The sequence below is a fragment of the Devosia soli genome (genome assembly GCF_000970455.1).
In the GTDB taxonomy this organism is placed as follows: Bacteria; Pseudomonadota; Alphaproteobacteria; order Rhizobiales; family Devosiaceae; genus Devosia; species Devosia soli.
The window spans coordinates 794170-851443 of sequence record NZ_LAJG01000014.1; the positions used below are offsets into that span (position 1 = coordinate 794170).

Annotated in this window: 55 protein-coding genes (2 of these 55 running past the window's edge); 24 read left to right on the forward strand and 31 right to left on the reverse strand. The window is 60.4% G+C overall.

Annotation, left to right across the window (positions count from 1 at the left end; genetic code table 11):
• Window positions 1-184 carry the 5' portion of a GlsB/YeaQ/YmgE family stress response membrane protein gene (locus VW35_RS07905; RefSeq protein ID WP_046142379.1) on the reverse strand. Its footprint begins 68 nt before the window's first position, so 184 of the gene's 252 nt are visible here — the first part of the coding sequence; it begins with the start codon at window positions 182-184; its stop codon lies beyond the left edge, outside the window.
• 86 nt (window positions 185-270) lie between these two features.
• Window positions 271-588 carry a hypothetical protein gene (locus tag VW35_RS07910; RefSeq protein ID WP_046142380.1) on the reverse strand — a complete coding sequence of 106 codons (318 nt, stop codon included), beginning with the start codon at window positions 586-588 and terminating at the stop codon, window positions 271-273.
• Window positions 589-908: 320 nt separating this feature from the next.
• Here VW35_RS07910 and VW35_RS07915 point away from each other — a divergent pair, with 320 nt between their 5' ends.
• Together VW35_RS07915 and VW35_RS07920 are read left to right on the forward strand one after the other, a co-directional pair.
• Window positions 909-1673, forward strand: coding sequence for a sucrase ferredoxin (locus tag VW35_RS07915; RefSeq protein ID WP_052951577.1), 765 nt, complete (start codon window positions 909-911; stop codon window positions 1671-1673).
• A 111-nt stretch (window positions 1674-1784) separates the two neighbouring features.
• Entirely contained in the window at window positions 1785-3080 is a 1296-nt protein-coding gene (locus tag VW35_RS07920) for a PQQ-dependent sugar dehydrogenase (protein WP_046142612.1), read from the forward strand.
• Window positions 3081-3146: 66 nt separating this feature from the next.
• Here the strand turns inward: VW35_RS07920 and VW35_RS20525 are convergent, their stop codons facing one another.
• The 9 genes from VW35_RS20525 to VW35_RS07965 all read right to left on the reverse strand — a co-directional run bounded on the left by VW35_RS20525 (window position 3147) and on the right by VW35_RS07965 (window position 11454).
• On the reverse strand, window positions 3147-4259 hold the full coding sequence (locus VW35_RS20525) for an energy transducer TonB family protein (protein ID WP_052951578.1): 1113 nt from the start codon (window positions 4257-4259) through the stop codon (window positions 3147-3149).
• A complete protein-coding gene (exbD, locus tag VW35_RS07930) occupies window positions 4256-4705 on the reverse strand; it encodes a TonB system transport protein ExbD (RefSeq protein WP_046142381.1) in 450 nt (149 codons plus the stop codon). Before exbD ends, VW35_RS20525 begins: the two co-directional genes overlap by 4 nt.
• A 3-nt stretch (window positions 4706-4708) precedes the next feature.
• Window positions 4709-5587, reverse strand: a complete 879-nt coding sequence (gene exbB, locus VW35_RS07935; protein WP_083982519.1) for a tonB-system energizer ExbB — start codon at window positions 5585-5587, stop codon at window positions 4709-4711.
• Between the two features lie 140 nt (window positions 5588-5727).
• Complete coding sequence (locus tag VW35_RS07940; RefSeq protein WP_046142382.1) at window positions 5728-6759, reverse strand: sulfate/molybdate ABC transporter ATP-binding protein; 1032 nt, start codon at window positions 6757-6759, stop codon at window positions 5728-5730.
• An 11-nt stretch (window positions 6760-6770) separates the two neighbouring features.
• Window positions 6771-7640, reverse strand: a complete 870-nt coding sequence (gene cysW, locus VW35_RS07945) for a sulfate ABC transporter permease subunit CysW (protein WP_046142383.1) — start codon at window positions 7638-7640, stop codon at window positions 6771-6773.
• Window positions 7624-8460: a sulfate ABC transporter permease subunit CysT gene (gene cysT, locus VW35_RS07950; protein ID WP_046142384.1), complete on the reverse strand. Its 837-nt coding sequence runs from the start codon at window positions 8458-8460 to the stop codon at window positions 7624-7626. Before cysT ends, cysW begins: the two co-directional genes overlap by 17 nt.
• A gap of 288 nt (window positions 8461-8748) precedes the next feature.
• Entirely contained in the window at window positions 8749-8973 is a 225-nt protein-coding gene (locus tag VW35_RS07955; protein WP_046142385.1) for a hypothetical protein, read from the reverse strand.
• Window positions 8974-9039: 66 nt separating this feature from the next.
• Window positions 9040-10077 carry a sulfate ABC transporter substrate-binding protein gene (locus tag VW35_RS07960; protein ID WP_425283755.1) on the reverse strand — a complete coding sequence of 346 codons (1038 nt, stop codon included), beginning with the start codon at window positions 10075-10077 and terminating at the stop codon, window positions 9040-9042.
• A gap of 171 nt (window positions 10078-10248) precedes the next feature.
• Entirely contained in the window at window positions 10249-11454 is a 1206-nt protein-coding gene (locus VW35_RS07965; RefSeq protein WP_046142387.1) for an O-antigen ligase family protein, read from the reverse strand.
• 223 nt (window positions 11455-11677) lie between these two features.
• Between VW35_RS07965 and VW35_RS07970 the strand changes: the two genes are divergently transcribed.
• Genes VW35_RS07970 through VW35_RS08000 form a run of 7 tightly spaced genes read left to right on the forward strand, consistent with a single transcriptional unit; the run spans window position 11678 to window position 19158 of the window.
• Window positions 11678-12709, forward strand: coding sequence for a LacI family DNA-binding transcriptional regulator (locus VW35_RS07970; RefSeq protein WP_046142388.1), 1032 nt, complete (start codon window positions 11678-11680; stop codon window positions 12707-12709).
• Window positions 12706-14319, forward strand: coding sequence for an FAD-dependent oxidoreductase (locus VW35_RS07975; protein WP_046142389.1), 1614 nt, complete (start codon window positions 12706-12708; stop codon window positions 14317-14319). Before VW35_RS07970 ends, VW35_RS07975 begins: the two co-directional genes overlap by 4 nt.
• 23 nt (window positions 14320-14342) lie before the next feature.
• Complete coding sequence (locus tag VW35_RS07980) at window positions 14343-15614, forward strand: ABC transporter substrate-binding protein (RefSeq protein WP_046142390.1); 1272 nt, start codon at window positions 14343-14345, stop codon at window positions 15612-15614.
• 55 nt (window positions 15615-15669) lie between these two features.
• Window positions 15670-16590, forward strand: coding sequence for a carbohydrate ABC transporter permease (locus VW35_RS07985; protein WP_046142391.1), 921 nt, complete (start codon window positions 15670-15672; stop codon window positions 16588-16590).
• A complete protein-coding gene (locus VW35_RS07990; protein WP_046142392.1) occupies window positions 16580-17422 on the forward strand; it encodes a carbohydrate ABC transporter permease in 843 nt (280 codons plus the stop codon). The genes VW35_RS07985 and VW35_RS07990 overlap by 11 nt, the downstream gene beginning before the upstream one ends.
• A gap of 3 nt (window positions 17423-17425) precedes the next feature.
• The gene (locus VW35_RS07995; protein WP_046142393.1) at window positions 17426-18472 is read left to right on the forward strand and encodes an ABC transporter ATP-binding protein; all 1047 of its coding nucleotides are present in this window, start codon (window positions 17426-17428) and stop codon (window positions 18470-18472) included.
• The gene (locus tag VW35_RS08000; protein WP_046142394.1) at window positions 18472-19158 is read left to right on the forward strand and encodes a hypothetical protein; all 687 of its coding nucleotides are present in this window, start codon (window positions 18472-18474) and stop codon (window positions 19156-19158) included. Before VW35_RS07995 ends, VW35_RS08000 begins: the two co-directional genes overlap by 1 nt.
• 149 nt (window positions 19159-19307) lie before the next feature.
• Here the strand turns inward: VW35_RS08000 and VW35_RS08005 are convergent, their stop codons facing one another.
• From VW35_RS08005 to VW35_RS08065, 13 genes are all read right to left on the reverse strand, one after another.
• Window positions 19308-20144, reverse strand: coding sequence for an NAD-dependent epimerase/dehydratase family protein (locus VW35_RS08005; protein WP_200896870.1), 837 nt, complete (start codon window positions 20142-20144; stop codon window positions 19308-19310).
• Window positions 20141-21115 (reverse strand): mannonate dehydratase, encoded by a 975-nt coding sequence (locus VW35_RS08010; RefSeq protein WP_046142395.1) that lies wholly within the window; start codon window positions 21113-21115, stop codon window positions 20141-20143. The genes VW35_RS08005 and VW35_RS08010 overlap by 4 nt, the downstream gene beginning before the upstream one ends.
• A 35-nt stretch (window positions 21116-21150) precedes the next feature.
• Window positions 21151-21987, reverse strand: a complete 837-nt coding sequence (locus VW35_RS08015; RefSeq protein ID WP_046142396.1) for an ABC transporter ATP-binding protein — start codon at window positions 21985-21987, stop codon at window positions 21151-21153.
• Window positions 21980-23017 (reverse strand): ABC transporter ATP-binding protein, encoded by a 1038-nt coding sequence (locus VW35_RS08020; protein WP_083982521.1) that lies wholly within the window; start codon window positions 23015-23017, stop codon window positions 21980-21982. The genes VW35_RS08015 and VW35_RS08020 overlap by 8 nt, the downstream gene beginning before the upstream one ends.
• Before the next feature lie 4 nt (window positions 23018-23021).
• Window positions 23022-23939: an ABC transporter permease gene (locus VW35_RS08025; protein ID WP_052951579.1), complete on the reverse strand. Its 918-nt coding sequence runs from the start codon at window positions 23937-23939 to the stop codon at window positions 23022-23024.
• A 9-nt stretch (window positions 23940-23948) separates the two neighbouring features.
• Window positions 23949-24947, reverse strand: coding sequence for an ABC transporter permease (locus VW35_RS08030; RefSeq protein ID WP_046142397.1), 999 nt, complete (start codon window positions 24945-24947; stop codon window positions 23949-23951).
• A 69-nt stretch (window positions 24948-25016) separates the two neighbouring features.
• Window positions 25017-26801, reverse strand: a complete 1785-nt coding sequence (locus VW35_RS08035; RefSeq protein ID WP_046142398.1) for an ABC transporter substrate-binding protein — start codon at window positions 26799-26801, stop codon at window positions 25017-25019.
• 337 nt (window positions 26802-27138) lie between these two features.
• Window positions 27139-28119, reverse strand: a complete 981-nt coding sequence (locus VW35_RS08040) for an aldose epimerase family protein (protein ID WP_046142399.1) — start codon at window positions 28117-28119, stop codon at window positions 27139-27141.
• Window positions 28120-28129: 10 nt separating this feature from the next.
• Window positions 28130-29287 carry a mandelate racemase/muconate lactonizing enzyme family protein gene (locus VW35_RS08045; RefSeq protein ID WP_046142400.1) on the reverse strand — a complete coding sequence of 386 codons (1158 nt, stop codon included), beginning with the start codon at window positions 29285-29287 and terminating at the stop codon, window positions 28130-28132.
• Between the two features lie 7 nt (window positions 29288-29294).
• Entirely contained in the window at window positions 29295-30506 is a 1212-nt protein-coding gene (manD, locus tag VW35_RS08050) for a D-mannonate dehydratase ManD (RefSeq protein ID WP_046142401.1), read from the reverse strand.
• A gap of 6 nt (window positions 30507-30512) precedes the next feature.
• Complete coding sequence (locus VW35_RS08055; protein WP_046142402.1) at window positions 30513-31625, reverse strand: lactonase family protein; 1113 nt, start codon at window positions 31623-31625, stop codon at window positions 30513-30515.
• Window positions 31626-31688: 63 nt separating this feature from the next.
• Window positions 31689-32738 (reverse strand): mannonate dehydratase, encoded by a 1050-nt coding sequence (locus tag VW35_RS08060; RefSeq protein ID WP_046142403.1) that lies wholly within the window; start codon window positions 32736-32738, stop codon window positions 31689-31691.
• A gap of 225 nt (window positions 32739-32963) precedes the next feature.
• Entirely contained in the window at window positions 32964-33941 is a 978-nt protein-coding gene (locus VW35_RS08065) for an aldo/keto reductase (protein WP_046142404.1), read from the reverse strand.
• Between the two features lie 255 nt (window positions 33942-34196).
• Here VW35_RS08065 and VW35_RS08070 point away from each other — a divergent pair, with 255 nt between their 5' ends.
• Genes VW35_RS08070 through VW35_RS08085 form a run of 4 tightly spaced genes read left to right on the forward strand, consistent with a single transcriptional unit; the run spans window position 34197 to window position 38906 of the window.
• Complete coding sequence (locus VW35_RS08070) at window positions 34197-36176, forward strand: N,N-dimethylformamidase beta subunit family domain-containing protein (protein ID WP_046142405.1); 1980 nt, start codon at window positions 34197-34199, stop codon at window positions 36174-36176.
• Window positions 36177-36232: 56 nt separating this feature from the next.
• Window positions 36233-37195, forward strand: coding sequence for an ABC transporter substrate-binding protein (locus VW35_RS08075; protein WP_046142406.1), 963 nt, complete (start codon window positions 36233-36235; stop codon window positions 37193-37195).
• Between the two features lie 53 nt (window positions 37196-37248).
• Complete coding sequence (locus tag VW35_RS08080; protein WP_083982523.1) at window positions 37249-38106, forward strand: ABC transporter permease; 858 nt, start codon at window positions 37249-37251, stop codon at window positions 38104-38106.
• An 11-nt stretch (window positions 38107-38117) separates the two neighbouring features.
• Window positions 38118-38906: an ABC transporter ATP-binding protein gene (locus VW35_RS08085; RefSeq protein WP_425283759.1), complete on the forward strand. Its 789-nt coding sequence runs from the start codon at window positions 38118-38120 to the stop codon at window positions 38904-38906.
• 120 nt (window positions 38907-39026) lie between these two features.
• Here VW35_RS08085 and VW35_RS08090 read toward each other — a convergent pair whose 3' ends face one another.
• Window positions 39027-39617, reverse strand: coding sequence for a TetR/AcrR family transcriptional regulator (locus VW35_RS08090; RefSeq protein WP_046142620.1), 591 nt, complete (start codon window positions 39615-39617; stop codon window positions 39027-39029).
• A 63-nt stretch (window positions 39618-39680) separates the two neighbouring features.
• Here VW35_RS08090 and VW35_RS08095 point away from each other — a divergent pair, with 63 nt between their 5' ends.
• Window positions 39681-40526, forward strand: coding sequence for an oxidoreductase (locus VW35_RS08095; RefSeq protein ID WP_046142407.1), 846 nt, complete (start codon window positions 39681-39683; stop codon window positions 40524-40526).
• A 262-nt stretch (window positions 40527-40788) separates the two neighbouring features.
• Here VW35_RS08095 and VW35_RS08100 read toward each other — a convergent pair whose 3' ends face one another.
• The 3 genes from VW35_RS08100 to VW35_RS08115 all read right to left on the reverse strand — a co-directional run bounded on the left by VW35_RS08100 (window position 40789) and on the right by VW35_RS08115 (window position 43339).
• Window positions 40789-41739, reverse strand: a complete 951-nt coding sequence (locus tag VW35_RS08100) for a hypothetical protein (RefSeq protein ID WP_046142408.1) — start codon at window positions 41737-41739, stop codon at window positions 40789-40791.
• Window positions 41740-41976: 237 nt separating this feature from the next.
• Entirely contained in the window at window positions 41977-42591 is a 615-nt protein-coding gene (locus tag VW35_RS20530; protein WP_152662520.1) for a hypothetical protein, read from the reverse strand.
• Window positions 42592-42958: 367 nt separating this feature from the next.
• Window positions 42959-43339: a response regulator gene (locus VW35_RS08115; RefSeq protein ID WP_244465846.1), complete on the reverse strand. Its 381-nt coding sequence runs from the start codon at window positions 43337-43339 to the stop codon at window positions 42959-42961.
• 810 nt (window positions 43340-44149) lie between these two features.
• Between VW35_RS08115 and VW35_RS08120 the strand changes: the two genes are divergently transcribed.
• A complete protein-coding gene (locus VW35_RS08120; protein WP_046142411.1) occupies window positions 44150-44359 on the forward strand; it encodes a hypothetical protein in 210 nt (69 codons plus the stop codon).
• Window positions 44360-44545: 186 nt separating this feature from the next.
• Window positions 44546-44992 (forward strand): GreA/GreB family elongation factor, encoded by a 447-nt coding sequence (locus VW35_RS08125; RefSeq protein WP_046142412.1) that lies wholly within the window; start codon window positions 44546-44548, stop codon window positions 44990-44992.
• 55 nt (window positions 44993-45047) lie between these two features.
• On the opposite strand, the gene VW35_RS08130 is transcribed toward VW35_RS08125, so the two are convergent.
• Window positions 45048-45926: a LysR family transcriptional regulator gene (locus VW35_RS08130; RefSeq protein WP_046142413.1), complete on the reverse strand. Its 879-nt coding sequence runs from the start codon at window positions 45924-45926 to the stop codon at window positions 45048-45050.
• A 74-nt stretch (window positions 45927-46000) separates the two neighbouring features.
• On the opposite strand from VW35_RS08130, the gene VW35_RS08135 reads away from it, so the two are divergent.
• From VW35_RS08135 to VW35_RS08150, 3 genes are all read left to right on the forward strand, one after another.
• Window positions 46001-47602: a proton-conducting transporter transmembrane domain-containing protein gene (locus tag VW35_RS08135; RefSeq protein WP_200896871.1), complete on the forward strand. Its 1602-nt coding sequence runs from the start codon at window positions 46001-46003 to the stop codon at window positions 47600-47602.
• A 29-nt stretch (window positions 47603-47631) separates the two neighbouring features.
• Entirely contained in the window at window positions 47632-50049 is a 2418-nt protein-coding gene (locus VW35_RS08140) for a YbcC family protein (RefSeq protein WP_200896880.1), read from the forward strand.
• Window positions 50050-50507: 458 nt separating this feature from the next.
• Entirely contained in the window at window positions 50508-51197 is a 690-nt protein-coding gene (locus VW35_RS08150; RefSeq protein ID WP_046142415.1) for a PAS domain-containing protein, read from the forward strand.
• A gap of 44 nt (window positions 51198-51241) precedes the next feature.
• Here VW35_RS08150 and VW35_RS20940 read toward each other — a convergent pair whose 3' ends face one another.
• On the reverse strand, window positions 51242-51469 hold the full coding sequence (locus tag VW35_RS20940; protein ID WP_162836644.1) for a hypothetical protein: 228 nt from the start codon (window positions 51467-51469) through the stop codon (window positions 51242-51244).
• A gap of 446 nt (window positions 51470-51915) precedes the next feature.
• Between VW35_RS20940 and VW35_RS08155 the strand changes: the two genes are divergently transcribed.
• From VW35_RS08155 to VW35_RS08175, 5 genes are all read left to right on the forward strand, one after another.
• Complete coding sequence (locus tag VW35_RS08155; RefSeq protein WP_046142416.1) at window positions 51916-53352, forward strand: DUF7125 family protein; 1437 nt, start codon at window positions 51916-51918, stop codon at window positions 53350-53352.
• 26 nt (window positions 53353-53378) lie between these two features.
• Window positions 53379-54383, forward strand: a complete 1005-nt coding sequence (locus tag VW35_RS08160; protein ID WP_046142417.1) for a sensor histidine kinase — start codon at window positions 53379-53381, stop codon at window positions 54381-54383.
• A gap of 51 nt (window positions 54384-54434) precedes the next feature.
• On the forward strand, window positions 54435-54779 hold the full coding sequence (locus tag VW35_RS08165) for a response regulator (RefSeq protein ID WP_046142418.1): 345 nt from the start codon (window positions 54435-54437) through the stop codon (window positions 54777-54779).
• Between the two features lie 424 nt (window positions 54780-55203).
• A complete protein-coding gene (locus tag VW35_RS08170) occupies window positions 55204-56733 on the forward strand; it encodes a sensor histidine kinase (RefSeq protein WP_046142419.1) in 1530 nt (509 codons plus the stop codon).
• A gap of 11 nt (window positions 56734-56744) precedes the next feature.
• Complete coding sequence (locus VW35_RS08175) at window positions 56745-57110, forward strand: response regulator (RefSeq protein ID WP_046142624.1); 366 nt, start codon at window positions 56745-56747, stop codon at window positions 57108-57110.
• Between the two features lie 41 nt (window positions 57111-57151).
• Here VW35_RS08175 and VW35_RS08180 read toward each other — a convergent pair whose 3' ends face one another.
• On the reverse strand, window positions 57152-57274 hold the 3' end of the coding sequence (locus VW35_RS08180; RefSeq protein ID WP_046142420.1) for a DUF4394 domain-containing protein. 660 nt of this gene lie beyond the right edge of the window; only the last 123 of its 783 coding nucleotides appear in the window; its start codon lies beyond the right edge, outside the window — the gene reads right to left on this strand; it ends in the stop codon at window positions 57152-57154.

Consider the following 57274-nt stretch of genomic DNA (forward strand, 5'->3'; position numbering starts at 1 on the left):
CAATCCAGCCACCGAACGAGATGCCGATGATCCCGAAGAGGAAACTGGCGATCGCCGCGCCGACGATGCCGAGCACGATGTTTAGAAAAAGTCCGGTATTGGTCTTCATGATGTTGGATGCGATCCAACCTGCCAAACCGCCGATGATGATGGCTGCAATCCAGCCGATACCTGCGTCACCCATATCGTAAACCCCACTGTTTGGATCGCCCCGACCCGAGGCGCCTGATTAAACGCCTTGTGAACAAAACGGTTGCGCGCAAGCGACAGTCAGAAGTCGAAGATCCAGGCCCCGCCGGCTTCGGTGAACCGGCCCATGCTGGGTGCCGACCAGCCTCGATCGATCGAATAAAGACGCACGCGGCAGGTCACGACACCATTGGGGTGCTTGGCGCAGCCAGTGGCTTCGAGCCGGACGCGGTCGCGCCGAATAGTGACATCGCGCTGCAGGATGCGGCCATTCCCGAGCATGGCGTCGATGGCCTGGGTCACAGTTGGGCCGCCGGTAATCAGGGGCGGCTCTTCTGAGCTGCATCCGAGCAGCGTAAAAAAGCCAAGCACAGCGACAACTTGCAGTGTCCGCATCATGGAACCCTCCCCGCTCCATAAGGCTAGCCTAGCCAAGAGCGGTAAATTCCGCGTTTCGCAGGCTATGCGCAGCTTGACGGATCGGAATGGCTTGAAGGCGCCCCCCGCCTTTGCTAGTCAAAAGCGGATGTTCTTAGTCATATTAAAAAACGGCCAGATCGGTTCTCCCAGGCTGCGTCATGCATCAACATACCTTTTGTAGCGCGCTGTGCCTTGAGCGCGGCGAACCTCTGGCAGGCCTGGGGAATGCGCCAAAACGTGCTCTGCTGCTGGCATGGCCACGCGGAAAATGGCGAACGCCGAAATGGGAATCGATTGGCATGTCGCCGGCACTGACCGACGCGCTGGGCGCGGCCAATGACGCTGACATCCATGTTGCGCTGGTCGATAAAGTCGAAGCACCCAGAAGCTTGCCGACGCTCCACGCCATGCCGGAAAATGTTTCCTCCCGCTTCGACAGCGACGAGGAGCTGGTGGCGGCGGTTCGATCCTATACTCGTGGCGAGATGTTTGCGGGCGCGCAGGAAACACGCACGACAATCCTTTGCTGCACCGATAGCCGCCGCGACGCCTGCTGCGCCCGTCATGGATTTGCGACCTACAAGGCGCTTGTCGCTGCGGCCGATCCGGAGCGGATCAACGTCGTGCAGGCCACTCATATCGGCGGCTGCCGGTTCGCCGCATCGCTGATGGTCTTGCCTTCACGCCAGCGCTACGGGCGGATGAGGCCGGATGACGCGGTTCCCTTTCTCGATGCAATTGGAAACGGCGAGATTTACTTGGAAGCATATCGCGGTCGCGCCGACGCGCCCGAAGCGGCACAGGTGGCTGAGCTGGCAGCCATGCGATGGGCCGTCGATCATGGCTTGCCAACGACATCCCCGATCCTCGAAGCCAAGCCAAGGACTGCGAATTCGGTCGACCAGCTATGGGTGGAGGCGACATTGCCCGGCGCGGTTCTCAGTATTCGCCTTCGCGCTCAGGATTTCTTTGTCCAGGGCAATTGCGACATCGCTTCCCGTGGCGAGGGCAAGATCACCCCACGCTGGGTGCTCGATGATATCGAGGCGACATCCGCCTCTTAAATTGTCTCGCAGCAAATTGGATTTGAGCCGGGATTAGGTCTTTCCCGCGTCGGTCGCCGTGCTAATAAGATGGCCCGCGTCGGTTCCATACATGTCATTCGAGATGCTGCGATGAGCAATTCCATTTTCGCCCAGGTCGTTGCCGCCATTGGTGGTGTCGCCGTAGCGCTCCGTCACGGTGGCGAGAGCAAGCCACCCGTCTATGGCGCAGCGCCCAAGATCCCGGAGGCGAAGGCCCAGGGGGCCATCCCGACGCTGAAAATGCCGACGGCAAAAGGCTGGGAAGGCGATCACAAGCCGACCGCTGCCGCAGGCCTCAAGGTCAACGCCTTCGCCAAAGGGCTCGATCACCCGCGCCAGGTTTATGTGCTGCCCAATGGGGATGTGCTTGTCGCCGAATCCATGGGTGAATCGGGAAAGCCAAGTTCGCTTTTCGATCACGCCATGTCGGTGACGATGGAACGCGCCCGCGCTTCAGGCACGAGCCCCAATCGCGTCACCCTGCTGCGCGACGCCGACGGCGACGGCGTTGCCGAAGTGCGCCACGCTTACATCGAAAACGTCCGCCAGCCCTATGGCATGGTCCTCATCGGGTCAACGCTCTATGTCGGCGCCAGCGATGCGCTGCTAGCCTACCCCTACGATCCCGCTGCGACGAAGATCACGACGCCCGGCAAGAAGCTCATGGAGCTCGTGCCGGGCGGCCACTGGACGCGCAACCTCATCGCCAGCAAAGACGGTACTAAGATTTATGTCGCCGTCGGCTCGCTCAGCAATATCGGGGATGCCGGGATGAAGGCTGAAGAAAACCGCGCCTGCATCCACGAGTATGACATCGCCACCGGCACCTCGCGGATTTATGGCGCCGGCCTCCGCAATCCCGTCGGCATGGCCTGGGAGCCGACGACGCAAACGCTCTATACCGTCGTCAACGAGCGCGATGGCCTGGGCGATGAAACGCCGCCCGACTACCTCACCTCAGTCCGCGACGGCGGCTTTTATGGCTGGCCCTATTCCTATTGGGGCGTCGTCGATGATCGCGTGCCGCAGAGCCCGGCGCACCCCGCCTCGAAGCAGGACCACCCCGACTTCGCCCTCGGCGGCCACACTGCCTCGCTGGGCCTTGCCTGGATTCCTGAAGGCACCCTGCCCGGCTTCCCCGCCGGCATGGCCATCGGCCAGCATGGCTCCTGGAACCGCAGCAAGCTTTCCGGCTACAAGCTGACCTTCGTCGGCTTCGAAAACGGCAAGCCCACCGGCCTGCCGCGCGACATCCTCACAGGCTTTCTCTCCGCCGACGAGAAATACTCCTACGGTCGCCCTGTCGGCGTCGCGGTAGCCGCCGACAAATCCATCCTCATGGCCGACGACGTCGGCGACGTCATCTGGCGCGTCACCGGTGCCTGATCGACCCATCTCTGCGCAACTCTTCCAACCTCGGCTCTGCCGGGGTTGGCTGGTTCACTAAAGCCGCTAGCGATTGCCGCGATATTCCAGCGGAATGACGATCGGGAATTTTTCCTGCCCAGCCGGCGGCGCCGGCACCGGTGAACTGGCCCAGGCAAGGTCGGTCGCGGCCTGATCGAGCACTGGAAATCCGCTCGATTGCGCAATGCTGACCGATTGCACCCGCCCGCTGGCATCGATGCGGAACTGCAGCAACACGACGCCACCTTGACCGCGCCGGCCTTCATTGGGGTTGCGCTGCCGTCGGGCAAGATGGCGCAACACGCTCTGCTGCCAGCTCTGGATTTGCGATGCGCTCGGCTCCGCCGAAACAGCCTGCTGCGGCGCTGCGACCTGCTCTGCCTTCTCGGCCGCCGGTTTCGGCGCTGCCGCAACGTTCGCCGCTGACGGCGGCGGCGCCGTTTTCCGCGGTGGCGGCGTAAACGTCGTCGGCGGCGTTTCGGCGCGAATGTCGGCAATCCGCTGCGGCATCGACACAGGCATCGGCAGGTTCGGGTCAACCGGCTCAGGCTCAGGCTCGACCGCCTCGACAACCGGCTCCTCGGCCGGCTCAGCTTCAGTCGGCACTTCGGCCTGCCGTTCGATCACCACCGCCGGTTCCGGAACGTCCACTTCGGGCACTTCGATCACTGGCTCTGTCGCCTCGACAGGCGCCGGCTCTGGTTCAGGCGTTGTTTCAATCGCAGCCGGACGCGCAACTGGCTTGGGCTGCGGTTCCGCCACTGGCGGCGGCTCCTCAGTCACTGGCGGTGTCTGTTCGACCTCCGTCGGCGGCTCTTCCGCGGGCCGTTCCTCGGCCACCGGATCTTCCTCTGGCTCTGCCTCGGCGTCCGGCTCTGCCTCAGTCTCGGGCATCGCCTCCGAAGCCGCCGACGGTGCACCCTCGGCAATGTCGAGCTCTTCCTCGGCCGGCGAGGTCACGAACTCAGCAAATTCTACCGTTATCGCTCCAGCCGGCTCACCCGCTGGTTCCGCCTGCGGCACGAACCGTTGATAGGCCCAGACGCCAGAGCCAATCCCGGACAGCACGATCACGCTCGCCGTCACCCATAGCGCCAGTTCGCCCCGCGTGGTGCGCAAAAAATCTTCGGGACTAAAACTGTCGCCGATCCGCGTCATTGCGCGGCCGCGGGCGCCGCGACGCCATTGGCGCTTTCCAGACCCACCAGCGCGATGCGCACATAGCCCGCCTCGCGCAAGAGGTTCATCATCGCCATTAGCTCGCCATATGCGACCTCTTGGTCAGCTCGCAAAAAAACGCGCGTCTCGCGATCACCCTCGGTCACCGCATCGAGCTGGGCCTGCAACGCCTCGCGCGCCACCACATCATTGTCGACGGCCAGCGACAAGTCGCCCTTGAGCGTCACGAACAGTGGCTCATCCGGCCGCGGCGCCGGCGTCGCGTTCGACACCGGCAGGTCGACATTGACATCGACCGTCGCCAAGGGCGCCGCCACCATGAAGATGATCAGTAGCACCAGCATGACGTCGATAAAGGGCGTTACATTGATCTCGTGATTGATCTCGAGATCGTCGCCGCCGCCGTCCTTGATCCGCCCAGCCATGGCCTATTCCGCCGCCCTAGCGGTCGAACCATTGGAATTAAGCGCCACGCGGTCGAGATCACGGCTCACGAGCCGCTCGATCCCCGCCGACACATCGGTGAGCAACTGGCGATAGCCCGTCACCGAGCGCGCAAAGGCATTGTAGATCACCACGGCCGGTATAGCCGCGACGAGCCCAAACGCGGTCGCCAGCAGCGCCTCGGCGATGCCCGGCGCCACGACAGCAAGGTTGGTCGTCTGCGTCTCGGCGATGCCGACAAAGGCATTCATGATGCCCCAGACTGTGCCAAAAAGTCCCACGAACGGCCCCACGGAACCGACTGACGCCAAAACCCCGAGGCTACGCGAAATCCGGCGCCCCGCAGCAACCTCGATCCGGTTGAGCCGTGAGGAGACACGTTCCTTGATGCCGCTCGGATCGACATGCCCGATCAGGTCTTGAGATGCCGCCATTTCCTCGGTTGCTGCCTGAACCAGCGCCGCTCCAAGTCCGCGCCTGCCCGCCATGGTCGTCGCAGCGGTTTCGAGACTTTCGGCCTTGAGCACGTCGCGAAGAGCCCGGTTGGCCCTAGCGCGCGCACCGGACAATTGCAGGCTTTTGGCAACCCAGATGATCAGCGTGACGACCGAAGCGGACAAAAGCCCGATCATCACGGCTTTGACGACATAGTCAGCCGCCAGAAACATCCCCCAAGGCGAAAGATCATGTCCGGCAAAGCCTGTCTCAACCATGGGCAGGTCGACCTCGGTCGCAGGCGCATCAAAAGGAACCGCCGGCGGCGTCACGTCCTCTTGGGCGACTGCCGGAAAAAAGGACGCAGACACGGTGACGAAGGCGAAGAGCGCGAGCGCCTGGCCCTTGTTGAGCAGAAATTCAGTCATCCGGCTTCGTTCCCTGGCAGGAGCACCCTACTGCCGCCGGCGTCGGAAAACTATCACCGCGGCAGCATCGCATATGCACGATGCCGCCTGACTAATAAAGATGACGAAAGAAGTCAACAAATCAACTGACTCGCTGGACGTCAACGGTCGGGAAAGAGAGTCCAGCGCCGGGGCCTGAAAACGATCTGGCTTCGCTCGGCTGCCGGATGATCGAAAGGCAGATCGATTTCCACCCGATGCGCCCCGCCAATGTCGAGCTCCACTCGCCGCGTCCCACCTACGCGCCGGCTGGTGACCACGTGACCGCTCAGGGCTGCGTCGCTTTCAATCAGCTCGATGTCGTGCGGGCGGAAATAAAGCTGGGCCGAACCGTTCGGCTCGGATGTCGACACCCCGATCGATCGTCCCTCGAGCCGAATGTCGCCGTTTTCGATCGTCACCGGCAAGGCGCTCGATTCGCCGATAAAGCCGAAGACGAACGGCGATTGCGGCGTGTCATAGACCGTGTCCGGCGTGCCGACCTGCTCGATCTTGCCCTGGCTCATGACGCAGAGGCGATCGGCCAATTCCAGGGCCTCTTCTTGGTCGTGCGTCACAAACACTGTCGTGTGGCCCGTGCGATCATGGATTTCGCGCAGCCATTTGCGCAGCTCGCGCCGCACCTGTGCATCAAGCGCGCCAAAGGGTTCGTCGAGCAAAAGCACGCGTGGCTCGATGGCCAAGGCCCGGGCGAGAGCAACGCGCTGCCGCTGGCCGCCCGAAAGCTGGCTCGGATAGCGCTTTTCAAGGCCGGAAAGCTGCACGAGATCGAGCAGTTCACGAGCCCGGCGGCGGATCTCCGCCTTGGGCGGGCGCGTTGCCCGCGGCCGCACCTCGAGCCCGAACGAGACGTTCTCCAAAATTGTCATGTGCCGGAACAGTGCGTAATGCTGGAAGACGAAGCCGATATTGCGCTCCTGCACGGTCTTTTCCGAGGCATCTTCGTTGCCAAAGAAAATCTTGCCCGCCGTCGGCCGCTCGAGCCCGGCGATGAGGCGCAAGAGCGTGGTCTTGCCCGATCCCGATGGACCGAGAAGCGCGATGAGTTCGCCCGAGGCGATATCGAGCGACACATCGTGCAGCGCCGGAAACCGGTCGAATTCCTTGCGGACGTTTTGAACGCGTACTTCCATTTATGGTCCAGTCAGTGGCCGCGGCCGGTGGCAGCGAGTTCGTCACCGAACCGCCATTCCAGCGCTGTCTTGAGAACGAGGGTTACGAGCGCCAGCATGGCGAGCAGCGACGCCAGCGCAAAAGCCGCCGTGCCTTGATATTCGTTGTAGAACATCTCGACCTGCAGCGGCATGGTTGTGGTCTGGCCCCGGATTTTGCCGGAGACTACGGCGACCGCGCCGAACTCGCCCATGGCGCGCGCATTGCAAAGCAAGACGCCATAGAGAAGGCCCCAGCGGATATTGGGCAGCGTGACGCGCCAGAACGTTTGCCAGCCGGAAGCGCCGAGAGAGAGCGCTGCTTCTTCGTCACCGCTCCCCTGATCCTGCATCAGCGGGATGAGTTCACGCGCCACAAAGGGAAAGGTCACGAAAATCGTCGCCAGAACGATCCCTGGAACGGCAAAGAGGATTTCGATGCCGTAGGATTTGAGCCAAGGCCCCAGGATGCTGCCCGACCCAAAAAGCAGGACGTAAACGAGGCCCGAAATCACCGGCGATACGGAAAATGGCAGGTCGATCAGGGTAATCAGGAAGGCTTTGCCCTTGAACTCGAACTTGGCGATGGCCCAGGAGGCGCAGACGCCGAAGACGACGTTGAGAGGCACGGCGATCGCCGCCACCATCAGTGTCAGGCGGATCGCCGATTGCGCATCGGCATTGTGCAGCGACTCCCAATAAGCGCCGAGCCCCTGCCGAAACGCTTCGGAAAATACGGCGATCACCGGCAACACGATGAACAGCGCCATGAAGGCAAGCCCGACAAGGATCAGCATCCATCGGACCGACGCAGGTTCACTTGTTGGCGAAGCAAGATGGCGCGACTTAGCTGCCATAGCCATACCTCCGCCGGCTCCAGGCCTGGATGAGATTGAGCACAAAAAGCATGAGGAAGGAGATGACGAGCATCACCGTGGCGATGACCGCAGCCCCTTGATAGTTGAATTCCTCAAGCCGGATGACGATCAGCAAGGGCGCGATTTCCGAGACGAACGGAATATTCCCGGCGATGAAGATTACCGAGCCGTATTCGCCTACTGCCCGCGCAAAGGCGAGGGCAAAGCCGGTGAGAATGGCAGGCGTCAGGCTCGGCAGCAGAACGCGCGAGATCGTCTGGAAGCGGCTTGCCCCCAAAGTGGCCGAGGCTTCCTCGACCTCCTTGCTCACCTCTTCAAGGATCGGCTGGATGGTGCGCACGACGAACGGCAGCCCGATGAAGATCATGGCGATGGTGATACCAATCGGCGTATAGGCGATGCGCCAGCCAAGCGGCGCCACCAGCTGGCCGATAATCCCGTTCGGCGCATAGATCGCAGTAAGCGAAATGCCCGCTACAGCAGTCGGCAGAGCAAAAGGCAGATCGACCATGGCATCGAATATGCGGCGGCCGGGGAAGCGATAGCGCACCAACACCCAGGCGATCAGCGTGCCGAAAACGACATTGATCGCCGCCGCAATGAGAGCCGTCACAAAGCTCGTGCGGAGAGCCGCAAGCACACGCGGATCAAGCGCTGCGGCCCAGAACCCGGACCAGCCGATTCCGGCGGAACGGAGCACCAGCGCGATGAGCGGCACGAGGATGATCAGCGAGAAATAGGCAATGGTGAAACCAAGGGTCAGCCCAAAGCCGGGAATGACGCTTGGCTGGCGGAAGCGCATCATGCTGCCTCCTCCGGGCAGAACGCGCCAAAACGGTTAGTGGTGCATCCGGTCTGGCGCAGTACGGGTCGGTTCATAGAAAGGGCCCAGAATTCGCGCCAACTCTATCGTTTAAGTCGCGTTTCGCAAGGCGAAGGCGGGGCGACATTGACTGCAAAGATAGAAATTCGTTTCACGCAAATGCCGGCAAGTCGAATGCGATTGCGGAGAAGCGCAACGTTAGCCCATGGCAAGCAAAGAGTTGCCGTCACGGGATCATTGAAAGACTGGTATATCGAGCAGCCTCAAGCCCTAAGAAAGGGCGGCCAAAGAAGATGGCAGCGAATTTTCCGGAAGCGCCTGAGCCCCATTCTGTGGCCTGATAGTCAAACTGGCATCGGGCTCGACTTGCGTCATCGAGGTCATATCCCGCTCGTCCCTCGAGCGGCCACCAAAGAAACTAGCCTTGGCCGGAGCTTCATCCGCAACGCTTCGGGCCAGCGCGCCGGGACTGAAAATGCCAAAGAAATGCACCATCGTCTTCTCCTGCTTTTGCAGCTTTTAGCGGGGCGCCTACCGGCCTCGCAGCCGGCAGGCGTTGGATCACTGCGTAGGACCGGCGTAGATCTGGTCGAACACGCCACCGTCGCCGAAGAACTTTGGTTGAGCCTCGCGCCACCCACCAAAATCCTCAATGGTCACGAGATTGACGTCGCCAAAGCGGGCAATGTCTTCCGCTGCGGCAGCTTGGGGACGGAACGGGCGATAATAATGCTTGGCGGCAATCGCCTGACCGACATCGGAATAAAGATATTCGAGATAGGCCTGCGCCACTTCAAGGTTGCCCTTCTTTTCCGCATTTCCGGGAACGAGCGCCACCGGAGGCTCGGCGAGGATCGAGACGGACGGCGTCACGATATCAAAGGCATCCGGCCCAAGTTCCTCAAGCGCAAGATAAGCCTCGTTTTCCCAGGCCAAGAGCACGTCACCGATGCCGCGCTGAACGAATGTGGTGGTCGAACCACGCGCACCCGTGTCGAGCACCGGGACATGCTTATAAAGACTGGCGACGAATTCCTGCGCCCTGGCATCGTCCCCGCCATTGGCATTCCGCGCCCAGGCCCAGGCGGCGAGGAAATTCCATCGCGCCCCACCCGAGGTCTTGGGATTGGGCGTGATGACCTCGACACCATCGCCAACGAGATCGCCCCAATCCTTGATGCCTTTGGGGTTGCCCTTGCGCACCAGAAACACGATCGTTGAAGTGTAAGGCGCGCTGTTGTTTTCGAGCTTGCCGCGCCAATCTTGCGGGATCAGTCCGGCATCGGCAATGGCATTGATATCGCTCTCGAGCGCGAGGGTAACCACATCGGCCTCAAGACCATCGATAACGGTGCGAGCCTGCGATCCGGACCCTCCATGTGTTACCTGAATGGCAACGGATTCGCCCTTGGTCTGCTGCCAGTATTTGGCAAAAGCTTCATTGTAATCCCGGTAAAGCTCGCGCGTCGGGTCGTAAGACACGTTGATCAGCGTCTTGTCCTGCGCCTGCGCAGTGATGGAAAACCCGACCGCAAGCGAAGCAGCAAGCGCGGCGTAAGCAAAAATCCTGGCTGTCCGTCTCATCGGAGCCTCCCTCATGTCTAGCGACACAAACTCTATCAATCTGGTCGGGTTTGAAAAGGTTAAGGCTTGCTTGACGCGATGAGCAAGGAGAAAATTATACTATTGACCTAGGAATTGCCGAGCTTTCCAGCAACAATGTCGCGCCAGAATGCCGAAGACTCCGCCTTCTTTGCGAGGGTCTGGATCTCAACTCTGCGCAGAAATGTCGTCTGCAAGAACGCCAATCACAATGCAAATGCCTGCATAACAGCTTGTCAGCGTCAGGATGCCGAACATGGCATTGGTAAGGCCCATGGTGAAAAAGCCGGTGACCAGCGTCACCGCCAACACCAGAAGGCGTGACCTGTTCTGACTGTCCGGAAGCCTCAAAACCTCAAGAATAGGCGCCGCCATGAAAAGCCCATAGGCAACCAAACCAAGCACACCCGCACTTGCAGCAAAATCGGCAAGGTCGTTGTGAAGATGCGGCGCGCCGCCGAACGGCACGTCAGCCAAGCTATCGGCGACAGCGACGAAATCGAGCGGCCCCTGTCCAAAAATCGGCGATTCAAGAAACGCCCGCAGGCCGCCGAGATACATTTGGAGCCGGATCGACGTTGAATCGTCCGTCGGCAAACCCGAGCTCAAAGTCGATCCGATGTCTGTCAGAACGCGCTGCACACCCGACAACTGGCTCGCGCCCAGCCAAACGGCTAAGCCCGTGACTATCGCCAGACCGACGATGACAAGTGCGGAAACCTTGAAACTGACCAGCCTCTTTAACGCCATCGTCAGCCAACCGGCGAACAACATGAGAGCCATTGCGACCATCGCGCCCCGCGTACCAGAAAGCGTCACGGCCACCGCCGCAAAAGCTGGGCCAAAGAGAAACAAGAACCGCCAAGGCGAGCGAACGAAGAGAAAGCCGGCAACCGAAAAGGCCCCTGCGAGCAAGGCAACGTCGGCGTAGTGAATGGGATTGGCAACAATCCCTCCGGCTCGGGTGGTGCCGGTCGCAGCAACATCGCTGATGCCAAGAGCTGCAGCGCCGGCAACACCGCTCAGGGCCAGGACCCCCATCAGGCCCGCAGCAGTTTCATCCGCCCGAGGCTGGTGACCCATCGCCATGAGCGGCCATATCGCAAAGAGCGGCGCGAAGTAGACGATGCCGATAAGGCCCTGAAATGTTCCGGAGCCCACAACATAGGCGATCGCGACAAGGAGCAGTCCGAGCAAAATCCCCCATACAATCGGCCTGCGAAATGCACTTCCCGCATGACGAAACATGAAGAGAATGGAAGCAAGACCAATAGTCAGAAAGAGAATATTGCCCGCTTCAGGAGCCACAGGTGCCATCGCGAGAATCGCGATGAGAGCGATGATGACGAAGAATGGACGGAATGTATCTGACATGCGCGTTGACTAGCCTTTAGCCACCCCCGTAGCAAGCGCTCGTCAGTCGTCTGCCCATTGCTCGACCACATCATACATTACTTGCGCCGTGTGACCGCATGTGCCCCGCCACCCTGCCCCAAATTGAATATGTTTAACAGCGAGAATCTCGCTTGCCTCGACGCTACTAACCCGCTAATACGTATCAGCGCTAATACGCATTAGCAGCTTTCGGGAGGGTGGCTTGGCGACCAAGCGACTGACACAAAAGGACATCGCAAGGCTTGCCGGCGTGAGTCAGGCAACGGTCTCTTTTGTGCTCAATGGCTCGCCCGAAAACGCCAACCGCATACCTCCCGAGACGCGAGACCGTGTGCAGAAGGTGATCCGCGAAACGGGCTATGTCGCTGATCCCGTCGCGCGCCGGATGGTTAAGGGGCTCAACCGGATACTCGGCGTCTTCACCTACGAGCCGGCCTTCCCCTCTGCCCAGGCGGACTTTTTCACCCCATTTCTCCTTGGCATCGAGGAGGCGGCACAGGAGCTGGGCTATGACCTGCTGCTGCTCACCGGTGCTGGCGTGAAGAGACGAATTTTTGGCGACAACGTTCGCCTGAGGCTCGCTGATGGCTGCATCATTCTTGGCCGCCAATTCGATCGGGACGAACTGACCCGTCTTGTCGCGGGCGACTTCCCCTTCGTCGCCGTCGGCCGCCGTGACGACGCCGACGGACCTGTGCCCTATGTCGGTGGCGGTTACGTTGCGGCAACAGCCTCACTTGTCGGGCGCGCCAAAGCAATGGGTCACCGGCGCATTGCCTATATGGGCCTTATTGAGGGCGCTGAATCGACCGTTGATCGCTGGCTCGGCTTCGAGCCGGCTCTGAAGGGCGCAGAGCTCGTCCATACCCAATATGCCGTCGGGCAACCGCCGGGCGAAACGCTCGATGCGCTGCTCGCAGCTGGCGCCACCTGCGTTTTCTTCACTGAATTGGCCGATGCCATCGCTGTCGATGCCGTGGCGCGTCATCGTGGCATCAGCGTTCCCGGCGATCTCTCGATCGTCGTTCTTGGCAATCACATCCGTGCCGAAGAACACGGTCGCCGCTTTACGTCCTTCTCCATTCCCCGCGAGGCCATGGGCCGCGCCGCCACCGAAATGCTGGTGCGGCGCGTGGAGAATGACGCCCCGGTCGAGCAGGTGCTGCTCGATTGCGCCATCGTCGAGGGGGAAACCCTCGGCCCTGTTTCTACCCAACACGTTCGGAACACATGACCAAAGAGCTTCACGCAGACATTCTCATCGTTGGTGGCGGGCTCGGTGGCGTCGCTGCAGCCCTCGGCGCATTGCGCTCGGGCCGCACCGTCATCATGAGTGAGGAATTCGACTGGATCGGCGGCCAATTGACGAGCCAGGCCGTGCCGCCCGACGAGCATTCCTGGGTCGAGCAATTCGGCGTCACCCGCTCCTATCAGCAACTGCGCCGCGGCATCCGCCAGTATTATCGTGACAACTATCCGCTGACCGCGGAAAGCCGCGCCTGGGGGGATCTCAATCCCGGCGCCGGCTGGGTCAGCCGCTTGTGTGCCGAGCCGCGCGTCGGCCTTGCCGTGCTCGAAGCCATGCTCGCGCCCTGGCGCGGCGGCGGTAAGCTGACCGTCCTGCAGCCCTACCGCCCCGTGGCCGCCGATGTCGATGGCGACACGGTGCGTTCGATAACCCTCCGCCATCGCGATAGCGGGCGCGAAATTGTCTGCTCAGCGCCCTACGTGATCGACGCGACCGAACTCGGTGATCTCCTGCCGCTGACCGGCACCGAATATGCCAAGGGTTTTGAGGCCCAGTCCGATACCGGCGAACCCAGCGCCCCCGATCATGCGCAGCCCGATAACGTGCAGGCCGTGTCCGTGTGTTTTGCCATCGATCACGTCGATGGTGACCAGACCATCGACAAGCCGGAAAATTACGATTTCTGGCGCAAATATCAGCCTGAATTTTGGGGCGGACCGCTCCTCGGCTTCAAGGCGCCGCATCCACGCACGCTCGAAATCACCGAACGCTCCTTCACGCCCAATCCTGACGATGATCCGCTGCTGGTCGATGCCGACCAGCGCCGCAATGCGGGCGACGGCAATCTCTGGACCTTCCGCCGCATCGCCGCGCGCCGCAATTTCCAGCCCGGTGCCTACCAGTCCGACATCTGCCTCGTGAACTGGCCGATGATCGACTATATGGAAGGCACGATCATCGACGTTTCCGAAGAGGAAAAGGCCAAGCACCTCAAGGCAGCTGCCGATCTCTCCTATTCGGTCTTCTATTGGCTCCAGACCGAAGCTCCGCGCCTTGATGGCGGCCAGGGCTTCCCGGGCCTGCGCCTCCGCGGTGACGTCACCGGCACCGACCATGGCCTTGCCATGGCGCCCTATATCCGCGAGAGCCGCCGCATCCTGCCCGTCACGCGCATCGTCGAGCAGGACGTGTCGATGACTGTGCATGGCAATAGCCTCTCCAAGAGCTATCGCGACAGCGTCGGCATCGGCATGTATCGCATCGACCTCCACCCCTCGACCGGTGGCGACAACTATGTCGACGTCGAATCCGCTCCCTTTGAAATCCCGCTCGGCGCGCTGTTGCCGCGCCGGGTGAAGAACCTGCTGCCGGCGGGCAAAAACCTCGGCACCACGCACATCACCAATGGCTGTTATCGCCTGCACCCGGTCGAATGGAACGTGGGCGAAGTCGCCGGCATGCTCGCCGCGCACTGCCTCAACCATGGTCTGACCCCGCACCAGGTGCAGGCCGATGACGGCAAACTCGAAGATTTTCAGGCTCAGCTCTACCGCGCCGGCGTCGAAATCCGCTGGCCGGACGTGCGCGGCTACTGATCGGCTCATCAACGGAGGAAAAGATGACCAGACTTGCAATGCTCAAAGCCACGGCGGCTTCAGCCGGCATTCTTCTGCCTCTCGCCTGGGGCGGCGTCGCCTGGGCGCAGGACGCAGTCAATCTGCGCATGACCATCTGGAGCGCCAACGAGGCGCATCTGGCGCTGTTCAACGAGATCGCCGAGGGCTTTAAGGCCACGCACCCCAATGTGTCCGTCACCTTCGAGCCGCTGCCGTTCGAAAACTATACGACGACGCTGACCACCCAGATCGCCGGCGGCAACCCGCCTGATCTCGCCTGGATTTTTGAAACCAGCGCCGCCGACTTCGTCAATTCCGGGGCACTCGCGCCTTTGACCGAAGCCTTCACCAATACCGAAGGCTACGACCTCGCTGATGTAACGGAAGCTGCAACGGCCCTTTGGACGCGCGATAGCCAGCTGTACGCCTATCCGTTCTCGACGTCGCCCTTCGCCGTTTTCGTCAACAATGATCTGGTGACGGCAGCCGGCGCCAAAACCCCAGCTGAACTTATCGCCGCGGGCGAATGGACTTGGGACAACGCGCTGGCTACCGCCAAGGCTGTCGCTGACAATGGCAAGGATGGCCTCGTCATCCGCGACTTCAATTATCAGACCTGGCAGAACCTGACCGCCTTCTGGCGCGGCTGGGGCGCCAATGCCTGGAGCGAAGACGGCAAGACCTGCGGCTTTACTGAACAGCCGATGGTCGACGCCATGACCCGCCTTCATCAGGCCATCTTCGTCGATGGCGCCCTCCCCGGCCCCGGCGAAAATGTCGACTTCTTTGCCGGCGACGCGGCCATGACCATCACCCAGATTTCGCGCGCCTCGCTCCTTCCCAAGGATGATCCGTTCGATTGGGATCTGGTGCCGCTGCCGGAAGGTCCGGCCGGCGCCTATTCGGTGATCGGCCAGGCCGCCGTCGGCGCCTTCGCCAATCGTCCGAACACCGATGTTGCCGTCGAATTCCTCGGTTACATGACCAATCCGGAAAACAGCGAAAAGCTGGCCCAGTTCTTCCCGCCGGCCCGCGCAAGCCTCCTCAACGCTGAAACCCTCGGCAAGACCAATCCGCTGCTTGCCCCTGAGCAGATCGAAAACGTCGTCATTGCCGGTATCTCGAACGGCAAGGTGATCGCCGGTCACACCAACTTCGCCCAGATCCAGCAGACCATCCGGGCGTCGCTCGATGGCCTCTGGGTGGCCGATGCCGATGTGCCCGCCGTGCTCGCCAGCGTCTGCCAGGGCGTCAGCCCGCTCCTGATGCGCTGAACCCATCCGCTCCCCGGCTTTGCGTCGGGGAGCTTTCTTCGATCACCGAGGCGAAATGACCGATCACAGCGCCGCCCCAAACCAAAAACGCCCCTTCTGGACCATCGCCCGGAAAGACGCGGCCGCGGGTTTCCTTTTCATTGCGCCGCAGACCCTGGGCATCATCACCTTCGTGCTGGTCCCGCTCGGGCTCGTCTTTTACTATTCGATGCACGAGTGGAACGTACTGGCGAGCACCTTCACCTTTGTCGGCGACGCCAACTACCAGATGCTGCTGCGCGACCCGAACCTGCCGCCAGTGCTGCTCGCCTCCGCCATTTTCTCAGCCGGTCTCGTCGTCCTCAACCTCAGTCTGGCGCTGCTTCTAGCCGTGCTGCTCGACCAAAAGCTCAAAGGCATCGTCGTCTTCCGCACGCTGTTCTTCTCGCCGGTCGTGGTCTCGCTCGTCGCCTGGACCATCGTCTGGAGTTTTCTGCTGCAGGCCAATGGCGGCATCAATGGCATCCTCGCTGTCTTTGGCATCGAGGGCCCCAATTGGCTGCGCACCCCGACCACCGCAATGATTTCGGTCGTCGTGGTGCAGGTCTTCAAGAATGTCGGGCTCAATATGATCCTGTTCCTCGCCGCCCTTCAGGGCGTGCCCAAGGAGCTCTACGAAGCCGCACGGGTCGATGGCGCGAGCCCCTTCAAGCAATTCCGCCGCATCACCCTGCCGATGATCTCGCCGACGATCCTCCTTACCTCGATCATCACCATCGTCGGCTCGCTGCAGGTCTTTGCCCAGATCGCCATCCTCACCAAAGGGGGCCCCGGCGTCTCGACCACGGTGCTGGTCTATTACCTCTACCAGCAGGCCTTCCAGTTCAATTTCTTCGGCTATGGCTCGACGCTCTCCATTCTTCTTTTCCTGATCGTCGCGGTGCTCACCTTCATCCAGTGGCAGATGCGCAAGCGGATCGTCTTCTATGAGAACTGACCTTTCCCCCCGGCTGCGTGTCGCCCTTTATGGGTTGATGTGCGTGCTGCTCATCCCCTTCGTGTTCCCCACCTGGTGGATGATCACCTCCTCGGTCAAACCGATCAGCGACATCTTCGCCTTCCCGCCCGATCTCTGGCCGCGCCGCTTCGATTTCTCGACCTATCAACGGGTCTTCGAACTCCAGCCTTTCGCACGGCAATATTGGAACTCGGCCTATATCGCCGCCATCGTCACCGCGGGCACCATGGTCGTCTCCTCGATGGCCGGCTATGCCTTCGCGCGGATCAAGTTTCCCTTCAGCAATGCCATCTTCATGATCGTGCTGCTCGGGCTCCTGATCCCCTCGGAAGTCACCATCGTGCCGCTCTTTCAGATGTTTTTGGGCTGGGGCATGATCAACACCCATTGGCCGCTGATCCTCGTGCCGATCTTCGGTGCGCCTTCGGTCTTTGCCACCTTCGTCATGCGCCAGTTTTTCATCGCCCTGCCAGGCGAACTCGAAGAAGCCGCACGCGTCGATGGCCTCGGCCGGTTCAAGATTTTCTGGACCATCGCCCTCCCGCTCGCCAAGCCCGCGCTCGGCGCCGTCGCGATCTTCACCTTCCTCCACTCTTGGAATCTCTACCTCGAGCCCATCGTTTTCCTCTCCTCGACCCAGATGTTCACCCTGCCCCAGGCGCTGACCCAGTTCACCGACGCCTATGGCGGCGCCATGTGGAATATCCAGCTCGCCGCCGCGACCATGACCGCCATCCCAGTCCTCCTGGTCTTCATCGTTGCGCAGAAGCAGTTCGTCGAAGGTCTCGCCCATACCGGTTTGAAAGGCTGATCCATGGCCCCCGTCTCCCTCCATTCCGTCAAAAAAACCTATGGCGACGTCCAGATCCTCCATGGCATCGATGTTGATATCGCCGATGGCGAATTCATCGTCCTTGTCGGACCATCGGGCTGCGGCAAGTCCACCTTGCTCCGCATGATCGCCGGCCTTGAAACCATCACCAAGGGCGACATTCGCATCGGGGATCGGGTCGTCAACGATCTCGAGCCCAAGGACCGGGACATCGCCATGGTGTTCCAGAATTATGCGCTTTATCCCCATATGACGGTCGCGACCAATATGGGTTTTTCGCTTGAACATCGCGGCGCATCGAAGGCCGAGATCGCCGAGCGCGTTAAATGGGCCGCCGATATCCTTGACCTCTCGCACCTCCTCGATCGCTATCCCCGTCAGCTGTCCGGCGGCCAGCGCCAGCGCGTCGCCATGGGCCGCGCCATCGTGCGCAATCCGCAGGTGTTTCTGTTCGATGAACCGCTCAGCAATCTCGATGCCAAGCTGCGCGTCGTCATGCGCGGCGAGATCAAGGCGCTGCACCACCGCCTTGGAGTTACCACCGTTTATGTGACCCACGACCAGATCGAAGCCATGACCATGGCTGACCGCATCGTCGTGATGCATGCCGGCAAGGTCGAACAGATCGGCGCGCCATTGGAGCTCTACGATCGCCCCGCCAATCTCTTTGTCGCCGGTTTTATCGGCTCGCCGGCCATGAACATTTTGGGCGGCACGATCGAAGGCGCCGAGTTCAAGGCCGCCGGCGTCACTCTGCCCCTGCCCGCCGGCGTCACCGCGACCGGCGCCGCCAGCTATGGAATCCGCCCCGAGCATTTTCAGCTTTCGCCGGAGGGTCTTCCCGCCGTGGTCTCGCTGGTCGAACCGATGGGCTCTGAAACCCAGGTCACCATGACCCTTGGCGAACACCTCGTCACCGGCGTCTTCCGCGAACGCGTCGCCGCCCGCCCCGGCGAAACCATTCACATCCTGCCAGAGCTCGCTGCGGTCCATCTTTTCGACGCCACGACCGGCCAGAGGATCAACTGATGTACGCAACGACCCCACTTTATCAAAAGCTCACCGACGGCAGCTTTCCCGTCATCGTTTCGCTCGCCCGGCACGACCTCGATCTTGCAAAAGCCGCGCTCGATGGCGGCGCCTATGCGCTCAAAACCCACCTTAACGCCTATCACCGCGCCACCGGCACGACCTTCGGCTCCTTCGCCGAGGAGCGCCCATTCTTTGAACAATTGGCAAAGCTCGGTTGCCCCCTCTTAGTCATGGCAGGCCAGGAAACCGTGCCGACTGCCGAGGAGATGGACGCTCTGCACGCGCTCGGCTTCGAGGGCTTCAACGTCTATGTCGATCACCTGCAGCCGCACCTGCTGCAATCGAAGCTCCGCCCAATGCCGGCTCTGGCGTCGACCAGCACGCCCGAGGACGTGACAAAAATCGCAGCTATCCCCGGCTGCATCATCGAAGCCTCGATCATGCCCTTCGAGCGCTATCGCACAGCGATGACCCCGGCAGACCTTCGACGTTATGCCGAGATCGTTGCCGCCGTCGATGTGCCCGTCATCGTCCCAAGCCAACTCGCCCTGACGCCAAGCGACGCCGTCGCGTTGCGCGAGGTCGGCATCGCCTCCCCCCTCCTCGGCGCAATCGTTACTGGCGATACGCCAACAAGCATGAAAAGCGCGGTAAAGGCGATCGTAGCCGGACTGGGATCGTAAGGTTCAATCAGAACAAGCGCAGGCCGTGCCAAGGACCTCGCAGGAGCAAGTCCTCCTCGAGCACGGCCTGCGCCATCCGCGCTTTGCCCCGAAGTGGCTGCGTTAAGGCAAGTCATTGCAGACTACCGCTGGTTTAGTCTTGTCGCCTTTCAAATCTCTTCGACATACCCGTGACGCCAACCCAGAATACGTTCAGCCTTGCTCGAGTTGAAAAAGCTCTGCCGACCATCCCAGTCACCCTTGATCTCGACATCGGGCAAGAACTCTGCAGCCAGCGTTCGGCTCGATACGTCCGAAATCGTGTCAGGCGCAACAATGTAAAAGACCTCGTGCCCCTCAAACTTTGCTTCCAGCGCGAGAAGGCATGCATCGGCGGCGGCATCGCGGCGCGTGTACGCCCAGAGGTGCTTGGCCTTTTCAGGATGGGGATCGTAGTAGCGCTTTGCTACCGAGCGGTCGTCGCAAACGAAATGAAAACGCAGGCTGGCAATGGTCATGCCAGGATAACGGCGAACGAAGGCGTCGGCCTGCTGCTCGCAGATCCACTTTGAAAGGCTATAGGGATCCTCGCTGTAATTCGGATGATCCTCATCGATCGGGAAATAATCATAGCGCGGCGTCTTGCTGAAGGCGTGGCCGATGGCATTGACGCTCGACGCCTGGCAGATGCGCAGGATGCCATTGTCTGCAGCGGCCTGAAGGACATTGTAGCTGCCCACGACATTGTTGTTGTGGACGATATGGTCCGGGTGACGGCCGGGCGAAGGAATGGCAGCCATGTGGATCACGGCATCGCAGCCCACAAAGGCTTGGAGCAGTGCTTCATAATCCTCCATATCGGCGAGGACGAACCGCCGCTGCGTATTGGCGGCGACGTCCGGGTGCTCGACGCGGTCGATGCCGACGACGCTATGGCCTCGCTCTTCCGCAAGAGCCAAGATGGCACGGCCTATGCCGCCGCTGGCCCCGGTAATGGCGATCTTCATGATGGCTGGCTTTCTGCATAGACAGCCTCGTGGAGGCCGCGAATGTAACCGATGGCGTAGAGGCGACCGAAGGCGGAATAGCCGGCATTGGCGTTGCTATCGCCTTCCACAGTCGGCACGTGATCAGGGCGCAAGACGCCGTCGAACCCGATGTCCCGATAGGCCTTCATGCAGGCGAGCATGTCGGTCTTGCCTGCGTCGTGCCAGGTTTCCTCGAACTGGGTCGGCACGCCTTTGACGTCGCGGAAATGGACGAAAGAGATCTTTTTGCCAAACTTGCGAATGACCGCCGGCAGATCCTCGGTCATTAGCGTAAAATTGCCCTGGCACAGCGTGATCGTGTTCATCGGGCTTGGCGCCATTTCGACGAGCCGCTGGTAGTTGTCGACCGTACGCATGATGCGACTGACGCCGCGAATGGGCGTGATCGGCGGATCGTCTGGATGCATGGAGAGCTTGACCCCGGCTCGCTCGGCAACGGGGAGGACTCGCTTGAGAAAATACTCAAGGTTGATCCAGAGCTCTTCTTCGCTGATCGGCGGATTGCTGGTGAGATTTTCCGGCACATCGGCGGCGTTGAAACTGGTCACCACGGACCCGCCCCGTGAGGGCGTCGCCATATTGGTGCGCACCCAGTTGAAATCGGTCATCCACTCGTAGCACCAGACGGGAATGCCGAGCGTGCCCATGCTTTCGAGCAAGGTACAGACGACGTCGATCTCTTCGTCGCGCCCGTCAAGTCCACGCTTGGCCTTGTTGAGTGGCGGGCGAGCTTCGATGACTCGAAGCTCGAAGCCCGCGTCTTCATAGGTCTGCTTCATGCGCGTCAAAGGCGCGAGGTCGCCCAGGCGCTCGCCGGGTCTTAGGCTGTCGAAAGGCAAGCCGCCCACGGCGAGGTTGACCCCGGCTTGCAGCGCGAGTTTCCAAACTGGCGAAGGCGTTGGGCTGATGAATTCAGCGATTTCAAGCATTGGTCAAGACTTCGAATGAGGTGGTGAAACGCAGGCTAGACTGTCTCGCGCGGCTTGAGCGGCTCGCCCCATTTCTTATTGAGGTCAGGCCATGGGATCGAATCCACGAGCAGGCGCGTGTAGCTATGTTGCGGGTTGCGGATGACGCTCTCGACATCGCCTTTTTCCACCACATCGCCCTTGTAGAGCACGACGATATCGTCGGCGACGTGGTAGGCCGTGGTCAGGTCATGGGTGATGTAGATGATCGATACGCCATGATCGCGATGGAGATTGCGCAGCGATTCCAGGATATTGGCACGGAGCGAGGCATCGACCATCGAAACAGGCTCGTCCGCAATCAAGAGGCGCGGCTTCAGCAACAGCGCCCGGGCGACATTGATGCGCTGGCGCTGTCCGCCTGAAAGTTGATGGGGGAAGCGGCCGAGCACGTCCTCGGGACGCAACCCCACCGCCGTCAGCGCCTCTTCCATTCGTCTGACACCGTCGGCGCGCGACTTGGCGAGCTTGAACTGGCGGATCGGCACGGTCAAAAGATGGTCGACGGTGTAGAAGGGATTGAAGACTGCAAACGGATCCTGGAACACCGCCTGCACCTCGCGGCGATAGGCCATTCGTTCCTTGCCGACGAGGCCGGCAATGTTCTTGCCCCGGTAGAGGATCTCGCCTGTCGTCGCGGTAATGAAACCCAGCAGCAGCATGGCGAGCGTCGTTTTGCCTGAGCCGGACTCCCCGGCCACCGTCAGAATGGTGGGCTCATCTTCCTTGAGCGTCAGGGAAAACTGCTTGAGCGCAACTGTTGCCTTCGAGCTGAGCAGCCCACGCTGGTAGACCTTCGAGACCTTGCGGATTTCGAGCAGGTTTTCACTCATGGCGATGACCGTCCTCGTTATAGAGATGACAGGCGACCATGCGGCCACCAGGCAAGGTGACCGGCTCCGGCCGCACGGAACGCTGCAGTCCTTCGTGCCCATGCGGGCAGCGCGGATGAAAGGCACAGCCGCTCGGCAGGCGTAGCAGCGAGGGCGCAAGGCCCGGAATTCCGCGGAAGACGCCCTTGGTATCGAGATTGGGCAGCGAAGAAATCAGCGCCTGCGAATAGGGATGTTTGGGATCGGTGAACATCTCCCGCACGCTCGACATTTCGACAAGCCGCCCGGCATACATGACGGCCACCTGATCAACCGCCTGCGCCATCAGCCCCATATCGTGGCCAATGAGGATAACGGCGGCGTTGATCTCGGCCTGTACGCGGTTGATGGTCTCCATCACCTGCCGCTGCGTCACCACATCGAGCGCGCTCGTCGGTTCGTCGGCGATGATGACGCTGGGACGGAGGAGTATGCCGATAGCGATGCAGACGCGCTGCTTCATGCCGCCAGACAATTCATGAGCATACATGCGGAAGACGCCGGGATCGAGGTCCACCGACCGCAAGGCGGCGGTGCAGCGATCCTCGATCGCTGAGCCTCGCTCGCCCCGGACGTGCGATTTGACCGCATCCATCATTTGCGCACCGATCCGCATGACCGGATTGAGCGAGTTCATCGCGCCTTGCGGGATATAGGCGATCTTGTCGAGCCGGGCGGCGCGCATGCCTTCGTCGTTGAGGCTCATGAGGTCGGTATCGCCGACAATGACCTCTCCGCCTTCGATGCGGCCAGGGGGCTTGATCATGCGCATCATAGCGAGGGCCAGGGTGCTCTTGCCCGATCCGGACTCGCCCACCATGCCGAGTTTTTGTCCCGCCTTCAGGCTGAAGCTGACGGAGTCGAGAGCCTTGGCGCGGCCGAGATCGGTGTAATAGGTGACCTCAAGATTGTTGACGCGCAGCACGGGTTGGCTGGCGGACATTGCGGCGGGTTTGGCGCTCGCTGCGGAATTCATGACCAGAGAAACCATGGGACTATTCCGTTCTTCTGACGCGCGGATTGGCGAGCTCATCGAGACCCATATTCACCAGCGCCAGGGCGCCAAGGATCAGGATCATCGCGAAAGCGGGTTCAAGCGGCCACCACCACCAGCCATTGAAGAAGGCGCCCTGGCTCTGTGCCGCCCAGATGATGTTGCCAAGGAGCGGCTCGCGCAGGGGGCCAAGGCCCAGGACGGCGAGATAGAATGACGCAAACACGGCACCGAACACCTGCCCCACAAAGGCCGCCGCGATAAACGGCAGGAGATTGGGCAGGATTTCTTTGAAGATGATGCCCAGGTCGGAGACGCCGGATAGCTTGGCGACGGCAACGAACTGGCGCTCCTTCATCGTGAGAACCTGGGCGCGGATGACGAGGGTCGGCCCCATCCAGGCCAGCATGGCGACGATCATGGCCATGGTGACGATGGTGACGTCGCGCTTATCCAGCGACCCGGCAACGACGACCTGGATGAGGAGGACAGGAATGGGTGTCAGGATCTGACAGATGGTGCGGATCGTGCCGTCGACCCAGCCGCCGAAATAGGCTGCAAGAAAACCCAGAACCACACCGACAGCCGTGCCGATGCCGCCGGCTAGAAGCCCGATGAAGGCGGTCTGCCACATGCCGACAACCATTGCCGCAAGCAAGTCGCGGCCGAAGAAATCCGTGCCGAAGGGATATTTAAGGCTGGGGGGCTGCTTGAGTGCAGCCGAGAGAGGGTAAGCCTTTTTGGGGTCGATCACCAGAAGGCCGATTATGGTGAAAAGTGCCAGCGCCAGAATGATGGCGATGCCGATGGCCAGGCCTTTATTGCGTCTCAGATAGCGCAGGGTCAGGGTCAAGCGCGAAGGCTGGACGATGGCCACGTTCGGCGCCACGGGATTGGTGGATGCTGAGGTCAGGGTCATGGCTCGCTCCTAATTCGCCCGGATCCGCGGATCGAGCAGCGGATATACGAACTCGAGCAGCGTCATCAAAAGGGCGATGGCGATGGTGATGAAAAGAACGATGCCGTAGATGACCGGGAAATCATTGGCGCGAATGGCAAGATTGAGCGCCGTGCCGATGCCTGGCAGGCCGAAAAGTCCCTCAACAACAACGGCTGAGGTCACGACCGTGCCGAGCGCCAAAGCAAGGCCGGTCACCTGCGGCAGCAGGGCATTGCGAAGGTAATAGTCGCGGAAAATACGGCGGCCGGTGAGGCCCTTGTGTTCGGCGAAGTTGACATAGTCCTCGCCCTGGATGGTGATCCCCATGCCGCGCATGGACAGAACCCAGCCGCCCACCGACCCAAGGATCAGCGACAGCGCCGGCAGGATCTGGTGCTCCATCAGATCGATGAAGAAGGACCACGACCAGGTGGGCACGATGCCGACCGAATAGGCGCCGCCGAGCGGCAGCCATTTGAGGCGGAAGCCGATAAAAAACAGCAGCAGAATGCCCATGATGACGGGCGGCACGCCCGTGAGCAGGATGAACGGCGTTGCCGTGGAGCGCAGCCAGCCCGGTGCTTTCGGCCAAGCAGCGACAGCGCCGAGGATAGTGCCGAGCACGAAGCTGATGACAGTGGTGACGAGCAGCAGGCCAATGGTCCAGGGCAAGGACTGCGCAATGACGTCGGTGACGGTCATTGGATAGCGGCTCAGCGAATATCCGAAATCCATCCGCAGGATGTTGCCGAGGTATTGCCAGTATTGCTCGAGCAGGGGCTTGTCGAGGCCGAATTGCTGCTGCATCGAGGCGATGAGCTTTTCGACATCGGCAGGCGAAAAGCCGCCTGTTCGGGCCAATTCACCGAAGCGTTCGCGAATGGCGTTGCGCGGCGAAAGGCGCGGAATGAAGAAGACGATTGTGGACGCAGCCCACACGACCAGGACGAAAAACAAGAGCCGCCTGGCGACGATCCGTATATTCACTGGACTATTCCCGATGCACTGGATGGGTGGGATGCGCACCAGAGCGCGCATCCCGTAGGGATCGGACGATCAGTTGCCCGAGGCCTTGAGGCCGGTGATCACCAGCATGCCTGTGTGAGCCCAGAAGGCGCCGTTCGTGCCCATGCCCACATTGGTGGCGCTCGGCCAGTTGGTCCAATAGTGGTTGTTATAGGGAATACGATGGAGCCACTGGATCACCGGTACGTCGATGACATCGCGCCAGTAGATGCCGAGCGCCTTGGCAGCACCCGAGATGAACTTGGGATCGTCCGAACCAAGCGGGGCGATCTCATCGAGAATGGCGTCGAATTCCGGATTTTTGTAGCGCGAGAACCGATTGTTGCCGGCCGATGAGCCGATCGCTTCCGAATAGCGGCCATGGAAGAGATTGAGCGCTTCGAACGGGTCGAAGAGGCTGGCGCCGTGGCCGAAGAGATAGAGCCCTGCCTTGCCATCGACCATGTTCTGATAGGCGTCGGTGCCGAAATTGACGTTGGAGTCAAAACCAGCCTGGCGCAGCATTTCGGAGAGCACCGGAGCGATGTCGCCATGGATGCTTTCGAAGGCCTGGATAGTGGCGTCGAGCGTTTTGCCGTCTTTTTCCCAGAGCCCGTCACCATTCTTGGTGAAGCCGGCTTCTTCCATGAGTTTGGCGCTTTCGTCCAGATCATAGGCGCCCGGATTGTACTTTTCCTGCTCGGCCTTGACCTCAGGACTATCAGCAAAGGTCTGGAGATTGGGATAGAGCGGAAAGGGGTAGATCGTGGCGATCTCGGCGCCTTCATAAAGCACTTCGTTGATCAGGTCGCGATTGACGGCAAGGCTGATCGCCTTGCGGACGCGAACGTCGCTATAGGGCTCGAGCTGGTCGTTCATCCAGAGCGAGTTCGGCCACCAATCGAGATAACCGTAAGGCGACTCCGTGCCGGTCCAAGATTGAATGTCCGGATTTTGCTGCAGGATATTGCCGATGATCTGGGCACGCATGTCGACCGAGGAGTCGAACTCGTTGTTCACGAGACGCTGCGCGACCGTATCGATCGGCTGGTTGAGAATATTGACGACGATGACGCGCTTGACCGCCGGCTTCTCGACGCGACCAGCCTCGACGGCCCACCAATCGTCTCGGAGATCGAGAATCTTCTGATTGGCGTTCCAAGCGACGATGTCATAGGGGCCCGAATGCGGCATTTCAGCCAGGCCCGGGGCCTTGGTCGGGTCTTCCTGCTTTTCAAGCCAGTGCTTTGGCACGATCGGGATACCGGTATCGAACTTTTCGGTCAGAACTTCGAACTTGAAGCGCGGCGCCGGCTGCTTGAACGTCACCTCGACGGTGTGCTCGTCCTTGGCCGAAATGGTGTCGACGAGATCGGCGAACTGGGCGTGGTAGGGCAGCGTTTCATACTGCTTCTGCCCTTCGAACGTATAGACGACGTCCTCGGCCGTGACCGGCTCCCCGTCGGACCATTTGGCCATCGGGTTGAGCTTGATCTCGAGCGCGGTGAAATCGTCCTTGGTATATTCCATGCTGTCGGCCAGCCACGGAATGAACTCGTTTTTATAAATGCCGAAATACATCAGCGGCTCGAACAGCAGGTTGTTGCCTTCCTGATGCGTATAGCCGGGCAGAACCCACGGATTGGTCGTGCCAATCGACGAAGACGCCGAAACGCCCCAGGCCAGGTTCAGCGTTTCGTTACGCGCTACCTCCGGCAGCGACTGCGGCACGATTTCGGTTGGCGGCGGCGCACCGGTCTGGCCCAGCGCCGTCACCGGCAGCGTGATCAGCCCTAGGGCCAGCACCGCTGCGGTAACTGTTTGGAACTTGAACATTAGTCAGCTCTCTCCCTTGATGCGCGGACGAGCCGACAGCCTTGTCTCGTGACAAAGCCCCTCGCGGCCGATCCGCCTCCTCTCACCGGCTAAGCCGGTATCGCTTTTGGTGAAGCTTGATCCGCGATCTCCTCAAACCGCAGTCATCAAGCCTATATTCACCAGGCGGTCGGCTCGATCTTTTGCCGAATACAACCACCTTCGAAATCGATACTGCGCCAACACCAAATCGTTTGCAACACTATATATTTTGTCTTATTTGAAGACGCACAAATATTTATTCCGTCACTGTTATCGAAGTGACGGTCGGCTCGCGTATTGATTATTGTATTAGTGATCAGTCCTTTACAGAGAATGCCGACACCCTATGCCTTATATGCACAGGGACGCCGGCATTGAGCGCGACGGCCGTAGGCACGCCGCGGCGATTGATGGGATTGGGTTGGGTGGAAACGGCGGTATTGAGGTCGAAAGCCGACGCAATCGGTTCGACGCCGACGCCGCGATATTGGCCATGCCAGGGGGCACCGTCGATGCCGCAATCCGTGTACCAGATCTGCAGCGAAGGCAGGATGGCGCGATCCCAGTCGAGCTCTATACCCATGGCCTGATCGAGAAAAATCGCACGCAAGGGTCCGGTCATGCCACAAAGCTGGACACTGAAATTGGCCATCTCAAGCGGCAGGTGCGACAGGTCCACGGAACTATCTGATGACGGGACGCTATCGAGGCCCGCAAACTCCTGACTTTCGCCGTCGCCGACGAGGCGCGGATGAACGAGACCAAACTCAAAATCAGCTTTGAGTTCCAACCGGCCTGGCGCTTCGGGGAGGCGCAAGATGGGATGAAGCCCAACCGAGATCGATCCCGATCGGCGCGGATAGATCGTCAGTTCCGACTCGAGAACCGGACTGCCCTCGTGCCCCGAAACGGTGCGCTCCAGCCGCCGCACGAGGTGATTTTCGGGATAATCGAGCCCGAGCGTGATGCTGCTCTCGGTTTGCTCAACAATCGACCATTCCGCGTCGCCCGCCGGCCCATGGATAGGCACGGGCGGCGGTTCGGTCATGAGATCGGCCCAGGCGCGCGGGCCGATAGGCTCTGCCGGCCCTGCCCCGAACGGCACGCAGACGAAATCCCCGCCTAGCTCGCGCAGGTGGCCGATGATATTCGGATCGTCCACCGTCCCCATCCAGGGCGCGCGGGCAAAGGGATGAAAGGCACCGGCGGGCAAGTCGAACCGGCAGTCCGCAAGCACCGCCGCGGTGCTGAGCACCACCGCTTCGCCATGACTCCAGCTCAGCCGGTATTCGGTCACGCCCGGGCCCTCACCAATTGGTCACCGAACCGTCGCGGCGGCGTAAGTGCGGCGCCTCCCAGAAGCGGAAGCTGTCATGGGTCAATTTGTCTTCATCGAGCTCCACGCCCAAGCCCGGTGTCTCCGGCACCCTATAGGTGACACCCTCGAGCATGGGCTGCCGGGTGAAAAGGCCGTAGCCTGGGTCGGTGCCATAGAGATCACCCGCTGCAACGCGCGTCTCGAGCCAGGAAAAATTGGCGACAGCTGCCGAGAAGTGGATCGTGGCGGCGGTGCAAATCGGCCCCAGCGGATTGTGCGGCATCATGTCGACGTAATGTGCTTCGCTCCAGCCGGCGACTTTCATCGCCTCGGTAAAGCCACCGACATTGCAGAGATCGAGCCGATTGAACTGGTGTATATCGCGCTCGATATAGGGCAGGAACTGCCACTTGCTGGCGAATTCCTCGCCGATAGCAAAGGGCACATCGGTCATGCGGCGCAGCGCCTCATAGGCTTCCGGCGTCTCGTCGCGGATCGGTTCTTCAAGGAAATCGAGCGTGCCCGACGGCATTTTCTGGCAAAAGCTTGCGGCCTCCGCGACGCTGAGGCGGTGGTGATAATCGATGCCTATGACGACCTCGTCGCCCAGTTCCTCGCGCGCCTTGATCAAACACTTCGCGGTCTTGCCGATGGATTCGCGTGGTTCGAAAATACCCTGCCCGTCATCCCAGGCGCCGGGGAAGAAGCGAACGACATTCCAGCCATGAGCAATGAGCGCCTTGGCGCGCTCGATGGTTTCGGGACCATCTAGGCTCCCAGTCGACGGGAAGGTCGGGATGACATCGCGGTGCTTGCCGCCAAGGAGCTCATAGACCGGCACGCCGAGCGCCTTGCCCTTGATGTCGTGCAGCGCAATGTCGATGGCCGATTGCGCCGCGAGGAGGACGCGGCCTCCTTCGAAATACTGGCTGCGATAAAGCTCCTGCCAGATCGCGCCGATCCGCATGGGATCGCGGCCGATGAGAAACTCGCGAAAATGCTCGATGGCGCCGACAACCGCCTTTTCGCGGCCAGATAGACCGCTTTCGCCCCAGCCATAAATGCCCTCATCGGTCTCGATCTTGACGATGAGCTGGTTGCGATGTCCCACCCAGGCGGGAAACGGCTTGATTGCTGTGATCTTCATGGCCGGATTACCAACTGGTGAGGGTGCCGTCTTCGAGACGGGCAATGGGAAGATAGGCGGGTTGATAGGGGTGGCGCGCTGCCACGGCTTCGTCGATATCGACGCCATGACCGGGCACTTCGCCCGGCTGCAGGTAGCCGCGATCATAAGTCCAGGCGCGCGGGAACATTTCGAGCGTGGCTTCGGTGTAGCCGGAGAATTCCTGGATGCCGAAATTGGGGATCGCCGTATCGACATGGATGTTGCACCCCATGGCGACGGGCGACACATCCATCGGCCCGTGGCAGGCCGAGCGGATGTGATAAATCGCAGCAAAGTCGAAAATTTTCTTGATGCCGGTCACGCCGCCGGCATGGACGGAGGTGACGCGTATATAGTCGATGAGCTGTTCTGTGATCAGCGTCGTCGTGTCGTAGATCGAGTTGAAGACTTCCCCCACCGCTATCGGTTGGGTCGTGTGCTGGCGGAAAAGCCGGAAACCTTCCTGCAGTTCGGCCGGAATGGCGTCCTCAAGCCAGAAAAGGCGATAGGGCTCGAGATCCTTGCCTAATCGAGCAGCCTCAATGGGCGTCAGGCGGTGATGCACGTCGTGGAGGAGATGCACATCCCAGCCCACGGTATCGCGCAGCTTGGAAAAGAGCTTTGGCACCAGCGGCAAATATTTGTGGGTTGCCCAGACTTCTTCATTCGGCAACGGATGGATCATACCGCCGGCAGCCTGATCGGTTGAGGGACCGGTGCCATAGATCGGTGGCAGGCCGGGAATGGCGACCTGGGCGCGGATGGCGTCTAGTCCCTGCTCTTTAAGGGCAAGAACGCCCTCGACGACCTCATTGATCTCCATGCCGCTCGCATGCTTATAGACCATCACCTTGTCCCGCGAGCGACCGCCAAGCAGTTGATAAAGCGGCATATTTACCGCCTTGGCCTTGATGTCCCAGAGCGCCATGTCGATGCCGGAAATAGCGGCCATGGTGATGGGGCCACGGCGCCAATAGGCGCCCTTGTAAAGATACTGCCAGATATCCTCGCTGCGCATCGGATCGCGGCCGATCAGGCAAGGCACGACATGATCTTCGAGATAGGCGACCACCGCCTTTTCACGGCCGTTTACGGTCGCATCGCCAATGCCATAAAGGCCCTGGTCGGTCATGATCTTGACCGTGACGAAGTTGCGGCCAGGAGACGCGACGATGATTTTTATCTCGGTGATCTTCATGATTGCTCAGCGCAAGTGCGGATGGAAAGCGACGACGGTGGGGGATCCGACGCCAATGGCCGGCTGGATAGGATCGAGATCGCCGGTGTCCGGGCGATAGCGAAAGAGTGTCAGGCAATCGCCTTCCTGGTTGGCGACAACCAGGATCGTACCGGTGGGATCGAAGGCAAAATCGCGCGGGATGCGCCCGCCGCTTGGCGTCGTGCCGAGGAAGGTGGCGATGCCGGTCTGCGGGTCGGTGCTAAAGCGTGCGAGGCTGTCGTGGCCGCGATTGCCGACATAGACATGCCGGCCATCGCGCGAAATGGCGATGGCTGAAGCCGATGCGCCCTCATGGCCGCCCGATGGCAAAGTCGATGTGGTGGCGACAGCTCGAAGTGTGCCGGCCTCGGCATCGAAGGCCATGGTGACGAGGGCACAGTCGAGCTCGGTGACGCAATAAACGATTGGTAGACTTGGATGAAAGCAGAAATGCCGCGGTCCGGAGCCGGGTGGCAATGTCGCTTCGCCGTGCTCTTCAATGGTGCCTGCGCCGGCGTCAAACCGATAAATTTTGAGCCGATCGAGGCCGAGATCGGCGACGATGACGAAGCGGTTGTCCGGTGTCCATTGGATGCAATGGGCGTGCGGGCGATCTTGCCGCGATGCATTTGGCCCCCTGCCCTGATGCGCGACTTCCGCCATCAGCGGGCCGAGCCGGCCAATCTCGTCAGCGGGATATATTGCGAAAGATTTGTTGGGCTCTTCGGTGATCGGCAGGCCGCCATAGTTGGCGATGCCGACATAGCGGCCGGTGCGGTCGAAGGCGGCATGGCAGGTATAGTCGCCGCGGGTGGGTTGCTTGTTGAGATAACGCAGACTGCCGGCTAAGTCTTTGATTTCATAGCTGGTGACCAAGCCTTCGTGCCAGCCGTCGACCTCGCTGACGGCGGCGAGGGCTTGGCCTTGGGGCGCGACGGCGATGAAGGTTGGATTGTCGATGCCTTCGGTGATCCCGAGCGGTTCGACGCGACCGGTATCGAGATCGAGCTCGAAAGCAGCAATGCCCTTGCCAGCGGCTTTGGCGACATAGCCTATGCCGCGATTGACGCCGCCGATGTAAAAAAGCGCTTTTGGCATAGAGGCTTGGTCCTGACTAAGATGATCGAGCCATCCGGACCAGCGGCCCGAATGACGGGCCCGCTAGAGTAAGCCGGAATATTGGGCCATGCGCACAAGGCCCTGCATATAGCCGATGGCATGGGCGCGACCGCGGTGGTTCCAGTTGCTGTCGCCGTCCATCTTGGGGACATGGTCGTCGAGCAGAAATCCGTCGAAGCCATGGCGCGCGAGGAGGGCGATGACCTCGGCGGGATCGTAGTTGCCGTCGCCGATAAAGCACTCGGTGAAGTTGGGGACCGAGCCCTGCACATCGCGGAAATGAATGTAGGCAATTGCACCGCGTGGGGCAAAGAACGTTACCAGTCCGTTAACGTTGACCGCGCCGCCGGGCATTTCCGAGCAACAGCCAAGGCAAAGGTCGAGCGCCCAGGCCGGCGATTGGCCCGCCATCTCGTAGGCTTTGTAAAAACCCTCAGGCCGATAGAAGAGACGCGCGACGCCACCCAGCATCGGCACCGGCGGATCGTCGGGGTGGAGCGCGAGGCGAAGCCCCTCCTCTTCAGCGACCGGCAGGACGGCTTCGATGAAGTAGCGATAGTTTTCCCACATCGCGTCTTCGGTGATGACGGGACCGTCCTTGCCGAAGAGTGGCATGGAGCTGGCCCGACCGAGGGTCGTCGGCATGAAGCTGCGGAGCTGGTCGAGATTGTCGGCATTGGCTTCGACGACGGCCATATCGAATTGCCGCGCCAGGGCGCCGCCGCGCGTCTTAGCAGAGCGGTCCGTTGACCAGACCGAATTGGGCATGAAGTGATAACCAAGGACCGGAACGCCGGCGCGGGCAACGGCACGAATGGTGGCCTGGTAGTTCTCGATCTGCTCGTCGCGCCCCTCAAGGCCGAGCATGGCCTTGTGATAGAAGTGGGTGGGTACGTTTTCGATGGCTTCGAATTTTAGCCCAGCCGCTTCGACCTGCTCGACAAGAGTGCGAACGTCTTGCTCTTCCCAGCGGTGGTCGCCGGGCAGGTTCGGATTGTTCATCTGAATGCCGCTGGCGCCGATTTGCGCGGCAAAGCGCAAACGCTCTTCGGTCAGATCGTGGAACTGCCCCACCGCGATCCTGATCGCCATAGTCTCACCTCCCCCGTCGGTCAGTCGCGAACCGCGCTGCCGATCATGTTGACCTACGGTAGGAGCGAAACCACGCCTTTGCCAAGCATTATCGCATCAAATTCTCCAGATAATGTACAATCGTGATCGGAGCGTGCGCGAACGGCGGAAGCGTGATGGTCTGGTCGAAACGCGATGGAGGCCTAGACCGCGTCGTTTGACCCCGACACTTCTCGCGCCTCGTCCCTAGATCACTGCGGCGCGCGGACGATAGGACCCTTCGAGCTCCGCGATATCGTCTGAACCGAGCTGCAATGTCAGCGCAGCGACAGCGTCCTTGAGATGGTGCGGCTTTGAAGCGCCGATGATGGGTGCGGTGACAAGCGGGTTGCTGAGAACCCAAGCAAGCGCAACCTGAGACATCGGGACACCATGACGCTGTGCAACCCGTTGCACAGCGTCAACGATGGTCCTGTCCATCTCGGCAGTGTCGCCGTAGAGTTTGGGAATGACATTGTCTGTTCCCGAGCGGCCGGTGGCCTCGCCCCATGGACGGGTGAGCAGTCCCCGGCCCTGAGGGCTCCAAGGAATGATGCCGACGCCTTGGTCGGCGCAGAGCGGCAGCATCTCGCGTTCTTCCTCGCGATAAAGAAGGCTCAGCTGGTTCTGCATCGAGATGAACGGCGTCCAGCCATTCATCTTGGCGACATATTGGGCTTTCGAAAACTGCCAGGCGGACATGGACGATGCACCGATATAGGTCGCCTTGCCGGAGCGCACCACGTCGTGCAGCGCCTCCATGGTTTCCTCGATGGGCGTGTCATTATCCCAGCGATGGATCTGATAGAGATCGACATAGTCGGTCTGAAGGCGGGCCAGCGACGCATCGATCTCCCGCATGATGGATCGTCGCGAGAGGCCGGTGGCATTGGCATCGGTTCGCCGCGTTGCTCCATTGACCTTGGTTGCGAGGACGACGTCCTCACGGCGCACGAAATCCTTGAGCGCGCGACCGACGATTTCCTCGGAGCTGCCATCGGAATAGACATTTGCGGTATCGAAAAAGGTGATGCCAAGATCGAGCGCCTGACGAATGAAAGGCCGGCTCTCATCCTCTGGAAGCGTCCACGGATGGTTGCCCTGATCTGGCGCACCATAGGTCATGCAGCCGAGGCAGAGGCGAGAAACCTTGAGGCCGCTATTTCCCATGCGTTTATGTTCCAACGTTCTTCTCCCAATGTCCGCATTGTCTTGTCGCGTTCAGCGTAAAGCTTGGCGAGGCCGGATGTATAGAATTAATCAGCGCACCACAGAACGGCGCTCGACTGAGAGTGGACAAACGCTGGCGCATGCCTCCGAACCTTTCCGGGAACAGATTAAAACCGCAAAGCGAGGCATCATGGCCCTGGTTCGTCTGGCCGTTGGCCGCGCTTTGGCTTAGGTCCCTACCTGTTATCAATCGAATTATAGGCTTGCCCAATGCTGCGCGCCGTCGATCACGCCTCGCTGGCGGTTTCAGGCTTTGTGGAGCCTTGGACCGGCACCGCCCGCACGCGCATGGTGTCCTGTTCTTGCGCCGGAAATGTCGAAACTGTCCGCATCCGCGCACTTGATCGCGACGGCATGCCAGAACTCGATTGGCAGGTCAGGCCACTCCAAGCCTCTACTGGCCGCCGCTTTTCTCAAGGTTCGTGGCTTTCGATAGCCCATGCCCGAACGGTTACGGCGCTGTCCTTTGAAATGCTGCTGACGCGCAACGAGGGCACTCGCGTGCTGCTCGAGGCCGGCGCGTTTCAGTTGGCGATCGTCGACGGCGTCAACTTAGTGGTGCGCGAGGGCGAGAGCCTCGCTTCGGTCGGCAATCTGCCGCAGCGCCAGTGGCTCATGCTCGAACTGAGCCGCGGCGAGCTTCGGATCGTGACGCTGGAAGAGGACAAGCCATTCGCCCTTGCAAGCAAGTTGCCCAGCCAGACGCTCGACCAAGTCATCATCGGCTCGGATGCAGACGAGGCGCTGCCAACGCTCAATTGCCGGATGGCCAACATCAGCCTCACCGCGGACGGTCGAAACGTCAGGTGGACCTTTCCCACCCTTTTTACCGACGCACCGATGATGTCCGAGGGATTGGCGCTGCGGCTACACAACAATCCAACCTTTTGCGTGCGATCTGCGCGCTGGGACGGATCGAGCCTTGATCCGCGCCTGACGCCATCACATTACGATGCCGTCCACTTTCACGACACCTACATGGCGGGGCTCGATTGGCCGGCCAGTTTCGCCATCGACATTCCGGCCGATGCGCGCTCCGGCGTCTATGCCATCGAAATCCAGACAGGCGAAGCCACAGAGCGCATTCCCTTTTTCGTCTCGGCGGCCGAACCCACTTCGTCGCTTTTGTTCATCGCCCCGACGGCGACTTATCTCGCCTATGCCGATGAGTATCTGCCGCCCCATCTTTATGAATGGATCGGCACCGATCGCGGCCACGAATTTGCCCGGGCCAACAATCTGCGCTCGCTCTACGATTACCATTCCGATGCGAGCGGCGTATCCCTTGCCTCGACGCGCCGGCCAAAGGCGACGCTACGCGACGACTACAGCTATCCGCTCTGCGGCGCGCCGCACCTGCTGCCCGTAGATTTGCATTTCCTGGCCTTTGCTGCGCGCAACGGCATCGCGATCGATGTCGCCACCGATCATGATCTGCATGAAAATGGGCTCGCCCTCCTCCGCCCCTATCGCAGCGTTATCACCGGCAGCCACCCGGAATATCTGTCGGTCTTCATGGAAGACGCCTATCGCCGCTATGTCGCCACTGGCGGGCATCTTTCCTATCTCGGCGGCAATGGCTTTGCCGCAGCCGTCGCCTTCAAGGATGACCTGATGGAATTGCGGCGCGGGCCAACGCAGGCCGGTCGCACATGGGATGGCCCCCTGGCCGAAATGCCCCTGGCGCTGACCAACGAGCCGGGCGGCTATCTGCGCGATCGCGGCCGCGGCGAATTCACCCTGACCGGCGTCGGTATCGCCCTGATGGGTTTTAGCAAGGCCCTGCCCTTCACGCGTACCGCCGCCAGTCATGAGCCAGCCTTTGCCTGGCTCTTCGGTGGGGTGGTAGGCGACACCTTCGGCCATACCGGGATGGTTCTCGGCGGCGCCGCGGGCTATGAGGTCGATAGCACCAATCCTGCGCTCGGCACGCCTGAAAACATCGTGGTTCTCGCGACAGCTCAGGGTTTTCCCGACGACTATGTCGATGACCCCGGCCGCTGGTACGAGGGTGGCACGGCCGAACGCGGCGCGCGCCAGATTGCGGAAATGACCTTCCTGTCCCACCCTTCGGGAGGATCGGTATTTTCGGCCAGCTCGGTTTCGTTTCTCGGAGCCTTGCCGGGACCGGATGAGCAAAACGATGTTGGCAGGATGACACTGAATCTGCTCAGGCACTTTTCAAGCTGAGCTAATCCGTACATGTATGCTGCCAATGCCTTCGCGCCCCTCAAGGAACACCTCCCATGAAGCTTGCATCACTCGCCCTTGCCGGTCTCTCGCTTGCGGCTCTCGCCGTCCCCGCTTCCGCTGAAACGGTCAAGATCGGTGTGCAGCCCTGGCTCGGCTATGGTCCGCTCTGGATTGCCGACCAGAAGGGGTTCTTCAAGGAGAACGGCGTCGATGTGCAACTGATCAACTTCACCTGGGACCAGGACGTTGCTGCGGCGCTTGCCAGCGGCAATATCCAGGTGATCTCCGCCGCCACCAACACCGTCATCCTCAACATGAACAATGGCGTCGATCTCAAAGCGTTCATGATTATGGACGGCTCGACGACGGCAGACGCGGTCCTCGCCGGCAAGGACGTTGCCGCGATCACCGACCTCAAGGGCAAGAGCGTGGCCTACGAGAAAGGCTCGACCAGCGACCTCCTGATCAATTATGCGCTCAATTCCAACGGCCTCACCATTGCCGATGTCGAGGCGGTGCCGATCGCGGCGGCCGATGCAGGGCTTGCCCTGATCGCTGGCCGCGTTGATGTGGCCGTGACCTACGAGCCCTATATTTCGGCAGCCCTCGCCCAGGGCCCGGACTTCAAGGTTCTTTATACCGCAGGCGAAAAGCCCGGCCTCATCAGCGACGTGCTCGCCGCCGAAACGAGCTTCATTGCCGGCAACCAGCAGGATCTCGTCGGCATCATCAAGGCCTGGGACGAGGCTGTGACCTTCCTGCGCGACAATCCCGAAGAAGGCGGCAAGATCATCGCCGATGCCGTCGGCAGCCCGATCGAGGAATTCAACACCGCTTTTGCCGGCGTGCACCTCTATGACCTCGCCGAGAACGAAGCCGCCCTCAAGGGCGAATTCCAGGCAACGGTCGAAGAGATTGGCTCCATCATGCAGCAAGCCAACCCCGATGAGGTCAAGACGCTGCCGACGGGGGACACCTTCTTCGATCTCATGGCCCTTTCGGCCGCCGCACAATAATTTTTGGCCGGCGTCGCGAAGACGCCGGCATCTATTCAAACTTCGAGTAGCGCATGCCCAAGACCTCGAGCATCGCGGCAAATGCCGCGGCTGGTCGCATCGACCGTCGACAATCGCGCCGCAAAAAAGGTCTGTTGCGGCTGCGCCAGCCCATTCCGGATCGCGTCTTCACGACTGCCGGCCTCGTCGTGCCGGTGGTCCTCGTGCTCCTGTGGTTCGCGGTCACTGCACTTGGCCTCGTCAAGCCGCTGTTCTTGCCCAGCCCACTCGCCATCCTTGAAGAAGCATGGCGGCAGATCTCGACCGGCATCCTGTTCGAAGACGCCGCCGTCAGCAGCTATCGCATCATCGTCGGTTGGCTCAGTGCCGCGGTCCTGGCCATTCCCGTCGGTATCCTGATGGGCAATTTCCGTCTCTTCGAAGGGGCGCTCGAGCCGCTGATCTCGACGGTGCGCTATATGCCGATCGTCGCCTTGATACCGCTCACCATTCTTTGGGCTGGCATCGGCGACGAGCAGAAAATCCTGATCCTCTTTCTCGGCACCTTCTTCCAGATGACGCTGATGGTGATGGACAACGTCAAGAATATCGACGTCAATCTCATCCGGGCCGGGCAGACTCTGGGCTTTTCCAATACCGAGATCCTCTGGCGCATCATCCTGCCGGCGGCCCTGCCTGCGATTTGGGATACGTGCCGCATCACCATCGGCTGGACCTGGACCTATCTTGTCGTCGCGGAACTGGTTGCCGCCCAAAGCGGGCTCGGCCGCCGCATCATGGATGCGCAGCGCTACCTTGCGACCGACACCATTATCTTCGGTACGCTGTTCATCGGCCTATTGGGTCTTTTGACCGACTACGCCTTCAAGCGCACCGGCCGATCGCTCTTTCGCTGGACGGCCGATCGATGACCATGGCGCCCATACCCAAAATCCGCGCAGAAGCCGTGGGCAAGATCTTCGGCGAAGGCGCGGACGAGTTCCTCGCCATCGACCGGATCGACCTAACCGTTGCGCCCAACGAATTCGTCTCGATCGTCGGCACGTCCGGTTGCGGCAAGTCCACCTTCCTCAACATGGTCGGAGGCCTCACCGAGCCGACCTTTGGCGACATCCTCATCGATGGCAAACCGGTTAAGGGTCCCGGCCGAGACCGCGGCTTCGTCTTTCAGGGCTATAGCCTTTTTGAATGGATGACCGTCGAAGGCAACATTCTTTTTGCGCTCGAAAAGAGCCGGCTGAGCAAGCCGGAAAAGACCGAACTGGTGCGCCAGTTCATTCACGAGGTTGGGCTGAGGGGCTTCGAAAAGTCCTACCCGCGGCAGCTCTCGGGCGGCATGCGCCAGCGCGTCGCGATTGCGCGGGCGCTGGTTTATAAGCCCTCACTGCTCCTTATGGACGAGCCGTTTGGCGCTCTAGACGCCCAGACCCGCGGCATGATGCAGGAATTGCTGCTCAAGGTTTGGGAGGATCATAAGGTGACCGTTCTCTTCGTCACCCACGACGTCGAGGAAGCCATCTTTCTTGCTGACAGGGTCATTGTGCTCGCTTCCCGTCCCGGCCGCATCAAGCGCGAACTCACGGTCGATCTCCCGCGTCCCCGCCAATTCGACATCGTCACCAGCCCGGAATTCTCGCAGCTAAAGCGCGGCGTCCTCGCCGACATCCGGGAGGAAACGCTGAAAGTGATGTCGCTGGGTGACGCAGGCTAAGATTGGCGTCAAGGCTTGCGCCAGATAGCTTGACGGTTGGATCAAAGCGCTAGGCAAGTGCGAGGGTTCGGGCCCTGCCGGACACTCCCCGGCATAGAGACCGCTGTCCACCATTAGGCGTTATCGAACATTTTCCCGGTATCGCTGAAGCAGCGCTTCGCTGATCTCTCTTGCATTCCTGCTCAGCGCCTCATTCGAAACCTCGCCTGCGGTCCAGAAGGACAGGACGCCGCGAAACGCAAAGGCAAGCTGACCTGGTAGGTGACGCAGCGCCTCGTCTCGCCGTGTTGCATCGAGGCCTTCCCCGTCGCCGAGCGCGAGCGACCACAATGCCTTGGAGCGCTCCCAGACGCGGCCGGGCGTGGCCGAGGGTGTTCCCAGCCAGCCCATTACCGCCCGGCTGACATCGGGCTCATCAAGCATCACGGCAACGGCCACATCGACGGCCAGTAAGACGCGGCTCATCGCATCCGGCAGGGGCGGCGTTTGAGCGAAACGCCGCGTCATCTCGTCGATCCGTCGCTCGGATAGAGCCTGCATGATGCCAGCCTTGCTGCCGAACTGGTTGAATGGGGTAGCAAAGCTGACCCCCGCACTTGAGGCCAGATCGCGCATCGAAAAGTCGGCCCGCCCCTCGCGCAACAACCGCTCCGCCGCCTCGATCACCCTTTGCCGGACGACCTCGCCCCGGGCGCCGTCACCTTTCTGCATCTTGATCAATACCACCCACCTATCTATATCATGATATAACAACGTGATTTTGAGAGTTAGATCATGATCGAGACTGCGACCACCACCTTTTTGATCACCGGCGTGAGCTCCGGGTTGGGGCGTGCCTTCGCCATGGGCGCGCTCGAGGCTGGACACCGTGTTATCGGCACGGTGCGACGCGAGAGCGATGCCAAAGCCTTTGCCGCTCTCGCACACGATCTGGCTTACCCGCTCGTACTCGATGTTACCCAATACGACGCGATCCCGGACGCTGTCGCAGGCGCCGAGCGGGACGCAGGCCCGGTCGATGTCCTCGTGAACAATGCCGGCTATGGCCACGAGGGCGTTGTCGAAGAGTCTACGATGGATGACCTCGAACGGCAGTTTGCCACCAACGTGTTCGGTCCGGTGGCGATGATCAAGGCCGTGCTGCCCGGTATGCGTGAGCGCCGGCAAGGCCATATTATCAACGTCACCTCGATGGGCGGATTCATCACCATGCCGGGAATCGCGTTCTATTGCGGCTCGAAGTTCGCGCTGGAAGGCATCTCGGAGGCGCTCGGCAAGGAAGTGGCCGGCTTCGGAATCAAGGTCACGGCGTTGGCGCCGGGACAGTTCCGCACCGACTGGGCCGGCCGGTCCATGGATCGCACCCCCCGCTCAATCCCGGACTACGACGCTGTAATGGATCCGATCCGCGCGGGCCGGCAAGCCAAGAGCGGTAACCAGCCCGGTGATCCGGCCAAGGCGGCCGACGCGTTGCTGGCGCTGGTCAAGGACCAGAACCCGCCGACACGTCTGTTTCTCGGAGAGGACGCGCTCGGATTGGTGGAGCAAAAGCTGCACCTCATGAAGCGCGAACTTACAACCTGGGATGCCTTATCGCGCTCCACCAGTTTCGACACATGACGGTTGGCTTTGTGAATATGGGCCCCGGCGACCCGGCATTGATCAAGAACGTCTTCTGTGGATGACGCCTGCCGAATACGCCGACGCCTTCAACCCGCGAGGGGATTTGCCGCTCCGCTCAATGACCAGTTCCGCGCCAGCTCCCCTCGCTCTCCCCGGCCAGGTCGGCCAAAACAACGCTCCGAGTCTACTTTCAGCGGGATAGGAGTCTGGGGGCAACGTCATCCACGGACGCAATTCAGCTTGCAGTCAGCCTTGGCAATCAAGCCTCGTAAAACAGTTCGGTGTCGGCGGGCAGCAGGCCGTTCAGATGGCCGATGGATCCCTCACGTATCGCAACGTATAGCAGCGTCTGGTCGCCCGGATCGGCGCCGACCAGTTGACGTGGATCGTCTCTCCTCGAAAAGCGCTTCAGAGCAGGGATAAGATCAGCCGGCGGGTATTTCCAGAGATAGGAGCACTCAACGGTCTCCGTTCGACCTGCGATCGAGAACGCTATGCTTGCCGTTCCCTGCTTTCCGTCTGCGGGCAGCGTTACGACAATGTCTTCACGACGCAAAGGATGACCAAGCGAGGTCAGCACCGATGCGGTGATTTCGGCAAGAAGCGGTCCATCGTATTCGGTATGCGCCGGAACAAAGGTCATGCGACCGATATTGGCGCGCGCAAGATCGTGCAGTGCCGCAAAGGAATTAATGGCCTCGTGAATGCCGATGGCATATCCCGGATCTATTTCCTGCACGGCCTTCCAGAGCGATATCGCATCAACCTCGCCCGAATTGAGACCATCAACGGCTTCGAGCGCGGCGATCGTAGCAGTTAGCACTTGCAATTCTGATGCCGTTGGCTGAGTGGCTGGCGCTTTATATTTATCCTCGATAGTCGGCCGGCGCGTGGTCCCCACCGGTACTGCCTTTGCAGACGATGTCGTCGGATCTCCGGCCGACGCACTAACATGATCTCCACCGGCCCCGAACATATTGGGCGGTCCGCGCGTAACCGTCGAAGGCATTCTCCTCGCGGACGCGGCTGGCTTTATCATCCCGACAATGGCAAGCGCGACGAATGCCACGCAAGCAACGAGCACCACCCACCCGGCTACATCCAGAGGTTGCCGGAGCATAAGCGTCGCCGCACCCGCGACGGCAAAAAACAGGGCGCCGGCGAAAAGCTCGATTTTAGGCAACGAAGTCCCTTCAAACTGGTCGAACATCGCGAGGATAAGATCGGAAAGACCATGCCCAACCCAGTTCGTTCAGGTGCCCAAACCGACCCAAGGAAAAAGTCGTGTTCTCCTCCCATGAACGGGGCCTCTAATGCGATAAGGACGCGGTGACCGCGAGAAGTTCATGAGGAGGCGCAGCGCAGCATCTTGACCCTGGCTGGATCGGACCGCAGACGCGTTACCGCCGCCGCGGCCCCTATTCAGCCGGAGTGGTCTCCCAAGAGTTTAGGTAGCGGGAGCGACTAAAGTGCCTTTGGTCTTCGGTGCTGCTTCACCGCTCGTCCAGAGAACAGGATCGTAATAAATCGGGAAATCGGCTTCGGTGTCCTTGCCTTCTTCAAAACGATAGTTGCCGCGATAGCCGACAGACGCGATCTCGCCGTCATCAGGGACAAGGAAAAGCAGACATCCCTCGTGACTGGCGCCTTCGGCCAACGTGGCCGGAGCGGTATTCTGGCATGCGGTGAACGGTTCACTGCCGCCCATGGTCGTTGAAGGCATAATCTCGGTGCCATCGGCATCGAAAGCGACGAAGCCGGCGACCTGGTAGTTGGAGAGGTCTTCCTGGCCGAGATTGGTGTAGCTGAAGCGCACGTAGTAAGGACGCGCATCCTCAAAGTCGGCTGGAATGTCGAAATTGGAGAGGTCCGAGATATCGCCTGCTTCGATTGCGCTGACCGTCAGTTCGATCGGCACTTCGGGTCCGTTGGGTATGAGGAATGGTACGGTAGCTTTTTCCCCGGCACTCAGAGTGGTACCGGCAGCGACGAAATCCTGCGCCTGCACGGTGCCTGCCGAAGCGAGCGCCAAAATGGATAGAGTAGAAATAATCTTGAACACGGCAAAACCCTCGCGATTTGAACGTCTGAGTTTGCGCTGATCGAAGCGCCTCGATGTGCTGGACAACTATCTAGCAGAGGCCAAGTGTTAGAGATGGAATGTGCCAAGTTTGCGGCCTTGCTCTCGCGGAGAGGATCAGCGGGCTTGAAGCCTATCTGTCATCGGCTTCCAAGATGGCGTTCCCATCGGACAATCAAGTCCTTCGTCAAGACACCCAGAAACCGGCAGCGACAAGCATGATCCCAGCTACGATTGGATCTGTCGCGGCTGACGCGATTATCGGCAGGAGGCGGCATTTGGCCGAAACCGAAGAAGAGAAGCGAGCCCGGATCACCGCTTGAGCCACCGCGCCCCACGCCACCCTGGGTCAAGCGCTCCGCATGTCCGCTTCGGTGATGAGCTGTGAAATTGCGGTTACCAGTTGCGACATGGCGAAAGGCTTGGACACCATAACGCTGTTTGGGACGCCGTTTGCTGCCCATTCGGAGGCGCTATCGCCGGACATGTAGAGGACAGGCAGGCTTGGCAGGCGTTCTCGCGCTCGATGAGCAACCTCCCATCCATTGGGACCTGGCCCAAGGCGAATATCCGTGATCAACGCCTTAAATCTTTGACCGTTTGCATGAAGTTCCTCGATTGCCCGCGTGCCGTTCGAGATGAAAACAAGGTCGTAACCGGCATCAGCCAGCTCGTCTTCTATGGCAATATGAAGGAGTGTTTCGTCCTCAACGACAAGCAGAACAGGCATTACAGACATCTCGATGAACCCCTAAGGTGGTCGACTGGCAATTAAGCGCGGCAATTGAACTTAAGCATTGAGGAGCGTACGTCATGATCCGAAGCTTGGATCACTGCGAAAATACCCCCCTTCCCACCACCCTCGTCAGGCCACTGTGTCAGGAGCTAGTCCACGACATCAACATGCGACGATTTTGGTGGTTCTTCAGCTTACTGCAGCGGCGCCTCGCCGGTACCAGCTGCCCATCGCGGACGGCGTACCGGTGTTCACAAAAATACCGTTTCGTGGACCAATTTCGCAGTTCGTATCCCGGCGTCTCCTGAAACTTCTTTCATCGCCTTCCCGCATGCGAAGTCTCCTGACTGGAAAGCTTTGCGCGTTTGACCGGAACCGCGGCCGGCCGCGACTTTTTCCGCACGATGTAGAAGTGGGCGTGGACATGCGCCATTGATGGTCCCATCGGCTTGATGGCGAGCAAGGGGAGTATCGGCATTGACCGCCTTGAAACCAGCGGGTCGCCCTTCAAGAAAAACGATCGATCCTGAAAGAATAACGTTCGTCTATTGTTCGTCCGAAAAGCAGTCTGCCTCGCGCATTTGACAAAGTAGAAAATATGGCCATGATCGCCCGCATGAGCCCAAATACTTTTACCAATCGCCCAAAAGATACAGGTCATCGTCCGGCAGGCTGATTGCCTGGTGCTGCTACCTGCCAAAGGTAAGAGTGGCACCAGGGTGCTCTAACTCATCCCCATTTTCTTGACGCTTGAGTGCGCATGTTCAGCATGTGTCGACGGCGTCTGTCTCGATGAGGCAAACGATGACCTTCATGTACTCCGTTACCCTCCCCGTCAGCGGCGGCAACAAGCTGCGTCGATTCCGCGAGTGGGCAGAAGCCCATGTTCCTGCCTTGAGCTATAGCCTGCCGCAGCAGACCCCCATCAAAACCGAAACGATGACGATCAAACTGTTGTCTCTCGAAGACCGCCAGCAGCTGCTGGAAGCCTTCGCCAACTCGTCTCGCATTTAAGGAGGTTGCAGTGAAGGTACTTCGGTTCTGCCGGTCCTGCTCTGGGCCACGCCCCCGTTCTGCCAGCCGATGCCCTTGGTGCCTCAGGGACTATAACAGCCCCAAAGCAGCACCAGATCATCTATTCAGCGTTTTCGACCGAGCCAGCGGCGCAGGATCAAACTCTGAAACGAACGGGGCGTACCGATGACGACCATAACCTTGGCCGATTGGCTGCAGTCCCCCGAGATACTGATAGGAGCAAGCGAGCAGAAACGTCTGACCACCGCCGCGCTGACGGACGTCACACATCAGGCAGATGAAGTTGACTTCCTGCTTTACGAATTGGATCGCGCCACCGTGGTCGAAGACGCCGCATTGCCCGCGGACGTCGTGCGTCTCAACAGCATCGTCCGGTACAAGGCGAGAAACGGTGCTGAACGCACGGTCAAACTTGTTCTGCCGGGAGACCATGGGCGCGATGCCAGTTTTCGTCTGGCAGCAACGTCGATGCACGGCGCGGCGCTTCTTGGCCTGCGGCCCGGGCAAATCCTTTCATGGATGGGGCCGGACGGTTCAGCAGATCAAGTGGAGGTCGTTCAGGTGGCAAACTCGTCAGGTAACACCCCGAAACGAAGTCCTGTCACCTGCTGATGCTTGAGAATGCAGCAGGTCGGCAAAACCCTTTGATTAGCTGAACCAGTTCGTTCTACGCCGAACCCTGCTGCAAGAGCGTTCTCAAAGCTGGGTTCGGAAAACGGCGTTCCATGGTGACGGCGAAGAAGGTCTCCGTGATTCCCATTGGCTCATCGCCCTCGACGAGGAGGCCGGCCGCCAGCTCGTCCTTGACGACGATGGGCGGAAGGACGGCTAGGCCGATATCTTCGCGGGCCAGAAGCCGCATCATCGCCATGTCCTCGACCTCCGCAACGATCTGCGGGCGCACCCCGAGGCGATCGACGAGAGCATCGAATCCGGCGCGCACGCTACTGTCCAGCGTCGGCACGATGATGGGATGCTCGCGCAGGAGATCGACAAAGCTCGATTTGCCACGGAACCGGTCAGGTGTGCCGACAAGACTGACGGGCTGTTCTGCGATCCTATGCGCGACGAAGGACGTAAGGACATCGCCGGCGGGCGCCTGATTGATCAGGACGACGTCGAGGTTCAGCGCTTCCAGCGCGCGCAAAAGCTCCGCGGCGCCGCCGGAGCGCAAGATCAGCTCGATGTCAGTCCGGCCAAGAACGGGCCGTAAAAACTCCATCTGGAAGTTGCGCGACAGCGTGGCGAGTGCCCCGACCCGCAAGGCTTGGCGCGCCCTGCCGGTGTCGCGAAGCGTGCCGAGCAGCTCTTCCCCGGTCGCAAATATCGCATCGGCGTGGTCGAGCGCTATTCTGCCGGCCTCGGTCAAGTGAAGCTGTCGGCCGCGCCGGTCGAAGAGCCTATGGCCCAGCTGCTCCTCCAGTTTGCGGATCTGCACCGAAAGCGCCGACTGGGTCAAGTTCAGGCGTCCGGCCGTGCGTGTGAGGTTGCCGTCATGGGCGACAGCGCGAAAGTATCGCAGATGGTGATAATTGAGCGCAGCCATTACGTTCGATAATAACGAACGAAAATGAGAATACAATGCATTTTCTTTAAGTCGACGGCCGGGCTAGCAGAGCAATGTGTCGCTTCTGCACCCAGGAAATCATCTTGTCGCTCAATCTGCTGCCGCTCGCCGCACCACTTCTCTTGCTTTTCGCTGCGCTGTTTGCGTCTTCTCGCCAGGGTCGAAGGCCGCCGCTCGTAGCGGCAGTTGCTGAGGGAACCACCTTGACGGCCTTCGCCATCGCAGCGGCGTCGTTGGCTCTCCTGCTGTTCCATGTGCAGGGCGGCAGTGCACTGATTGGGTGGTCTGGCATCGGCCTCTCTGCCCGGCTCGACGCGGTTAGCGTGACCATGATGCTACTCGTGTCATTCGTCGGGTGGGTCGTAGTGCGCTATTCTCGCACCTATCTCGATGGCGAAGCCCGCCAGGGCGCCTTCACGGGCTGGCTATGCGCGGCGCTTGCCGCCGTCCTTCTCCTCGTTCAGGCCGGCAATCTCGTTCAACTGCTCGGTGCGTGGATCGCGACGAGCTTTGCGCTTCATCGGCTGCTACTTTTTTATCCCCACCGCATCGGGGCGCAGCGCGCAGCCCGCAAAAAGCGGCTTTTTGCGATCATCGGTGCCTTATCGCTGGCTGGCTCGCTGCTGCTGATGAGCATGGCGTTCGGCACGACCGACATCGCAGCGATCAACGCCATGGCGCGAGCGGGCGACGTTTCCTGGTACGCGCCGGCCGCAGCAGGCTTGCTGGCACTTGCGGCACTGTTGAAGTCTGCGCAATTCCCGACCCATGGCTGGCTGACGGAAGTCATGGAGGCGCCGACGCCGGTCTCGGCACTTCTCCATGCCGGGGTCATCAATGCGGGCGGCTTCCTGCTCATCCGCTTTGCCGACGTCATGCTGCTTGCGCCCGGCGTACTGGCGGTGCTGGCGATGGTCGGCGGTTTTACAGCCCTGTTCGGCGCGCTCGTGATGCTGACCCAGCCGGCGGTAAAGACCTCACTCGCCTGGTCGACCGTGGCACAGATGGGGTTCATGATCTTGCAATGCGGGCTGGCACTGTTCCCTCTGGCGCTGCTCCACATCGTGGCCCATTCGCTTTATAAGGCGCATGCGTTCCTGGCCTCGGGCAGCGCCGTCGAACAGATTGTCTCCATCCGTCGCCCGGGTCCCGTCGCCATACCGGATGGCGGCGCCGTCGCTCGCGCTTTTGTCCTAGCGCTCGCGATTTATTTCGCGATCGGTGCGGCTTTCGGCTTCGGCTTCGGCCTAGAGCACAAGTCGCCCCAGTCACTTGCACTCGGCGCCATCCTCATCTTCGGCGTCGCCTATCTCCTGGCCCAGGGCCTGGCCGATGCCGCGCCCAGGGCCCTGACGACAAGGATGACGCTTTATGCGACTGCGGCCGCGCTCGGCTACTTCGCGCTCCAGACGGCAGCCGAATGGCTGACGGGGGGCGTGCTGCCGGCGACACCCGCCCCGGGGCGGCTCGAATGGACCTTGATGGCGCTCGCCGTCCTGACCTTCGGCCTCGTTGCGGTCGCGCAGGCGCTGTTGCCGCTCTGGGCGGGTCACCCGGCAGTCGCGGGCCTTCGCGTCCATCTGGCCAACGGACTTTATGTCAATGCCATGCTCGATCGCATGCTGGGCGGATGGTCCGTCCGCAAGCCTTCGTGATGCTCATGGATCAGGGATACCTCATGCTGATGATCACACCCAAGCCTTCCCTTCCCGGCAACGCAGCGATCTTGGCTGCCGCAGACGGCGCGGCACGCGCCATCCCTCCGCTCTGGCCGCTGGCGTCCAGCGTCGCTGTCAATCCGTTTCTCGGCCAGACGAACGAACCGCTGGCTGTTGCCGCGGCGCGCCTGAAGCGTGCCGGCGGCATCCGACTGACCATGCCGCGCCGCTGGTATCTGGAACGTCATCAAAGTGGCGACCTCACCGACGACGACCTTACCGAGGCGTTCGATGCGGCGCCCGCATCGCTGCGCCCCAAAACGGTTACCGCGCTGAAGAGGGCATTACATGTCGAGAGATCGGCGGCGCGGGCTTTGCCGTCCGTCGCCGAATTGGCAGCCGAGGCCAGCGGCATCGATTGGCAGGCCGTTGTTGATGAGCGCATCAGCCATTGGGCGGCGGGCCACTTCGACCAGGGCCAAGCGCTCTGGGCCACACCTGAAGGTCGCAGTGCCTATTCCTCCTGGCGCACCGCCGCCATGCATGACCTGACCCCGGAGATCGTTGGGCTCGCTGGCTTCGCACGCACCGTCGCGGACGCACCGGGAAGCGCCGAGACCGCTATAATCGACGCCGTCGAAACGCTGGGCTTGTGCGGGGAGGCGCTGGAAAGCTGCTTCCACCGGCTGCTGACCGGTCTTGGCGGCTGGGGCCAGCTCGCGCGTTATCGTCTTTGGCAGGCCGAGCTCACCGGCAAGACGGATTCCACGCTTACCGATCTCCTCGCCATTCGGCTCGTCTGGGAAGCCGCGTTGCTGCGCCGGTATGAAAGGGAAATCGGCCAGCAATGGCACAAGACTGCAATGGCCCACGCCGAACCGGTCGCCACAAGCCCGGATGATAACGTCGATGCGATTTTCCAGGAGGCTGCTGAGCGCGCAGCCCAGCGCAGGCTACGGGCCCTCTTCACCGGTACGGGGTCTGGTTCGACAGCTTCGTCGCGTCCTGCAATGCAGATGGCATTCTGCATCGACGTGCGCTCGGAGATCTTTCGCCGCGCGCTGGAAACGCTCGATCCCGGCATCAGCACCCTGGGCTTCGCCGGTTTCTTCGGCATGGGCATAGCGCACCGCCGCTTCGGCTCGGACGTGGTGGAAGCCCGCCTGCCCGTGCTGCTTAAGCCCGGACTCTTCACCTGCTCGGGAGAGCCAACGCCGCAGACCGAGCAGGCGGACCGGGCGGCACGGATCACTGCCCGTGCGCGGCGTGCCTGGGGCCGCTTCAAGCTCGCCGCCATCTCCTCCTTTGCCTTTGTCGAGGCGACGGGTCCGGTCTATATCGGTAAGCTTCTGCGCGATGCGCTGGGACTGACCGGCAACGGCGCGCCGAACGACCCGGCGCCACGGCCAGTCGACGCGATTGGCCTCGACCAGCGGATCGCCATGGCCGAGACCGTGCTCAGGGCGATGTCGCTCACGGACCGGTTCGCAAAGCTTGTGCTGATCGCCGGGCATGGCGCCAATGTCGTCAACAATCCGCATGCCAGCGCGCTACACTGCGGTGCCTGCGGCGGCTATTCGGGCGAGGTCAATGCACGGCTGCTCGCCTCACTGCTGAACGAACCCGCCGTGCGCGCCGGCCTTGTCTTGCGCGGCATTGCAATTCCTGACGACACGCTATTCCTGGCGGCTCTCCACGATACGACCACCGATAACGTGACGATTTACGACAAAGATCATCCGTCAGCTGAACATGCCGCCGACCTTGCAGCCGCCAAAGGCTGGCTGCAGTCCGCGGGCAGGCTCGCCCGCGCCGAGCGGGCCATGCGCCTGCCCCGCGCCGAAAAGCAAGCCGATATCACCCGGCGCGCGCGTGACTGGGCCGAATTACGGCCCGAATGGGCCCTCGCCGGCTGTGAGGCTTTCGTCGCGGCTCCGCGGTTGCGCACTGCCGGCCGCGACCTGCGGGGGCGCGCCTTTCTGCACGATTATGACTGGCGTATGGACAAGGACTTCGGCGTGCTGGAATTGATCCTGACCGCGCCGGTCGTCGTCGCGAGCTGGATCAGCTTGCAATATTACGGCTCGGCGATTGCGCCCGAACTTTTCGGCGCTGGCAACAAGCTCCTACACAACGTCACGGGCGGCATAGGAGTGGTCGAAGGCAATGCTGGTATCCTGCGGGCGGGGTTGCCCTGGCAGTCTGTCCATGACGGCGAACGGCTCGTTCATGAGCCGCTGCGGCTCTCCGTTTTGATAGAGGCGCCGCGCGACGCGATCACGGATATCCTCGAGCGCCACCCAAACGTCCGGGAACTATTCGACAATCGCTGGCTGCATCTCTTCGCACTGGACGACGACGGCCGCATGGCCTGGCGCTACGCCGGCGATCTTGCATGGCACGAAGTGGAAATGGAGGCCGCGCTTCATCAGGCACACGCATGAAGACCCTCAATTCAAAACCTGCCCCCCCGAAGCCGCCGTAGGCCACTGGTCTCCGCTCTACTCCGGCCGGAAGGCCGTGCTGTCCACCATGTACGGAAGAAGGAAGTGGTCGCGCACATCTTGCGCGCCCAGCTCGCTCTGAAGCGCGCTGAAGACTGGGCTATTAAGCGCCGCTTTCGAGACATCAAGGAAGCTCCTAACGTCTCGTGAAAGCTGCCGCTTCTTCAAGACGGTTCGCAAGACTCCGGTGGCCCGATCTATCTTTGGCCGAAAGCACTATTTGGCGGTGTGTCTGGTCACTTTCAACTCGGCTTTGCCACGCCGGTCATTGGTTCAGACTGGAAATATTTTCGAGGACTCCTGCCGGGCAAAGAGTTAAGCTCACCTTTTCGTTATCGTAGGACCTTGGATACCAGGAGCTATACTTGCGGGAGGATGGGCCTTGTCCCAATGCTGTGATGAAATGGGATCAACGGATCTTCGTGGCAGAGCTGAACGTTAAGCATTTCCGTCAGAAACTTGCCGGTCCATTGGATGAGGCACGCCGCCGAACGATGACAGCGTTGTTGGCGACGGAAGAAGAGACGCTGGCTCGGCTTAAGTCGGCTGCAGCCGAGCGCGATCTTGCCGCGCTCCTCGATCTCCTCGCAGCAAGGGCGAGAACAGCATTCGATTCAGACTTGTTTGTGCGAAATCCTGCGCTGCGTGAGGCTTTTCTGCAAAGCTTGAAGGGGCTCCCGTTCGGCATCGGTCTCGTTGATGCGGATGGCAACATGATCATCGCAAATGAAGCGATGCAGCACCTGGTGCCAAGCAGGATTCCGTCCCGAGACGCTGATCGCATGCGCCGATTTCAAAGCGCGGACGAACTCAGACCCCTGCAATGGCCCGGTGCGCGCGCCTTGCGTGGTGACGCCGTCAACCCTGGGATCGCATTTGTGTTCACCAGCGAAGATGGCCGATCAAGTGAGGTCCGGGTTGCGGCTATTCCCGTTCGCGACGAGAATGCCAGAATTGTGGGAGCGCTGGCGGCGGCCTACGATCTGAAGCTGCTCGCCGACAACGAAACCAGGCAAGCGCTCGCAATCGCATTGGAAGAAGAAGCCGAACGTCAGTCCAGGGACGGAACAACAGACGGGGCAAGGTGAGGAACGTCATTCCTCGGGAGCGACTGCCTGCGTACCGCATCAGGTCAAGCCTGCCATTCTCGCCAGTGTGTTGGCTCTAAACCCGACAATCTGTCTTTTTGTTCTGCATCCATCCACCCACCGACAATGCGGCGGCACGGAAAAACGAGAGCGTGTATGCCGTCATCATCGATGACCGCAAGTTCAATGGTGCGATCGAACGGCGCGCTTGAAACAGGTTCCCAGGACCGGGGGGTATCAGACTGCCCTGATGGATCGATAGGGATCGACATCGCATGCTCCGCTCTCAGGCGAGAGCACATCCGATGTCCCCAGTCGCCGGCGCCCGTTAAAGTCATCCCGGCGATGGCAACACCCTTCGCCCTAGATTGGTCACCAGCAATACTCTCGTTCAGCTCTTGCATTGCTTGACCCGAGTCAAAAACCTGACGCGACGAACATCTGTCGCTAAAGTCTCGATAAACTCCAAAAATCCCGCCAAAGAACTAGCGAAGAGACCACGCCACATACCATCTGTTCGCTGTTGACGAGGCGACAAGTGGCTGGCGAGCGCCGGCTCATGCGTCTGACGTCCGAGAAGGCTGATGGCTGCACGAGACCAACCACGCCTACCCTTTCGACGTACTCCGATTTTGTTCGCCATATCCCCGATGGGCGTTTAGATTGCGACTATGTCATCGTGACCATCTTGGTTGCGCGCAGCACAACTGGGACGTCGATGAAAAAATCGAAGCAACCTCAGCCGGTGGCCACCGGCGTTCAAGGTTTGGATGAAATTCTGCGCGGGGGCCTGCCTCCGAAGAATTTTTACATGCTGCAAGGCGCACCGGGATCCGGCAAGACTACGGCAGCCCTTCAGTTCCTGCGAGCTGGCGTCGAGCAAGGGGAGCGTTGCATATATGTATCCTTATCGCAGACCGAGGCGGAGTTGACCTCCATTGCCGTTTCCCATGGCTGGTCTATGGAGGGGATCAGGGTCGAGGAACTTTCAGCCTCGGATGATGTGAACGGCGCGGCCGACCAGACCATTTTTCAGACTGCCGAGCTGCGGCTAGACGAAACCCGGCTCGCCATCGAGCGTGCCATCGACGAGTACAAGCCGTCGCGACTGGTATACGATTCCCTTCTGGAAATTCGCCTCCTTACCGGCGACACGCCTCGATTTCGGCGCGAGCTTATCGGTTTCAAGGCATTTCTGGCTAAGCGGGACGTAGTTGCCTTGCTGCTTGATACACAGACCAGCGAAGGCGTTAACGCCGAAGAAGTGGAGGGCATCGCGCATGGCGTCATCCGTTTCGATAAAACGCTGGAGGAATACGGTCCGGTGCGACGGCGGATGGAAGTGAGCAAGATGCGCGGCGTCGCCATCGCTGACGGCTTCCATGACATGGCAATCCGCAACGGCGACGGCGTTGTCATATTCCCGCGGATCGTGCCAGACCAAGCCACTCAGCAGCACAAGCCGGAACTGATAAAGTCTGGTCTGAGCACACTCGATGATTTGTTTGGCGGTGGCCAAGAGTCGGGGACGACAACGCTGGTGATTGGCCAGGCGGGCACCGGTAAATCGACGATGGCATCTCTTTATGCGACCGCCGCGCTGAAGCGTGGAGAGCATGTCGCGCTGTTCCTGTTCGAAGAGCGGCTCGAAACTTTCTTCCGACGCTCCGAGGGCCTCGGACTCAACATGCGCGAGTTCTACGACGCCGGCAGGCTCACTATTTGCGACTTCAACCCCAACGATGTCTCGCCTGGCGAATTCGCGCAGATCGTGCAGCAGATCGTGACCTCACAGGACAGCCGGGTGGTCGTCATCGATAGCTTCACGGGCTATCTCAATTCGGTGCCACATCGCGACAAGGCCGTAAGGGACATCCAGTCGCTTCTCAAATACCTGGCACGGTCGGGCGTTCTGACGATGCTGATAGTGGCTCAACACGGACTGTTGGGTCAGAATGTCGGCATCGACGTCGACGTTAGCTTCCTGGGGGACACGGTGCTGCTGCTCCGGATTTCCGAGCATGACGGCCGACTGCGGCGCAATATCACGGTCGTCAAGAAGCGTCACGGTCCCCATGACCTGGATGTACACGAACTCCTCATCGACAGTTCCGGCGTGAAGGTGGTTCCATATAACCCGCTGCCAGAGGCGTGAGCGAACCGCTGTTCAGCTTTGGCAAAATGCAGGAGGTGCTCATCCTGGCACCTTACCGCCGGGATGCGGACTATGTGCGCCAACTTCTTCTGGCCCACGAGATCGACGCCAGCGTTGCGACCGACAGCGACACATTAGCAGACCAGCTCCGAGGCGTCCCCGGAGTGCTGGTGGCCACCCATGAGGCGTTGAAGCCTGAGGTTTTGGAAACGGTGGCCGCGCATCTGGAGGCGCAGCCAAGCTGGTCGGAGCTGCCCGTCGTTGTGCTTCTCGATAAGAACGCACGAACCGAAACGTTAAGGCTCCACCTTAACCGCGTATGGCCGCGGGCGCGTCAACTGTTTTATCACCGGCCAGTCAGACCCGCGGAGCTCATCAGCGGCGTCCAATCTGGCTTGCTCGCGCGGCGTCGCCAGCAGGACTTGTATGAAAACCTGGAGCGGGAAGTCGAGCTTAGGCGAGAACTCAACCACCGGGTCAAAAACATCTTGGCCAGCGTCACTTCAATCTTCGAGATGACGGCCAGGCAGGCGGCATCGCTCTCCGATTTGAAGCAAGATTTCAGGGGGCGGCTGTCTGCGCTCGCCGGCATCCATTCCACGGTGTTCGATGCTGCCGGCGAGCAGGTCTCGATGTCCGAAGTAGCGGCCTTGATCTTGGAGCCGTATCGACGGGAAGGGGCATATCGTATTCGCGCTTCTGGTCCGGATGTACCGCTCAACCGCGAAGCAGCCACGACCCTTGCGCTGTGCCTGCATGAGCTTGCAACCAATGCGATCAAATACGGCGCCTTGTCAGTTGATGACGGCAATGTCGACCTCATTTGGTCCCATAGCCAAACGAGCGGTGAGCTCGCTCTTTCCTGGATAGAATGCGGCGGCCCGCCTGCCAAAGAACCAAGCCGGCTAGGATACGGAACGCGCTATTTGCGCTCTGCCATGACCATGTTTTTCGGCAATCCGCCCACATTTGAGTACACAGTAGAGGGCTTCCGTTTTTCCGCCAAGGGAAACATTTCTCGGCCGAACTGAACCAGTAACGCTGGGAGGCGTTCGTTTGTGACAAGGAGCGCCAATCGCCGCATGCGAATATTTTATTTGGAAGATAATCCCTTAATCGCGTTCCATGTCGAGCAACTGGTGGAGGACTTGGGGCACACTTACGTCGGTTCCCTGGATAGCTTCAAAGCCCTCAAGCTGCAATTCGAGAACTATTCGATGGATGTGGCGCTCATTGACGTCGACCTGGCAGATGGTCGAACGGGGCCGCATGCCGCGCGCTGGCTGAAAGATCGAAAAATACCCTGTCTGTTTTTAACAGGGCAGGACCATATCGCCGCTGATGCCGGTGATATTGCTTTAGGCACGATTTCAAAGCCGGTTTCGCTTCAGTCACTCGCCGACGGATTGCTGTTGGTGCCCGAGTGACCAGGGTAGCATCCAATTTGACAATCGAAGCGCTCCTTGCCCTGACGGCGAGGGTAAGCGCAAGTGCTACGGCCAGAGCTGTTGATGTTTGGCCACCGCGCAATTCTCTATGAGCCTTCCAGGCTTGAATGACTCCGATCAGCTATCGGCAAGCGACCTCAATTGACCGTCGCTGGACATTCCAGCTGCCGACTTATGTTGTTCTCGGACAGAGCCTCTTCTTCGCCCCGGAAACGCATCCTCAATCTCCGTAGCGGACCGCTCTCCTCATCCGACACGAGAGGTCAACAATCCGACTGCGGCCCAGCGTTGCCAAGTGAAGCATCATGAAATTGCAACATGAGCTATGCGTCGAGTAAGTTTGGCTTGACGAAAGCCACTTGTTCTCAAACAAGCACTTACTGCTTCAATCTGGACCGAAGTCATGACCGCAGATGGTAAGCATAGCGTCGCTTTAAATTCCGCTTTCCTTGCCGGGGGTGGCGAGCTTGGCGAACTCATCCGTAATTACGATTGGGCCACTACGCCTCTGGGCGCTCCTTCAACCTGGCCGGGAAGCCTCAGGACGCTGGTGCAGGTCATGCTCACGTCCAAGCAACCCATGTTCATCGCCTGGGGACCTGAGCGCACCATGCTCTACAATGATGGCTATGCACCCATGTGCACCACCCGTCATCCCTGGGCATTGGGCAAGCCGTTTGCAGAGGTTTGGGCCGACATCATTGAGGATGTCGGCCCGATCATGGACGCAGCCTATGCCGGCACCCCGACCTACATGGACGATATCGAATTCCAGATGATGCGAAACGGTCGGCCGACCGAAACGCATTTCTCATTCGGCTATACCCCTGTTCATGACGAGACTGACCAAGTCGCGGGCATGTTCTGTACCGCTCTCGAAATCACCTCTGAAGTCATCTCGGGGCGCATGCGAGGGCAAGAGCTCGACCGGATCAGGACGCTTTTGGAACAAGCGCCGAGCTTCATGGCAGTGCTGACAGGTCCCGAGCATCGTTTCGAGATCACCAATGCTGCTTATAGGCAACTTATCGGGCATCGAGACGTGATTGGCAAAACGGTGCGCGAAGCTTTTCCAGACATTGACGGCCAAGGATTTTATGAGCTCTTGGATAAGGTGTTCACGACCGGCGAAACCTTCGTGGGCCGCAGTATGCAGATTGAACTTCAGCATACCCCGGGCGGACCGGTTCAGAACGGCTATCTCAACTTCGTCTATCAGCCCATGTACGACGAAGCCGGCCGGATAAACGGCATTTTTGTTGAGGGTAGCGACGTCACCGACCTCAAGAAGGCCGAACTGGCGCTCGTGGAATCGATCGCAACTCAACAAGTCCTCTCCGGCGAATTGCAGCACCGTATCAAGAACAGCCTTGCCATGGTCGCAGCCATTGCCGCTCAAACCTTACGGGGAGAAGACATTGCCGACAGACGGCAACTGTTCAGCTCGCGCCTAAGCGCATTGGCGACTGCACACGACATTCTGACTACCCGGACATGGACCACGGCTTCTCTACGGGAAGTTGTTGAAGGCGCTCTGCTGCCTCATTTGCCCAATGAGCAGAGGGTTTCCGTCCTAGGACGCCATATCGATCTCAATCCGAAGCAGGCTCTTTCCATGGCCCTCGCGATCCATGAGCTTGCCACCAATGCCGCCAAATATGGGGCACTTTCCACCCCGACGGGCATCGTCTCGATCTCGTGGGATTTCATTGCGGCGGAAGACGAACAACGATTTGTCTTCAGATGGGCTGAGAATGGTGGCCCAGAGGTAAGAGAGCCCAGCAGAGCCGGATTTGGCTCAAGATTAATCACAAAGGTGTTGGCCTCCGATTTTGGCGGAGAAGTGAGCATCGATTATGCTCCAGAGGGCGTTCGGTGTGTCCTGGAAACCGATGCGGAAAGCGTCACTGCATCAAAGCCCTTTAAAAAGTGAAGCTGGTTTACATGGCGCACTCGAAACAAACAGTCCTGGTCGTTGAGGATGAATCGCTGGTCAGGATGGCGATCGTCGATCGCCTTGAAAACGAAGGCTTCCTGGTTCGTGAAGCGGCTAACGCCGACGAAGCTCTAGCCATATTGACAAAAAATCTCGACATCCGACTGGTCTTCACTGATGTCGATATGCCCGGAACAATGGATGGCTTGAAGCTTGCCGCCGCCGTGCGCGACAGATGGCCACCAATCAAGATCGTGGTCACGTCCGGTTACAAGCACGTAAGGCTCGATGAAATTCCTGCAGAAGCCGAGTTCGTCCCAAAACCCTACGACCCGGACAATCTGATAAGTGCCCTTCGCCGTTTGATGAGCTGACGCAGATGAAGGTCCGGCCTCCCGAAGGAGGCCGGTCAGCTTTACTGCAGGACAGCGATGTCGGTAAACGCATCAGCGCCTTCGATCGCGCCGATTTCGGTTGCCGCACCAGTCTCAAGGTTGACCGTATAAAGGGTTGAACCTGCAACAAGATAGGCCGTGTT

Bases quoted from the DNA above. Each gene is read 5' to 3' on its own strand.
- VW35_RS07910 (WP_046142380.1), bottom strand. From the start codon at position 588: ATGATGCGGACACTGCAAGTTGTCGCTGTGCTTGGCTTTTTTACGCTG.
- VW35_RS07915 (WP_052951577.1), top strand. From the start codon at position 909: ATGTCGCCGGCACTGACCGACGCGCTGGGCGCGGCCAATGACGCTGAC.
- VW35_RS07920 (WP_046142612.1), top strand. From the start codon at position 1,785: ATGAGCAATTCCATTTTCGCCCAGGTCGTTGCCGCCATTGGTGGTGTC.
- VW35_RS20525 (WP_052951578.1), bottom strand. From the start codon at position 4,259: ATGACGCGGATCGGCGACAGTTTTAGTCCCGAAGATTTTTTGCGCACC.
- exbD (WP_046142381.1), bottom strand. From the start codon at position 4,705: ATGGCTGGGCGGATCAAGGACGGCGGCGGCGACGATCTCGAGATCAAT.
- exbB (WP_083982519.1), bottom strand. From the start codon at position 5,587: ATGACTGAATTTCTGCTCAACAAGGGCCAGGCGCTCGCGCTCTTCGCC.
- VW35_RS07940 (WP_046142382.1), bottom strand. From the start codon at position 6,759: ATGGAAGTACGCGTTCAAAACGTCCGCAAGGAATTCGACCGGTTTCCG.
- cysW (WP_046142383.1), bottom strand. From the start codon at position 7,640: ATGGCTATGGCAGCTAAGTCGCGCCATCTTGCTTCGCCAACAAGTGAA.
- cysT (WP_046142384.1), bottom strand. From the start codon at position 8,460: ATGATGCGCTTCCGCCAGCCAAGCGTCATTCCCGGCTTTGGGCTGACC.
- VW35_RS07955 (WP_046142385.1), bottom strand. From the start codon at position 8,973: ATGGTGCATTTCTTTGGCATTTTCAGTCCCGGCGCGCTGGCCCGAAGC.
- VW35_RS07960 (WP_425283755.1), bottom strand. From the start codon at position 10,077: ATGAGGGAGGCTCCGATGAGACGGACAGCCAGGATTTTTGCTTACGCC.
- VW35_RS07965 (WP_046142387.1), bottom strand. From the start codon at position 11,454: ATGTCAGATACATTCCGTCCATTCTTCGTCATCATCGCTCTCATCGCG.
- VW35_RS07975 (WP_046142389.1), top strand. From the start codon at position 12,706: ATGACCAAAGAGCTTCACGCAGACATTCTCATCGTTGGTGGCGGGCTC.
- VW35_RS07980 (WP_046142390.1), top strand. From the start codon at position 14,343: ATGACCAGACTTGCAATGCTCAAAGCCACGGCGGCTTCAGCCGGCATT.
- VW35_RS07985 (WP_046142391.1), top strand. From the start codon at position 15,670: ATGACCGATCACAGCGCCGCCCCAAACCAAAAACGCCCCTTCTGGACC.
- VW35_RS07990 (WP_046142392.1), top strand. From the start codon at position 16,580: ATGAGAACTGACCTTTCCCCCCGGCTGCGTGTCGCCCTTTATGGGTTG.
- VW35_RS07995 (WP_046142393.1), top strand. From the start codon at position 17,426: ATGGCCCCCGTCTCCCTCCATTCCGTCAAAAAAACCTATGGCGACGTC.
- VW35_RS08000 (WP_046142394.1), top strand. From the start codon at position 18,472: ATGTACGCAACGACCCCACTTTATCAAAAGCTCACCGACGGCAGCTTT.
- VW35_RS08005 (WP_200896870.1), bottom strand. From the start codon at position 20,144: ATGAAGATCGCCATTACCGGGGCCAGCGGCGGCATAGGCCGTGCCATC.
- VW35_RS08010 (WP_046142395.1), bottom strand. From the start codon at position 21,115: ATGCTTGAAATCGCTGAATTCATCAGCCCAACGCCTTCGCCAGTTTGG.
- VW35_RS08015 (WP_046142396.1), bottom strand. From the start codon at position 21,987: ATGAGTGAAAACCTGCTCGAAATCCGCAAGGTCTCGAAGGTCTACCAG.
- VW35_RS08020 (WP_083982521.1), bottom strand. From the start codon at position 23,017: ATGGTTTCTCTGGTCATGAATTCCGCAGCGAGCGCCAAACCCGCCGCA.
- VW35_RS08025 (WP_052951579.1), bottom strand. From the start codon at position 23,939: ATGACCCTGACCTCAGCATCCACCAATCCCGTGGCGCCGAACGTGGCC.
- VW35_RS08035 (WP_046142398.1), bottom strand. From the start codon at position 26,801: ATGTTCAAGTTCCAAACAGTTACCGCAGCGGTGCTGGCCCTAGGGCTG.
- VW35_RS08045 (WP_046142400.1), bottom strand. From the start codon at position 29,287: ATGAAGATCACAGCAATCAAGCCGTTTCCCGCCTGGGTGGGACATCGC.
- manD (WP_046142401.1), bottom strand. From the start codon at position 30,506: ATGAAGATCACCGAGATAAAAATCATCGTCGCGTCTCCTGGCCGCAAC.
- VW35_RS08055 (WP_046142402.1), bottom strand. From the start codon at position 31,625: ATGCCAAAAGCGCTTTTTTACATCGGCGGCGTCAATCGCGGCATAGGC.
- VW35_RS08060 (WP_046142403.1), bottom strand. From the start codon at position 32,738: ATGGCGATCAGGATCGCGGTGGGGCAGTTCCACGATCTGACCGAAGAG.
- VW35_RS08070 (WP_046142405.1), top strand. From the start codon at position 34,197: ATGCTGCGCGCCGTCGATCACGCCTCGCTGGCGGTTTCAGGCTTTGTG.
- VW35_RS08075 (WP_046142406.1), top strand. From the start codon at position 36,233: ATGAAGCTTGCATCACTCGCCCTTGCCGGTCTCTCGCTTGCGGCTCTC.
- VW35_RS08080 (WP_083982523.1), top strand. From the start codon at position 37,249: ATGCCCAAGACCTCGAGCATCGCGGCAAATGCCGCGGCTGGTCGCATC.
- VW35_RS08090 (WP_046142620.1), bottom strand. From the start codon at position 39,617: ATGCAGAAAGGTGACGGCGCCCGGGGCGAGGTCGTCCGGCAAAGGGTG.
- VW35_RS08095 (WP_046142407.1), top strand. From the start codon at position 39,681: ATGATCGAGACTGCGACCACCACCTTTTTGATCACCGGCGTGAGCTCC.
- VW35_RS08100 (WP_046142408.1), bottom strand. From the start codon at position 41,739: ATGTTCGACCAGTTTGAAGGGACTTCGTTGCCTAAAATCGAGCTTTTC.
- VW35_RS08115 (WP_244465846.1), bottom strand. From the start codon at position 43,339: ATGCCTGTTCTGCTTGTCGTTGAGGACGAAACACTCCTTCATATTGCC.
- VW35_RS08120 (WP_046142411.1), top strand. From the start codon at position 44,150: ATGACCTTCATGTACTCCGTTACCCTCCCCGTCAGCGGCGGCAACAAG.
- VW35_RS08125 (WP_046142412.1), top strand. From the start codon at position 44,546: ATGACGACCATAACCTTGGCCGATTGGCTGCAGTCCCCCGAGATACTG.
- VW35_RS08130 (WP_046142413.1), bottom strand. From the start codon at position 45,926: ATGGCTGCGCTCAATTATCACCATCTGCGATACTTTCGCGCTGTCGCC.
- VW35_RS08135 (WP_200896871.1), top strand. From the start codon at position 46,001: ATGTGTCGCTTCTGCACCCAGGAAATCATCTTGTCGCTCAATCTGCTG.
- VW35_RS08140 (WP_200896880.1), top strand. From the start codon at position 47,632: ATGATCACACCCAAGCCTTCCCTTCCCGGCAACGCAGCGATCTTGGCT.
- VW35_RS08150 (WP_046142415.1), top strand. From the start codon at position 50,508: ATGAAATGGGATCAACGGATCTTCGTGGCAGAGCTGAACGTTAAGCAT.
- VW35_RS20940 (WP_162836644.1), bottom strand. From the start codon at position 51,469: ATGTCGATCCCTATCGATCCATCAGGGCAGTCTGATACCCCCCGGTCC.
- VW35_RS08155 (WP_046142416.1), top strand. From the start codon at position 51,916: ATGAAAAAATCGAAGCAACCTCAGCCGGTGGCCACCGGCGTTCAAGGT.
- VW35_RS08160 (WP_046142417.1), top strand. From the start codon at position 53,379: ATGCAGGAGGTGCTCATCCTGGCACCTTACCGCCGGGATGCGGACTAT.
- VW35_RS08165 (WP_046142418.1), top strand. From the start codon at position 54,435: ATGCGAATATTTTATTTGGAAGATAATCCCTTAATCGCGTTCCATGTC.
- VW35_RS08170 (WP_046142419.1), top strand. From the start codon at position 55,204: ATGACCGCAGATGGTAAGCATAGCGTCGCTTTAAATTCCGCTTTCCTT.
- VW35_RS08175 (WP_046142624.1), top strand. From the start codon at position 56,745: ATGGCGCACTCGAAACAAACAGTCCTGGTCGTTGAGGATGAATCGCTG.